Here is a 47,489-nt window from a genome sequence, read left to right as displayed (position 1 = left end):
CAGGAAAACAGGATACCTTTCCTCGAAATGGAGGTAAGGTATCCTGTTTATAAGATTTGGACTTTTTCAGTGGCCTCGTTGGTGAACGGTGTCGTCTTTTAGGATAACATTACCATATAATCATAATTATGAACACACCTACTTTGAATTTCCCCTCTGCTCAAATATCACCTTGGCAACATTCAAAATCATCGTATGATCACTCTTCGGACGTTTAATCAACAACTCCAACAGCTTCCCTAGATCATCCTCCCTAACAATAGGGTCTAAAGATCGGAACAATTCCTCTAAAGTTAGATTCAACCCGTCCGCAATTTTATACAAACTATCAATGGAAAGATTCTTTTCTCCCCGCTCCACTTGTCCTATATATTTTTCGTGCAATCCGGCTAATTCCCCCAGTTGCTCTTGACTTAATCTCATCTCTTTTCTTATATTCCGAATCCGCTCACCGAGCAGCTTGGCGATTTCCGTCATTTATATCACCTCAAAAAAAGCTTACCTGAGGTGTGACAAACAATTAAGAAACTACTAATTCCTTTTTGACTATAAATAGATATTAATAGTACCATTATTAACATTGACGATACTATTGTCAATCAAAAAGAGTTCTGTAAGAAGCCTGTGTACTACTAACTATGAAGGGCGATCAGAAAGTGGAAGGTGCTGGGGAATATATCGAATAACGAATCCAATGAACACCTCCATCCTAGGAGTAAGATTTTGCCTACATATACTTTGACAAATAAAGGAGAGACCTACAATGAGAAAGCTCTTACATTCTGAATTTATGTCGAAATTAAAAGATGATCTTGCAAAAGCAAGGAAATCGGTGATCATTATCTCCCCTTATATTACGTCACCCGCAGTAAGCAATCTTGTAGATGCTATTGCAGGAACAAAGACTATAGAAAAAATTGTAGTCACATTGCCCTTCGGAATCGAATATTTGACCGGGGCGATAGAATTAGATGCATTAAAACGGCTTCAGAAGTCTGGGGTCTCACTAAGGTCAATAACAAATCTTCACTCCAAGATTTATATTATCGACAATAAGATTGCGTATCTTGGCTCAGCAAACTTTACTGGTAGTGGTTGGGGTCTAGTAAGAAACAGCAATATCGAGGTTATGACCAGAATTCAACTGTCCAAAATGGATACAGAAGAAATTAGACTAACGTACTTAAACCACAGTAATACTCTAGAGCTGTCATCCGAATTAGAACAAGCAATTATCAATGGGAAAAGCTTCATACAGTCGTATCAGCAATCCTTAGCGAAGCTAAATGAATTCGTTATTAATGAGGTGTCTTCTCTTGATGAGCTGAAGGACAGGTATTATTTCTTTTTAAAAAATCTCAAAGATCAAAAAAAAATCACTTCATTTGTCCGCGAAAAAAATACAAAACAGTTCGGAATGAATGTATTTCACATCAGCAACAGTGCTATAATAGCTTTATAGATTGATGTTTTAAAACTAATTTTAAATACAGGTCTTCCCCCTGTTCTACTGTAAAACTACCTTCTTCAATAATTGCTGGTATGTAGTCATTATCTTCAAAACTTTTGAAAATTGTCTTTATCTCTTTAATTAAGTTTGGAATTGTATCTATTCGTTTTAATTGATTTAAATAATTTTTTGTATTCATATTAGTCACCACCCTAAATTTGATTTCAAATATACAAAAAGAGACGTGATCTTAAAATTTGTCTTCCAAAAGACGAATGTTTAAACAAAGTGCATTAAACAGGTAATGATTATTTCTTTTTCCATCAAAATTCCAATTAGTTCAATTATATAAAATTTAAAGCTTTATAACCACACCAACTTCTTGATATATTTGGGTACGCATAAACCGCTTTGTTCACCCTGTAAAAAAAGACGGTGGGTTGGTTAGTTCATTCCCCATCGTCTTTTCAGTTCATTTATGCCCCGCTACTTTGGCTATGCTTGTAGTTTTACGGCAGTTTTACGGCAATTCTTACGAAACGCCTCTGTTATACCACTTATATATAAACTGTACTAATCAATATCCCTTTATGTAGCAAGGTTTTCAAGAAACTGTATCAGTCCGAACAAGCAATGCGACATTTTCAACGTGTGTCGTATGCGGAAACATATCCACCGGCTGCACTTCCACCGCCCGATACCCGCCATCCTCCAGCACCCTTAGATCCCTCGCCAGCGTCGATGGATTACAGGATACGTACACCACGCGCTTCGGCTGCATCTCCAGAATCGTCGATAACAGAGCCGCATCGCAGCCCTTGCGCGGCGGGTCGACCACGATGACGTCGGGGCTGATGCCCTGACGACGCCACTCGGGAATGACGACCTCGGCTGGGCCAGCTTCGAACTGAACGTTGCTAATGCCGTTCAGCAGCGCATTGCGCCGCGCATCGTCGATAGCTTCCTCGACGATTTCGACGCCGTACACCTGGCGCGCACGCTGCGCCAGGAAGAGCGAGATCGTGCCGATGCCACAATAGGCATCAATCACCGTCTCTTCGCCGCTCAAGCCGGCGAATTCAAGTGCCTTGCCGTACAGAACCTCCGTCTGTACGGGATTCACTTGGAAGAACGATCGCGCGGATATCGCGAATCGGATATCTCCGATCGTATCGTAGATCACATCGTCGCCCCATAGTACTTTTGTCTGCTCACCGAAGATAACGTTCGTTTGTTCCCTGTTCACGTTCTGGCAAATGCTCTTGATGCCGGGAATTGCCGCGTGAAGTAGGCCCACGAGTTCATCCTTATGCGGGATGTCATGACCATTGGTAATGAGGACGACCATAATATCTCCGGTATTAAAACCATAGCGGGCTACGACATGACGCAGCAGGCCCTTATGGGTTTCCTCGTTATACGGACGGATACCCAACTCGCGTGCGATCCGCTTGACCTCGGACACGACGCGGTCGTTATTTTCCTGCTGGATCAGGCAAGCCTCCATATCGATAATACGGTGGGTACCTTGTGCATAAAAGCCACCTACTAAGCCGCCTTCCATAACCGTAGGCACGGCTTCGCCACTGCCGCTCAAGTCCAAAGCGGATTGAGCGCTAGCTTGTCCGATAGGCACCTGTGCTTTATTGCGATACCGCCACGGATCGTTCATACCCATTGCTGCATGAACGACGATGCCTCCGTCAGCATCAGCCTCGTTCTCTCCAATCCCAGCCACCTTGAGCTTCCCGATCCGCTCCAGATTGTCCACGACAAGCTGACGCTTGAAACGCAGCTGCCCCTCGTAGCTTAAGTGCTGCAGCTGGCAGCCGCCACACTGCACATAGATGGGACAGGGTGCCTTGATGCGGTCTGGGCTGGACTTCACAATTCGCAGCAGCTTCGCGTAGCCGTACTGCTTTTTCAGCTTCATTACCTTAACAAGTGCTCGCTCGCCCGGAAGCGCACCTTTAATAAAAAGGGTGAAGCCATTCACGCGGCCTACCCCTTCCCCTTCATGTCCGATGCCGACGATCTCGGCCTCATACTCTTCGTTCCTGGCAACCGGCAAATCCGCTGTATCCACACTTGGCGCAGTTCTGTTGTTTAATCCCCGATTCGAATTCGGGCGAGCACCTGGGCTGCCCACTTTACTTGCATCCTTGCCGGATCGATCTTTTTTATAGCCACTCTTGCCATTCTTTCTGTTCATATCCGTTCACTCCATGTTTGTATTTCCTGATTTGCACGGCAAGAGCCTGTCCATTGTAAGTAAACCAGTGAAGCATGCTCACCCTTACTTATCTTTTGAACAGACTCTTTGTGCGACTTAAATCATTGCCCATATACGTAATTCCCGCTCGAATTACTTGTATACCGATAATCCACTCTGATCCACGAAGATTTGTACATGGGAGGGCAGGTTTGTAAACGTGCATGGCAGCGTTCCGCCGAATTCGCCATCCAAATTAATTTGTACGTAGTCCGGTGAGCTGACCTGAATCGAACGTGTTTGCAGGTAAATAATATTAGGATCTCCCAAATGCTCACCACGCAGCGCTAACGATACGACGCGGATAAACTCGGCGAGATTGCACTTTTTGAGAATCAGCACATCAAACAATCCGTCATTCAGGGAAGCGTCCGGCGCCAGTCGCTCGAAGCCACCGACAGAGTTGCTATTGGAAATAAGGAACAGCATGACCTCTTCATGAAAATCATTATCGTCTGTACGAATGTAGAGCTCAATTGGGCTTAAGCGAGGTAGCTTTTCCAGACCCTTCATATAATAAGCCATTTGGCCGATCATCGTTTTCAGCTTGCTGGGCACTTCATAAGTCAGCTCTGTCAAGGAGCCGCCACCCGCGATATTAATAAAATAGCGTTGATCCATTTTGCCGACATCGATGTATTGTGCATGCTGCTGCAGGATCACGTCAACCGCACCTTCCCAGCTGCGCGGAATATTGAGCGCCCGGGCGAAATCATTGGTCGTTCCCAGCGGGAGAATGCCGATGGGAGGCCGGTATGCCTTCTCGGCTACGCCGTTGATGACCTCGTACAAGGTACCATCCCCACCCGCCGCGATAATAATTTCGAAGCCGCGTTCGACTGCATCAGCCGCAGCCAGTGTAGCGTCGCCCTCGCCGATCGTCGCATGAGTGGAGGTTTCGATCCCGCCGCGTTCGAGCTGCTGCAAAATTTCCGGCAGACGTTTTCTCATTTCCTCTCTGCCAGAGGTTGGATTATATATTAATCTTGCACGTTTGGCCATTCCTTAATCACCCGTTCACATATATTGCAATCCTAACGTTTCCAAAAAGGAGCCGTTTGCTGCTCAATCCACCTTGGCAACAGCGGATGAGGAAGCAACGACCTCCCATTATATTGATAAGTATATCCTTGCAGCCGCTCAGGAATGACCTCGTTTGTAAAATATCCCTCACTGAGAAAAAGTGGTACCACCAGCACCGTATGGTCTGGTTTCAGCTTGCGCCAGCGACCCATTTTGGCTGGAATCTGGTTGGGCAGCAGCATCGCTACATCCACCTCATCAAAGCCTCCACATTCTTTTAACCTTGAAGCCAGCTTCTCTAAACCTCTGCGCCACAGAAGATGAAAATTCCGTTCTATACTGCCATGACCGACCAGCAGAACAATCTCCTGGGAAGGAGCTGCTGACAGCGGCTTCATTTTTTCATACAATATTTGAGCAATAACAGGATCATCATCAATCGGTGCTGTAAAATGAATGACGGCCCGAATAGTAAAGGGTGTCATATCCGTCGGAAGAATCGGTTCAGGCTTAACGCCAAGCGCATAGCTGATTTCGTCGATATGTGTGCTCCCTGAGGAAATAAATAACGGCACCACGATAATATCTGTTACACCCAACGACTCCAGATGCGTAATTCCATCCTGAATGAGCCTACCCTCGACAATTTCTAGAAAGCTGGAAAACACCGGTATCCCCGTCGGTACCTGCACCGCATTGACGGCCTCGTCAACCAGTCGAACCCAATGCTCACTGCGCGAGCCATGGCTAATAACCAATACACCATACGTGACCAAAGGCCTACCCCTCTCTCGTAACAAAAAAGAAGCGCTTCGGTGCCCCTCCGTTAATTTTGCCGCTGTTTCTTCTATTATAGCACAAATCTACCCATCCCAAATAGGAAAACATGCCAATAGTCGCATCCGGTGGTAAGTTGCTGAATCATGAGAAGCTGCGTGTGCAACAAAAAAAGGAGTCTGCCTCAGCAGCCCCCTATCCTGTGGCAAAGCGACTTAAGCCAGCCTTCAACATCCAATCGCTCAAAAGTCAGACTATGAGTTCCTTGAACTCTGATTGAGTAATCCAGCCTGTTCACAGCAACTGTTCTGATCCTAAGCTTGGTTTGCAGCCAAGTGAGCAAGTCTGTCTGATTCAGCGTCCTATGCGCTCCAAAGCGAGCTTATAACCGTCATTGCCATAATTCAAGCAACGCTTAACCCGGGAAATTGTCGCCGTACTGGCACCCGTCTCGGCTTCGATCTGGTTATATGTGTTGCCCTTACGCAGCATTCTGGCGACCTCAAGCCGCTGGGACAAGGATTGAATTTCATTGACTGTACACAAGTCATCAAAAAAAACGTAACACTCTTCCACATCTTTTAATGTCAAAATCGATTCAAACAGTTGATCGATCGCTTTGTCGTTTAGCTTTTTCAATTGCATGTTCATTCAACCCCTTGATGGTCTTCTAAAATCCTATAATGGATGTATTCGACATGCCTTGTAAAAATCCTTCCTTTAGGTTAGCAATACGTTACTCTTTTTATGCGTTAATGGGCTAAAATCAGGAAAAAAAACAAAAAACCGTGACAGGAGTCCAATCCATCCATTCGCCTACCACATAAACTACATAAGGGCAATCGTCTATAACCAAACCAAAAAAGGAATGTGAATCCGGTGAGCATACAAAGACCACCTATAGGAAATCGAGGCGTGAATACCCGCAGCTTCACACAGCAACCTCCATCCTATTCTTTGGGGACACAGCTTCCCAATCCGTATCCAGGGATCGGCACCAACTCCTACACACCACAGCCCCAGTATACGCCTCAGGTAGTGCAAGCAGCACCAACTCCGCCAGCAAGTGGTGGGGGCGGAGCACTTAGTAAGCTGACTTCTTTCTTCGGCGGAGGCGGTTCAGGAGCAGCTACAGGGGCCAGCAGCACAATCAATATTGCTCAAATGAAGCAAGTATTTGATCGTCTTGGTGGAATCGATGGCATTATGGACACCATGGGCAAGGTGCAAAAGATGGTCCAGAGCGTACAGCAGATGGCACCGCTCGTTAAGGTACTGATGGGCTCTTTCGGTAAAAAGAAAAAGGATGGCGATAGCGATGCCCCGCTTCGCCGCCGACGTCGTAAACGCACCAGCGGCAAGAACACAAGTAAAAACCGCGGCAAACGCCGGAAAGCACGCTAACCAAGATCGCACTTTCATACCATCGTTATCTCCACCCTCTCTGCTGAAGGAACATCCGTAAAGCTGCATGACACAAAATCAGCTGCGCCCAGAAAACCGGGTGCAGCTGATTTGTTGTGGAGCCACTAGAGCCTCGTAATATAAAACTAACTTTACTCTTTTGCCTTGATCGGCTCCAAAGGCTGGCTGTTGCCATACTTCGGATACTCACGAGTTGTCGGAGCAGCCCAGTAGACACCGTTACGGATAACACGGCGCACCTGCTCATTATAGTAGGTAGGGTAAGATTCATGGCCTGGGCGGAAGTAGAAAATCTTGCCTTGTCCACGGTGGAAGGTGCAGCCGCTGCGGAACACTTCCCCACCCTCAAACCAACTGACCAGGATCAGCTCGTCCGGAGCTGGAATATCAAAGTGCTCGCCGTACATCTCTTCGGATTCCAATTCAATGTAGGAGCCAATGCCTTCAACGATCGGATGACCCGGGGATACGACCCACAGACGTTCCTTCTCGCCCGCTTCTCTCCATTTCAGATCGCAGGAGGTGCCCATCAATTTTTTGAAAATTTTGGAGAAGTGACCTGAATGCAGAACGATCAGGCCCATTCCATGCAGCACGCGATTATGTACACGCTGTACAATCTCATCCTGTACATCGCCATGCGCCTTGTGTCCCCACCAGATCAGCACATCCGTATTGTTCAAACGCTCCTCGGTCAAGCCATGCTCTGGCTCATCGAGTGTCGCATAGGACACATCCAGCTCCGTTCCCAAGCCCTCACCGATTACTTGATGTATGCCATTCGGGTAGACAGCACGTATTGCTTCATTTTCCTGTTCATGGCGAAATTCATTCCATACGGTAACACGCAGCTTTTGACTCATTGGGATTGTAGCCTCCATATCGATTGGTTTGTAATATAACCTGTATTATATAGGAATATACCCATAAAATGATATGCTCAAAACTGTGTGTTCTTTATTCAAAAACGCCATCGCCCCATCAAATCATGCTATACTAATCTATACATACAAACAAATCGACTATCCAATACTGGTATCGTTGATCGGTTAAATTTTGGAGGTAGCATCCATATGTTCATGGCTCCGGAGCAAGAAACAGAAGTTCACAATGAGCTGGTCGATTATCAAAATCCGTTACTTCGTTTGAAAATATGGCGAATTACAGATGACGATGCGGTTATGATAAGTGAAGATACGAGCAAATCCCCCGCGATCGTTCCTCCATCCAAATATCGTTGGCATTATCATAAGGAAGTTGAATTCCTCGCCATCATTGAAGGCTCGCTCAGCGTGCAGACGAAGCATGATATTCGTGTGCTGCAGAGTGGGGATGTCCATGTGCTGGGCAGCTCGCAGCTTCATCGCACCAAGAAGGAAAGTGCGGAGCCGTTTAATTATTTGGTGTGCCAGTTTGATCTGGCTCAGCATTTTGACGAAAGTATAATGCCGTATTTGCATTATTTCAGTGAAATCCGCCGCCCGCTTGGGCTTCTTAACTATATGTTCTGTGAGCATGCTGATATACAAAAACAGGCACATGATATTATTATGGACATTTTTACAGAATCACAAACCAAACAAAAAGGCTGTGAGCTTGCCATTACGGCTTCCATTCGGCGCTTACTCCTGCTTCTTCTGCGAAATGATACACGTGGTATGCTGCATGGCTCGGAACGGGATGAGCTGACACGCCTGCAGCCAGCGCTGGATTATGTGGAGCAGCATATGGCCGAGAAAATCTCGATCGAGCAGGCATGCGCAGTACTCAACCTGAGCTATCATTATTTTATTAAATATTTTAAAAAGGTGATGGGGCTGTCCTTCGTCGATTATGTGAACTTCAAGCGCATCAAAAAAGCCGAGCGTCTGCTGCTCACCCAGGATGTCAGTATAGTAGAAGTAGGCGAGGCTGTCGGGATTCCGAATATGGCGCAATTTTACAAGCTGTTTAAACGCCATAATCACTGCTCCCCGAAGGAATTCAAGCTGCGCATGAAACTTGAATCCTGAATTTCATCGATATGTACCCAGCTACACCTCTAAAGAGACATCATTTTTCGAACAGTATAGAATATGAGGAACAACGTGCGGAGCCTTTCATGACTACAAATTATCCTTAAACCAGCTTTCATGTTTGGCCCACCCCCTCTAGTGGTAAGAACCCTAGTACAACTTAATATGGGGGAACAACAGATGACTACTCAAATTAAACTAAAAATCGCAGTGCTGTCCCTTCTTTTTCTCATCGTGTTCACCGGACTCGGAACGGCTACTGTCGCTTGGTGCTGGAATTCCTATATGAATATATATCGAGCTATCGATATCTCAGCACTCAGTAAGGAGCCTCCGCGTTCTACGGTTTTTTATGACGGCAACGGGGACGTTATCACCGAACTAACGAATTCGCGGATGGAATATATGCCTCTCGACCAATTTCCCAAGACGGTACAGGAAGCGGTTATTGCCGTTGAGGATGCCCGATTCCGCGAGCATCAAGGCATCGATTTTAATGGAATCGCACGTGCTTTATATCATAACTGGAAGTCCGGGGAGACAGTTCAAGGTGGCAGCACCATTACTCAACAGCTTGCCAAGACTTTGCTATTCTCGCCCGAGCAAACGTATTCCCGTAAAATCAATGAAGCTGTCGCCTCCATTAAAATCGAAAATGAATATTCCAAAGATCAAATATTGGAGCTGTATTTGAATTATATTTATTTTGGTGAAGGTTCTTGGGGATTGCAGCGGGCTGCAGAATCGTATTTTGGCAAACAAGCTATGGAATTAACTTTATCGGAAAGTGCTTTACTTGCTGCCATTCCAAAGTCTCCCACCAACTATTCGCCTGTGAAAAAGCCTGAGCAGGCCAAGGAACGGCGGAATCTTGTATTAAGTTTGATGGCAGAACAGGGGCGTATTACGGAGGCCGAACGGGATAGCGCCCGTAATGAAGAAATCAAGCTTGCCATTCGGACGGAGCCTAAAGTTGCCAAGCATCCATCCTTTGTCGATCATGTGATCAATGAAGCCATTGATAAATACGGCTTGACGGAACAGCAGATTTTATCGTCCGGCTACCATATTTACACGACCATGGCTCCCACTGTTCAGAATGCGGCGGAAGAGGTATACAAAGATGCCTCCCTCTTTCCCGAGGATGCTGGTGGGTTGCAGAGTGGGATCGTACTGATACAACCGCAAACCGGTGCTGTACTTGGCATTGTAGGCTCCCGCAATCCAAAGCAGGAATTCCGTGAATTCAATTATGCCACGCAAAATGAACGACAGCCGGGTTCCGCCATCAAACCGATTCTTGTATATGCGCCTGCACTGAGCGAGGGCTATGGACCAAAGGATAAGATCTTTGATGCGGAAACCGATTTTGGCGGCTCCTATACACCTATGAATTACATGCGACAGCTGCATGGCTGGGTCACGCTTGAGGATGCCCTGATTCAATCCTACAATATTCCGGCTGTAGCTCTGCTGAAGGAAATCGGTATCGATAATGGCCTGGCTTTCGCCAGCAAAGCCGGACTGACCCTACAGCCAGAAGATCGAACCTTAGGGATAGCCTTGGGCGGCATGAGCAGAGGGACCTCTCCGCTTGCAATGGCACAAGCCTATACCATGTTCGCTAATCAAGGGAATATGTCCAAGGCTTATGCCATTACGAAGATCGTTGATCGCAAGGGGCAACTGGTCGGCACAGAGACGGTTCCGGTATTGGAGCCGCTGCTGGACCCCAGTGCAGCCTTCACGATGACCAGGATGCTTGAAGAGGTCGTTAATGACGGTACCGGACAAAGTGCTCAGATGGATCGACCCGTAGCCGGCAAAACCGGTACGACTCAGCTTCCGGACATTCCGGAATTCAAGGATGAGAACGGAAATCAAATCGACGGCTCCAAGGATGCCTGGTTTGTCGGTTATACCCCTGAGCTTGTTGCCGCCGTATGGCTGGGTTATGAGAAAACGAACAAAGATCATTATCTTTCAACAACAGGTGGTCGGTACCCTGCCGCATTATTTAAAGAAGTCGTCAGCCGCGCTCTGCAGGATGTTCCTGTATCCGACTTTGAAGAACCCGAGAGTTATGCCTACGTGCGTGGAGGGGGTAAAAGAATTAATGGCGAACAGGAAGTTATCCTGCTTGCCGCAGCCGCAGCCGAGAAAGCAGCCCGTGATAAGGAACAAGCCCTGAAGCAAGCCCTAATCGCCAAAGCAGAGGCTGACAAAGCGGCTGCACTCGCCGTGAAAGCACCATCAAGCAAAGACAAGCCTGCAGACACGAAAAAGGACAACAACGGCAAGCCGACAACCGCTCCCTCCAATGCTGACAAGAATAAGACGCCAACAACAGCAAGTACAACCAAGAAGGATACCGATAATAAGGATAATACCAAGAGCGATAAAGCGGTTCCCGCTAAAGATCAGAAGACTGCAGCGGCGTCCAAGGATTCCAATGACAAGAATAAAGCTAAAGATACTAAAGATAAGGATAAAGCTCCTATCGTCAAGAGCAGCAAAAATACGATCGAATCCAAGAAAACTACCAAGTAAATAAGTGAATCGTATTTAAGACAACAAAACAGGAGCATGCAGCTACTCGCCGCTTGCTCCTGTTTATTGTTAACCTGCTTACTATTTCAATCCCTTATCCACTTCATCGATCATTGCAGCAGTGGAGATCAGGCCGCCACCGGACAAGTACCAGTAGTTAGGATCCAGATAAATAATGTTACCATTCTTGAATGCATTCGTTTTCTTAACCAATTCATTTTCGATCACTTGTTTAGCTGTTGTTTTGCTTTCACCTACAGCGGTTTCGCGGTCAACAACGAACAGGTAATCAGGGTTTTTCTCAACAATGTATTCAAAAGAGATGGATTGACCATGTGTCGATACTTCAATGTTTTTCTCGGCAGGTACCACATTCAGTACATCATGGATAATACCGAAACGTGAGCCCGGTCCATATGCGGTTACTTTGCCACCGCTAACTAATGTGATCAGAGCTTTTTTGTTGTCGCCTGCGGCTTTGGCATTAACTTTTTTGATGGATTCATTGATTTTGGCTAATTCTGTGTCAACCGCTGCTTCTTTGCCAAATAGTTTGCCGATGATTTTGGAGTTTTCCGTAAATGAATCCATATAACGTTTCGCATCCACGCCTACGAATACAGTCGGTGCAATTTTGCTCAGTTCTGCATAAGAAGCATTCTGTCTGCCCGAAATCAGAATCAAGTCTGGACTCATTGCATTGATTTTTTCAAAATCCGGCTCTTGCAGGGTTCCGATGTTTTTGTATTTGGCATCCTTGTATTTAGCCAAGTAAGGCGGCAAACTGGATTGCGCCACCCCTGTGACTTCAATACCCAATTTATCTAAAGTGTCGAGCATACCGTAGTCAAACACGACGACTTTTTTCGGATTTGTTTTGACCTTGGTTTCACCCAATTGGTGCTTGATCGTAAGTTCAGTTGGAGCGGCAGGTGCAGCTGCTGGAGCTGGTGTGGACGCAGCAGGTGCAGGCGTCGATGCAGCCGGAGCTTTGGCAGTTTCATTGGAAGCGGTCGAACCGCACGCAGCAGCAACAATGGCAATTATTAACATACAAACAAACATGGATAATTTTCTTTTCACTCTGTTCACCTCTATAAGTTTTTTTATTTGTACTCATGTACAGACGTTAGTTCATGAAGCCAACGTTTGTTTATGAGAAATAAACACATATTTTATTGCCGTTAATCGTTTCAATCTGAATGTCCATATCGTAGACTTCCTTTAATACCTCGGAGTTGATGATCTCGTCAGTTGTGCCCTCTCTTACGACCCTTCCATCCTTGAGCGCTACGATATAGTCGGAATAACAGGAAGCAAAATTGATGTCATGGAGCACAAGCACTATCGTTTTGCCCAGCTCGCTGACCATCCTTTGCAGCACCTTCATAATTTGCACGGAATGCTTCATATCCAGGTTATTAAGCGGTTCATCCAGCAATATGTATTCCGTATTCTGCGCGACTACCATAGCAATGTAAGCCCTTTGCCGCTGGCCGCCGCTTAATTGATCCAAATATTTGTCCTGAATATCCACCAGATCCATATACACAATCGCTTCATCCACGTACTTCCAATCCTCCGGGCTTAGTCTGCCTTGAGAGTAGGGAAAGCGTCCAAAGCTTACCAATTCCTTGATCGTCAGACGAATATTGATATGGTTGGATTGCTTGAGAATCGATATTTTGCGGGCCAAATCATTGCTCTTCCACTTGCCAATCTCGGTATCCTCGATGAGCACCTCGCCGCTATCCTTCGTGATCAGTCGGCTTACGATAGATAGAAGTGTGCTTTTGCCTGCTCCGTTCGGACCGATGAATGAGGTGATTTTACCTTTGGCGATTCTAACTGATACATCATCGACGACATTTTTGTTACCGTATCGTTTGGATACCCGTCTTACTTCTACCACGATTTATTCTCCTTTAACAGCAAATAAATAAAGTAAATACCGCCGATCAGATTAATCACTACGCTGACGGTCGTTGTGAACGTAAATACCCGCTCGACGATTAACTGCCCGCCAACCAAAGCCACGATACTGATCAGAATCGATCCGGGAATTAATATGCTGTGCCGGTACGTCCTGAACATCTGATGGGCCACATTCGCCACAAGCAATCCAAGGAAGGTGATCGGGCCGACAAGGGCAGTCGATATGGAAATGAGAATAGCGACGAGAATCAGCAATCTTTTGACCACATGATCGTAATTGATGCCGAGATTAATCGCATGCTCCTTTCCCAGTGAGAGCACATCCAGGTATTTGGCAAATTTCCAGAAATACACCGCTACTCCAAGCACAACAATAAAGGAAACCGTAAGCAGATCGGAGCCTATCCGGTTAAAGCTGGCAAACATTTTATCCTGCACATGCAAAAATTCATTCGGGTCAATCATCACCTGCATAAAAGAGGAAACACTTTGGAACAAAGTGCCCATTATAATGCCGATCAGCAGCAGGAAATAGATGTTTTGCCCATCTCGCTTGAAAATGATCTTGTACAGCACCCCTGAGAACACAACCATCAAGCCCACTGAAGCTGCAAAATGCATATGCTTGCTCATCAACGACAATGCGGCAGAACCAAAGAAATAGACGATAAATGTTTGGAAAAGCATATAGAGCGAATCGAGTCCGAGTATACTCGGCGTCAAAATCCGGTTATTCGTAATCGTCTGGAATACCATGGTAGAAAATGCGATAGCAGCAGCCGTCAGCACAATGGCAAGGATTTTGATTCCTCTTCTGGGCAGCACATACCCCCAGTTGGTACCGGATTGAATAAATATAAACGTAATGATAAGTGACAGTGCGACTGCGGCCAAAATCGTAATTTTGACTTTATTATGCATAAGCCTTTCTCCTCAACAGCAGGTACAGAAAAATCCCACTCCCTATAACACCGACCGTAAGGCCAATCGAAATCTCATACGGATAAATGATGACCCGACCGAGAATGTCACAAAACAACACGAAGGCAGCGCCCAATAAGGCGGTATGGCTCAAGCTTTTTTTGAGATGATCGCCTTGATACAGCGTGACGATATTGGGAATGATCAGCCCAAGAAACGGAATCATACCGACGGTCAGAATCACGACTGAGGTAACCAAGGCCACGATGACCAGCCCAATGTTGACGACCTGCTTGTAGTTGAGTCCCAGATTAATCGAGAACTCTTCACCCATACCCGCTACGGTAAACTTGTTGGCATACAAATAGGCAATGATCACGACCGGAATACTGATGTACAGCATTTCGTAACGGCCTTTCATGATCATTGAAAAATCCCCGTGCAGCCAAGCCGAGATGCTTTGAATAAGATCATGCTTGTAAGCAAAAAACGTTGTCGTTGAACCAACAATCTGCCCGAACATCAGCCCCACCAGAGGGATGAAAATAACGTCCTTGTACTTAACCTTGTCGAGAATTTTCATAAAAATGAATGTACCGAGCAAGGCAAAGGCAAAGGAAACGAGCATTTTTTGCATCGGACTGGCGGATGTAAACATCATTAAGGAAACCAAAATCCCAAAGCGCGCCGAATCCTCAGTCCCTGCCGTTGTTGGCGAGACGAATTTGTTACGGGTCAGCTGCTGCATAATAAGACCAATCACACTCATACTGACGCCAGCAATAATGAGACTGATCAAACGCGGAAAACGGCTTATCAGCAGGATTTCCCACTGATCCTCCGTCAGACTCAGCAGATGCAAGGGACTGATGTCCTTCACACCTATGAACACCGAACAAAATGATAAAATCACGATCGCTATGACCAAATATCTCTGTTTCATAAGGCTTGATCGATGACCGTAATGCGTTCAGCAGCCGGAATTCTCGGTTGTGCGTTCGGAATTTGCTCTGGATAACCTACATGTAAACTGCCTATCGCTCTTTCACCCGGCTCGATGCCCAAGGCTTCACGGAATGCATGGTCCGACAGCAGCGGGTAGCTCTCCCATACCAGGCCAATACCCTGCTCCCAAGCTAACAAGCTAAAGTTATGAATGAGGCAGCTCGTAGAGGCGTAATCCTCCTCGCGAACGCTAATAGACGGATTTTCCTTCATCACAACGACAACGAACGTCGGTACCGCCATAAATTTATCGTAAAACTTTTGTCCGAGCTCCTTGGCTTTTTCCGGGTCTCTTTCTCTTTTTCCCACGTTGTTGCGACTGATTTCCGCGATCCGCTTGCGCCCTTCCCCACGGACAATCACAAACCGCCAAGGCTGTGTCATCTTGTGATTAGGCACCCATACTGCGGTATCAAGCAGCTCGGTTACAAGCTCAACGGGAACCTCACGGCTTTGAAACCGGTGGACGGAGCGTCTTTCTTTTAAAAGCTCTGCTAAGTTCATATTTCTTCCCCCAGAATATGGTCAAGATCAGTTGAAACTGCTAATAAGGTGAAATCATGATAGTAATAATCATTCTCACTTCGATATCATAAAACAGCCACCCTCTGCTGAGAATGGACTTTCCTGTAGGGGGCTTGGATATTCCTATTTGTACACATGCAGACATCGCCATTTACGCTGTAATTTAGTCCATTCTGACAAGCAATTGTTTCACCATCTGCTCCACCAGGCTCTCATTGACTACCGGATTGTAGAGCGGCGAATCATATTCGCGAAGAAACAGGCATCGTTTTTTTAGGCGACTCGGCTTCAAGACGCACCACTGATTTTCAAGCTCCACGCAAAAGGCTTCAGTTGTCGAAGAATGCATCAGAAACAACACATTTTCGCAATCAAGCTCAGCAATTTCTTCAAGCTTATCGACCTTCATCAGGCTGATCTGCTTGGCTGGAGACGGCGGAGTGACCTGTAAATCCTCATAAAAAATTTCTCTCAGCTTTCTCGACTTCATTCCAAACAAATAAAATCCGCCCTCAACCGCATGGACAACAAGAAACGGTTCATTACCGAGCACATTTTTCACATGACGGCGGGCATTCTCCACCTTCATATCGTAATAGGATAGCCACCATTCTGCGATCGAAGTCAGTCCTAACAACTCGCTAATGTCCAGCAGCCGCTCTTTCCATGAATATTCTTTCCAATGAAGCACAACAACCGGGGCAATCTCTGAAAGCTTCTCGTAATACTCGTCCGTGGTTGGCCCGCTTATAATCAATTCCGGCTGGGCAATGGCAAGCTGCTCCAGGACAAGCTCCGGATTATTTTCCCGCCAAGTCCGCTCGAACGATATATACGAGGTCATTCCTAGAACAGCAAGATCTCCGGCAAAAACACCGTTGAGATTAGCAACTTTTTTCTTCGCACGCGCGGTATATTCGGTTGGCGTCATCCCCATGTGCTTCTTAAACAAGCGGCTAAAATAGTACTCATCGAGATAACCGACAGCGTGGGCGGCCTCTACAATGGATGTTGTCCCTCCTGCCAGCAGGTGAAGCGAAGCGTCCATACGGATTTTGGTCATATATTTGTGCGGACTGAGTCCAGTCTGCTCTTTGAAAGCCATATAGAAACGACTGGGACTCGAACCCGAGGATTTGGCAAGCTCTTCAATATCCAACGGATGATTGTATTGTTCCAGCATGAGTTGACGTGCCTGTTCGACAAAAATGATCAGGTCGGTTTGCGTTTCCTTCGGCTTTTGCACCGATTCCAGATAACAGGCAGCTATCGCGTATAAATGGGATTGGAGCTGGTAATACAGCGCGGTTTCCACGTACTCATTTTCACTCATAAAATCATGAATCCAGCTGCGGACCTGCGGTGTGCGGAATGGATGGAAGTCTTCTGAGAGCAGCGCGTCCATGGTCTGGTAATCCGCTTTTCCTTTGGCTTGCGGCTGAGGTGTATCTTGGCTAAACCGGATGACGATGATCGTCACCATCTGACTCGCGGTCTGTTCCAGCTTACACTGGCAATGGGCAGGAATCAGAAAAATTTCTCCACTGAGCGCATTACCGATCATGGGCTTACGGGAGGTTCTCAGCGTCACCTTCACTTTGTGCTGCATCACAAAAGCAAAAGCATACTCGGTGGCTGTATGTATGTGAATTGGCTGGCCTTTAACGATTTTGAGTTCTTCAGTGCTTCTATAGGTTAAGTTCATAGGACCGTTCAGATCAGGCTGTCGCATAGTAGTAGACATCTCCTTTTTTACACTGACCAGATCGTGTGATGGGATAGAGCGAAAATTGAGCTGAGCAAGTATGGGAAAGAAACTTGTATGATTATGGAACCCTTATACCTGTACTGGAAGCTTAACAATGATAATGATAATCATTTCCTAGTTTAACGATTTTCCTTGCAGGTTACAAGCCGCTGGAAATCATTAGCTTATACTTAACGGATGAAAGGCAGATCACACGAAAACCCCGCTTCTTCCATGATGGAAGGAGCGGGGTGAACCCCATCGCGCAGACGGAGTTTGCTTTATTCTACTTTATCGGAGCTGCCTTATAATCAACGCTCGACAGCTTTTCGGGTAGTGAAGCTGCATGTGCACAAACACTGGTGCTGATTTTCACCTTCTTTGTTCTCTTTCGCCCCATTGCACGCTCGGCCTCCCTTGCTACCACAGGCTGGTTCCATAACGATGAAAAACATCGTTACAAGGAACACAACCCCGTTGGGATGCTTCTAACGATGTTATTCATCATTACAGCGCGCTTACCGCAAATTTGGGGCTCCATATCTTCCTGTTACGATGTTATTCATCGTACTGCAAGCCTATTGGGCTGTTCTGAGGTTTTTAACGATGTTTTGCATCGTTACAGGAATTGCAAAGTTCCTATGATTTTAGAAAATCCGCGTTTTCCAGCCAAGCAGCTTGGCCAACGCTTCGACGTAATAGTAGTCTCCATAGATGAGGGAGACGTCAACGTTGGAGTTGGCCGGCTTGTGGCCGGTGCCGGCCAGCAGAATCGCCTCGTGCTCGGGACGATCCCACGTGGCGTAGTTTTGCGTCAGCGAGAGCAGGATGCGCTCAGCGGCCTTGCGGTACGGGTTCCCCTTTACCGGAGGCAGCGCAGCGGCCAGCTCAAGCAGGCCCGAGGCGGCGCAGGAGGCCGCCGAGGTGTCACGCGGCTCAGCGTCAAGCGACTCTGCCGCGCGGAAGTCCCAATGCGCGACGTGGTCGTCCGGCAGCATGGAAAGGAAGTAATGCGCGACGCGCTGTGCCGCGTGCAAATACTTCGTATCGCCCGTATAGCGATACGTGTTCGCCATGCCGTGCAGCGCCCATGCGGCGCCACGGCTCCAGGCCGAGTCGGGACCGGCGCCTTGGCCGCCGAGCGACTCGATGACTTCCCCTGTCAGCGGATCGAAGCTGACAATGTGGTTCACTGAACCGTCGGGACGAATGAAATGATTCGCGACGGTGTCGGCATGAGCTTTGGCAATATGCGTAAACCGTGGGTCTGCAATCTCTTCGGCTGCCCAGAACAAAATCGACAGATTCATCGAGGAGTCGACAATTGACCAGCCCGTTTTATCCTGATTCCATGCCCGCAGGAAATTGCCTGCAATATTAAAACGGCCTGCCAGGAAATTCGCAGCCGCCAATCCCCTGCGTTTACCCTCTTCATCTCCGGTCAGCTTGTACTTGATAACGGCAGTCGGCAAATATTGAAAGCCCACATCATGATGAAAGTTACTCACTTGAATCGACTTCTGCTCAAACTTCTCATCCCAGCCCCAAGCCGCTTGCTTGTAATGCTCTTTGCCTGTCATTTCATGCATAATCCACAGAATTCCCGGCCAGAAGCCGGAAGTCCACCAATCGTGACGCATATCGTCATAAATACCTGAATCCCGGGTCGCCACATGCGGCGACTTGCTGCCAATCTGTTCAATCATACGGTCAACCTTATGCTGTAGTGCTTCCCATAATTGCGGCAATGCTTCCTGCAAAGTATCAGCTTGCAAAAAAGTTCTTGATTCCGGTGAATTCATCCTGTTCATCCTCCTGAAATTGGAATGGAATTGTCCGTGCTATGAAGCAGCTGTTAAAGCACGGCAGATTTATTAAATAGTGATAAATACGGTAGATAGTCCGTCACTCGCCACACTCACGACTGATGCAGACTTGCGAGCCGAAGCACCCGTTATTGGAGCCTGACTATCATGGATGATACCATCGTTGACTGCGCCAGTAGTCAGACCTGCTGTCACAGGCGCTGCTGTTCCGGCTCCCCCGGATGCAGGACCGCTTGCCGATACGAATCCGCTGATTTGCACATTGGCAGCAGCCCCGCCAACCGGATCGATCAAGATCCGGGCGCGACCGTTGGCAAGCTGGATCAGGCTGGAGCCTCGAACCGTGCCCTGATGGTCGATTAGCTCGCCATCACCGGTCAGCCCGAAGCGGATAAAGTTGGTCGCATCCAGACATAAAACACCTTGAGCATCATACGCCAGTACCTCAGCAAGCACGAGACCATCCTTTTGAACCTGTGCGCTTAATTTCAGTTCAGTCGGAACTCCCCAGCTCTGCGTCTGGTATTCGAATGACAGCTCATCCGTCACGGTCACGTCGTTCTTCGTCCCTACTACCTTCACCTGGTTGACCCCCGGCTGCAGCACCGTATCCCAGCGAAGTCCGGCAGCAGGAAAATTACGTGAATCGCGCTGTTTAACTCCAAGGCTGATTCCGTTCAGGAACAGCTCGGCTTCCGAGCAGTTGGAGTACACCTTGATTCGTTTGATTTCATCCTGACTGCCCCAGCGAACCGGCATCGTATGACCTTCGATCCGCACCATCGGCTGATCCGTCCAATACGATTGGTAGACGTAGTAGGCATCTTTTTTCGTGAAATCCCGCTCGACGATACCCTTCATATTCAAATACGGAATTGGTGAATCCGGACGTACCGGAGTCGCAAAATCCTTGAAGGACCACTGAGCGGTACCCGTCAGCCAGTCCATATGCTCCTGCGATTTTAAATACCAATCGATCATCTCGCAGAAGTACGTTTCAGACCAATCACCGTCACGCGATACACGGGGCTCTCCACCTGTCAGCAAATAGTCACCGTCGCGCTCATCGGTATTGCCGCCACCCTGTCCGATAAACTCAAAGCCTGTGAAGGTTTTCTCCACATGGCGTGTCGCCAAATTGTCCGCGCCCCATTCCATATGGAAAAACGCATCGACATTTTCAAAGGCCTGTCTGCTGCTTTCTTCATAATCCGTATAAATGCCACGGTACCATCCAGCCCAGATTGAAGGGGAATACACATCAATAATGTCTTTGCAAAATTCACAGCGGCGAATTGCTGTCAGGCGGCTCGGATCAAGCTTATGCGACAGATCGTGGAGCTCTTGCATAAACCTGCGAATTTCCTCCTGATCAAAATAATCAAAATCGCACTCCCAGTCGTTCTCATTGCCAAGCCCCCATAAAATAACGGAAGGATGATTGTAATGCTGCTCAATCATTGCGCTCAGCATGTCCCTACACTGTTGACGGTATTGCTCACCACCCAGACCACCCCGGCACCAAGGAATTTCCTCCCATACCAGAATACCCAGCTCATCACATAAATCGAGCACAATACGGGATTGCTGGTAATGCCCAAGCCGGATAAAGTTGGCTCCCATATCCTTGATCAGCTGCATTTCCGTACGGATCATATCCTCTGTCATTGCAGGTCCAATCCCTGCATGGTCCTCGTGACGATGTGTACCGCGCAGCAGCAAACGCTCACCATTCAGCTTGAACGGGCCCTGCTTTACAAATTCGAAGCTGCGAACGCCAAAGCGTTCCGTAATGCTGGTTTGACTGATTGGATTCGTCTGCTGGGTTTGACCATTCTTTAACTCAACGGTACAGCTGTACAAATGAGGCTCGGCAGGCGTCCAGAGAAAAGGCGTGGCAATCTCATACGAAGCAAGCTGCTTCATCCCCTCCCATGTCTGGGTTTGAACCGTAAACTCATCAATTTCCCGCCCATCGGGTCCATGCAAACGAATGACCAGCTCCAGTTCTTCATCCCGTTGAAGCGGGTTATATAAGGAAGCTCGAACAGCAATTTGACAGCTTTCCAAATCTGCTGACAGCGATGTCTCGATATGCAGGCGCTCCAAAGAAATCGCCGGAACATAGACTACATTCAGATAGCGGTAAATACCTCCATACAGGTTAAAATCGCTCGCATCTGAAGGTATCGTTTCCAGATCACGGCTGTTATCACAAGCAACTGCTATCGGCGTAACCCCATGATAACGCTCCAGCTTAAGTGCTTCCTCGGCAGCCTCTGTAATGTCGATAGTGAATTCATCATAGCCACCCAGATGAGAGCCAACTTTTTTCGTATAGACATACACATCAGAGCGCTGGCCTGCTCCTTCAAAATGCAGCAACGTCCGTCCCTGCGGATAGGGATTGTTCAGCTTCAGAAGTGTCCTGTACCAGCCTTGTCCCTGATAGTATTTGCCGTCTGGATCCAATACGTCCAAACCGTTATAGGTGTGCGGCAGCTCAACTTCATGCCAAGGTACGTTATAGTGATTTTGCAGCTTGTCCTGTCTCCATACTTCCCAGGGACCACCCAGACTTCCACGGTGATGCTGCCAATTTTCGATCAATCGATGCTTAATCAAGCCATTCACTCCCAGTTGTTTATTTATGCTCAGGTACGTTCTGCTTCTACTTATAACCTTAACAAAAAATAGCACCGGAATGTTTGGCATCCTTATGATAAAATGTTGTTATATTACGATTAAATAGTAACCAATCATCATGACGAAGTCCGGTTTCTTCTAAAGCTTAACAAATACTTTCGAAGCAAGTTTTTCCTAGAAAGCTTGCAGGAGGCTGCCCCTTGAAAATAATGAACTATATGAATCTGAACCAGTATCCGGTTCAGTTATCTTTTGCCAAAGACCGAACTTACGAATTTGTAGATATTTATCACGCCCATCAGGGCATGGAGCTTTTGTATGTTCACGAGGGACACGGGCGCGTCATTGTCAATCAACAAATTATTGAGCTGGCTCCGGGCAGTCTGATGTGCTTCAGACCTTTTCAGCTGCATCGTATCCAAATGGATATTCAACCGGATGCGCCTTATATACGCTCCCTGTTTGTATTCGAGCCCTCTGTACTGGATTCCTACTTAAGCCCGTTTGCGAGTCTTCAATTGTATTTTCAACGTTTATGGAAGGACCCGCTGGAGCCGCAAATTTTTAGCGAGCTTCCTCAGCAAACGGTTCTGCCGCTGCTGAATCAGTATCGAGATCGTATTGCACATACTGTACAAGGTGAGCTGCGGTTGGAGGAACAAATGTTTTTTTTGGTGGCCCTGCTGCATTATTTGAAGGGACAGGCAGTGACTGATCGGCATACCGAGCCTGTTGTCAGACCTAAGTCAACGGCATCCGAGCAGATTATGGAATGGGTTGAGGAGCATTATATGGAGGAATTTCAGCTGAAGGTATTAGCCAAAGCGGTTCACTTATCGCCTAATCACGCATCTGCCGTGTTCAGACAGACGATCGGCACGACCATCACCGAATATTTAACCGCACGCCGGATTCGTCAAGCCTGCTGGCTGCTGCAAACGAGCGACTTGAGTGTACAGGAAATCGGACAGATGATTGGCCTCGGGAATTTCCCTTATTTTTGTCAGCTGTTTAAAAAGCACGTGGGCATGAGCCCCTATCGGTTCAAACGTTCGGCGGGCTCTTGATTGTCATTGGACAAATATATAGAAAGGTGTTGACCTTGACGTTACGTCAACTTGTACGATGGAGTTGTTCACATTCATTGGATCGATACAAGGAGGATACAGCAATGCCTGATCACACCACTATTTATCAACAGGAAGCCGACACTTACCACGAGCTCATTTCAAAGCAAGCTGATTTAATGGGAAGGATTGAAGAGCTGCGTCCCTGCTGCGGGCTCGATATCGTAGACCTTGGTGCTGGAACTGGACGGTTAACGGTAGCGCTGGGGGAGAAAGCCAAATCGATTATTGCTCTTGACGCCTCGGAGGCTATGCTGCTCGTTGCCGCAGACAGACTGGAGCAAGCCGGATTAACCAACTGGCGCACACAGGCTGCTGACCATCGCAGACTTCCACTGGCTGATCAAAGTGCCGATTTAATCGTATCCGGCTGGAGTATTTGTTACTTGGGAAGTACGAACGTTGCCAACTGGCAGCAAAATATTCATCAGGTGATGAGCGAAATACGACGTGTGCTCCGACCTGATGGAACCGCCGTTATTTTCGAAACCTTAGGCACAGGCTCAGAGACACCAATCGCCCCTGATTTCCTGCAGCCTTATTATGCCATGCTGGAAAAGGATTACGGGTTTGCTCACCAATGGATGAGAACCGATTACACATTTGATCATTGGCAGCAGGCAGAACAGCTAACGCGATTTTTCTTTGGTGATGCCTTGGCTGAACAGGTGATCAAGCACAAGCTAGCCCGCCTGCCTGAATGTGCAGGGATCTGGTCGCTCCAGCTCTAAATAGGAGTGTTCCCACACAGCGGGATTTATTCGCCGTACTTTTAGGCTTCACCGGAAACATACAGCTCCCGCCCCATCCGTATCGCCTCGGAGATTTCAACGGCTTGCATGGCTGATTTCAAAGTATCACCTGGCCTACGCCCTGCACGAATATCATTAAAGAACAACGCATTCTCTGAATAAAAGCCGTTTACAATGAACATCTCTTCGCTTCTGCCGAGCTCGACATTGCCGAGCTCGGCTTTGATTTCGTTGTTGACTATATGAATCAGCTTGCCGGGAGCATCGGGCGAAGACCAAAAAGGAAGATGAAGGTGCATCGTATGATTCACGGCATCAATGACGACGCGCTCAAGCACACTGCCGGATAAAGGGCGATATTGAATTTGTGCCCATACGCCCGATTCAAATTCACAATCCAAATGAATATTAGATTCGATTGCACCTTGATGACTGAAGGGCTGATAACGAATACGAACTTGCTTATAATCGGAGTCAGCCAAATATTTGACCATATCAATGCCGTGTACCATCGTCATGGAAGCATTAGAGCCAATACGGTTAACACGACTGAGATCGTACCGAATATTATGGAGACTGCCCGGCGACAGCTCTCTTGATAACCATTGCTTCGTATAGGCCACGACGGGCATGTATCTGCGGTTCCAGGCCACCTGATGAGGTGCTCCGCTAAGCTCAGCCGCCTGGATCATCCGTAAGGTCTCCTGTCTGGTCATTCCTGGTGGCTTCTCCATCAACAGCGGATAGCCTTTCTCCATTATCGCTACAGCCAACTGAGCAGTCAGCTGATAAGGGACGACAAGGCAGACCGCATCGGGCTTCTCATTTTCCAGCGCTGTATCCATATCCGTATAAGCTCTTTGAAAGCCGAATTGATCACGGAATGCCTCCGCCTTATCTCCATCTATATCTACGCAAGCCGCCAGCTCCACATCGGGATTCGATTCGGCGTATTTCCGGTAGGCGGGTCCATGACCTCGCAGTGCAATACTGCCACAGCCTATCGTTACTATTTTAAAAGCCATCCTCGTCTCCACCTTCCATAGCTAAGGCTACATATCGTTTCCAGGCTGCAAGCTCGCGGGGGAGATGAATGTCGTAAGGCTCCCAATTGTACCATTCCCCGCTCACATAGCCTTCATAACCTGCCTGCAATAAAGCTTTCGCGATCCGCAGCTGATCAAATTCACCCGCTCCGATCGGCGCGTAATGCAGACGATCCAGCCGTTTCAACCCGTCATGGAAATGCACATGCCGTATCCATGGTCCCAAGCTGTCGATAACAGCCTCCGGTCCAGTCAATCCCTCACGCTCCGTATGAATAACGTCCCAAGCTGCCGCCACATTCAAATCGTTCACTTCACGCATAATATCTGCCATCACACGTGGGTCCGACCAATGGTCATGAGTTTCAGCAACAATCGTTACCCCATGGGTCCGGGCATACGGCCCAAGAGAGCGGAATGCTTCAATAATGCTGTGCCGGGACACCTCCCGTGTACCTTCAGGCGGGATTCTTCCGCAGAACACTCTGACATAAGGAATTTCCAAATCATGCGCCAACTTGATGTAGCTCTTCGTTTCATCGATCTGGGCTTCAACGTTCTCCGGTTGTGAATAGATATTGGAAATGCCGAGGCAGCAAAGCTCTATTCCCGAATCCGCCGCGTGCTTCCTGAGCTCTGTTCTTACCGACTGACTTGCACTCAGCTCTGCCCCATGCCGATGCCCCGTTCCGCTGCGCAGCTCTAATCCCTGGTACCCATAAGCCTGAGCTGCCGCCGTCATCTCGACCAATGTCAGGTTGGGACAAGAAGCTGAGTTAAATGCATATTTCAAAGGGTGTTCCTCCTTTTATGAGTGCTCATCTATTCATGCTTATCATGTCCATACACTCCGTACAGCTGGGCTGTAACCTGTTTCTTGTATTATATCAATCAAAGACATAACAATATTGCTATATAGTATAATAATATTGCGCTACCAACTTTTCCGACTTTACAACTCGGATTTGATATAATATTATAAGGAAAAATGACGAATTTTCATAAATCCTCCTAACTTCCTAGCCATATCTTCCTTTATTTAGCTAAATACCAACAAAAAAGCTCTTCCTTTGTATGTTATGCTTCATCCTTTTCTCATTACATCATCCGTTGAAGAGGCGACAATATCTAAAAATAGTTATATCAATTTTTAACAACATATAACAAATTCCAACTATTAAAGAGGAGCCAAGACCTGAAATGAACAAACAATTGCAATTATTAAAAGCCCCCTTAGCCGGTACCCTTATTCTCGGACTGTTGTCCGCATGCGCACAGTCGCCAGCACAGCCTGCTGGTCAAGCCGCTCAGACCAATGCCGAACCGACTAAGTATCCGATCCAGACGAAAGAAACGCTAAGCTATTGGATCGAGATGAACGCATCGTTTTTGGGGCTTAAATCAACCTTAAAAGATGTTCCTTTCTTTCAGGATTGGCAGAAAAATACCGGGGTGACGTTGAATATTACAGAAATCCCTAATGGACAGTCCAAAGAAGCCTTTAATTTGATGCTGGCCTCAGGCGATCTTCCCGATGTGGTTGAATACAACTGGCTGACGGGTGCACCTGGCGGTCCGGAGAAGATGATTAATGATGGATATATATTAAAGCTGAATGATTTGATCGATAAGCATGCCCCGAATTTGAAAAAGTACCTCAAAGATAATCCGGATGTCGACAAAATGGTCAAAACGGACAGCGGCAGCTATTATGTGTTCCCTTTTATTCGCAAGGACGATTTGGTCAAAACAACTGAAGGACCCGTTATTCGTAAGGATTGGCTCGATGAGCTGGGACTGCAAACTCCAACGACTATCGATGAATGGCATGATGTGCTGAAGGCGTTCAAGGAAAAGAAAGGCGTTGCAGCTCCTCTTTCTATCAAAGGAAAGCCTAGGGCGCTTGAAAGTCTGATTAACGGCTCTTTTGTAGGAGCATACGGGGTTGTGAAAAACTTCTATGTCGATAACGGTCAGGTCAAATATGGACCGGCGGAGCCAGGATATAAGGAATTTCTGACCACGATGCATCAATGGTACGAGGAAGGGCTGCTAGACAAGAACTTTACGACAGCAGATACCAAATCGCTGGACGCAGCTGTTACCTCTGGAGCCACGGGCGCTACTATTGGTGGAGCCGGCGGCGGGATCGGCAAATGGGGACCGATATTGACTGCCAAGGATCCGAATGCTAATCTGGTACCCGCTCCATATCCAGTGCTGAAAAAAGGTGACACACCGAAGTTCGGACAAAAAGAGTTTTCCTACTCGGGTGCTTCCTCGGCCGCTATTTCAGCCAAGGCCAAAAATCCGGAGCTTGCCATCAAATTCCTTGATTACGCCTACGGTGAGGAAGGATACAACTTCTTTAACTTCGGAACTGCGGGTCTGAGCTACAATCTGGAGAACGGATATCCTAAATACACCGATCTATTATTGAAAAATCCGGATAAGCTTGCACCATCCCAGGCAATGGGCTTATACATCCGCGCTGCGGGTACCGGACCTTTCATTCAGGATAAACGGTTTATCGAGCAATTCTACGCTATGCCTCAGCAGAAGGATGCACTGACGGTATGGAAGAGTGACAACGATAAATATGCACTGCCTCCTGTCACAATCTCTCTTGCTGATTCCGGTGAGTATTCCAAAATCATGTCGGATGTGAATACGCTGGTGGATGAGACTTCGCTCAAAATCATTCTTGGCACGTTACCTGTTGATTCCTTCGACAGCCATCTGGCCAAGTTGAAATCAGTAAATTTGGACAAAGCGATTCAAATCACGCAAAAAGCTTATGACCAATACAACAAAAGATAAGTAATACCAGTGACGGGGCGACCGATTTATGAGCCCCGTCTATCATTTTTTATATGAGAAAGGGTGTACCTATGCGCCGGAACGCCGCCCCCCAAGCCATGACGACTCAACATAAACGAAAACCTGGCGCTTCGAAGTATGCCAAGGATTTCTTACACAATAAATATTTATATCTGCTCATGCTCCCTATCATCGCTTATTACGTTGTCTTTCATTATATGCCCATGTATGGTGCGATCATTGCCTTCAAAAACTTTTCTCCGGTGAAAGGCATCTGGGGAAGCGAATGGGCCGGCATGGAGCATTTTCAAGCGTTCTTTTCCAGCTATTATTTCTGGAGGCTGCTCACCAACACGCTGCTCCTCAGTTTGAATACACTGTTGTTCGAATTTCCGGCTCCAATTCTGCTCGCCTTGCTGCTTAACGAGGTGCGGAACCGTCGCTTTAAAAATATGGTGCAGACGATTGCTTACATGCCTTATTTCATTTCGCTTGTCGTCATTTGCGGGATCGTTAAGGATTTTACCGGCAGCGGTGGTTTCGTCAATCTCGCCTACACCTTTGTCACGGGTACGGATGGACAAGCGTTGCTGCAAAAGCCGGAGTTATTTCGGTCGATCTACGTGTTATCGGAAATTTGGCAGAAGATCGGCTGGGAATCGATTATTTATATGGCCGCTTTGACCGGGATCGATCAGGAGCAATACGAGGCAGCCAGAATCGACGGTGCAAGCCGGCTCAGACAAATGTGGCATATTACGCTTCCCGGACTGATGCCCACGATTATGATTATGCTGATTCTTCGTATCGGCAATATGCTGAATGTCGGTTATGAAAAAATTATTTTGTTATATAATCCTGTGATCTACGAAACAGCCGATGTGATATCGACCTCGGTATACCGCAAAGGGCTACTTGAAGCGAACTGGGGATTCAGCTCCGCGGTGGGACTATTCAATTCGGCGTTCAATCTGCTTCTTCTGGTGGGCGCGAATTATCTCAGCCGCAAATGGAGCAAGAACAGCTTATGGTAAAGGTGGTACCTATGAACACTTCGCGTCTCTCAGATAAACTCTTTAGCTGCATCGTTACAATATTACTTTCTATTCTGGCTGTTCTGACTTTGTACCCCCTGTTGTATGTCGCTTTCGCATCCGTAAGCGATGGCAGCCAGTTGATCGCTCATCAGGGCCTGCTCTGGAAGCCTCTTGGCTTTAACCTCGGCGGCTATGAGAAGGTTCTTGCCAATCAAGCCTTGTTTAAAGGTTACATCAACACGTTGTTTGTCGTCGGCGCCGGTGTTGTATTGAATGTGGCACTGACAACCTCAGCAGCATTTGTGATGTCGAGAAGAAACGTGCTGTGGAACAAGTTTTTTATATTTTTTATTATCTTCACCATGTTCTTTAACGGTGGCTTGATTCCGCTCTACCTGATCGTGAAGCAAACCGGTCTCATCAATTCGTTGTGGGCTGTGGTCCTGCCTTTTGCCATGAATACCTTTCATTTGATCATTATGCGAACTGCCTTTCAAGCTCTGCCCGAAACGTTGGAGGAATCCGCCAAAATGGACGGTGCCCACCACTTGACGATCCTGCTGCGAATCATTATTCCTCTCTCCATGCCTGTCATTGCGGTAGTTACTTTATACTCTGCCGTAGACCGCTGGAATGCCTGGTTTTATGCTTCGATTTTTTTGAAGGATCGCGGGCTGTATCCTCTCCAGCTTGTGCTGCGTGAGCTGCTGATTGCCGATTCGACGGATACGATATCCAGCGGCGCTGTTAACGAATTATTACAGATCGGAGAAACGATCAAATATGCTTCCATCATGGTCGCAACCTTACCGATCCTGTTAATTTACCCATTTCTGCAAAAGTATTTCATCAAAGGCGCTTTGATCGGTGCTATTAAGGGCTAATCTGATGGAAGCTGCCTACCAGCCTTGTGGAAAGAAAGAGGTGGATACATGAGTCAAATGGTGGAACCTAAGCCGAAGTTTCAGGAAAACAACTACATTTTCCATTATCGTCGGATCACTCAAGAAGGAGATTGGGAGCAGATTCATTCCCACCAAGGCATCGAATTTCTATACGTGCATGAAGGCAATGGTCATCTTATATTTGATCAGAAGCTGCATTCGGTATCGGCCGGTACCTTACTGATGTGCCAGCCTTACCAGCTGCACAAATTCAAAATGAATATTTCCCGGGAATCGCCTTATATTCGGACCGTGTTTGTGTTTGATCCTTTTTTGTTTGAACGCTATGCAGCAGCTTTTCCCGCTCTGCACGCTTTTTTTCATAAAATTTGGAAGGCAAGATTGGACCAGCAGGTTTTTCAGCTTAATCCCGAGGATCAAATGCTGCTCAGTCAGCTGCTTCAGGATTTCCATAAAAGTCTTAATTCCTGTCCCGGCTTGCAGCAAACCGAAGAGGTTGTACTCTTTCTCTTCACCCTGCTGCGGGAATTCCGCAAGCTCGCCGAAGCTGGACAGAAGCATGCGTCTGACGGTTCGCTCCGAACCAACAGCCGACATGTCGAGCAGATGATGGCATGGATCGAAGAGCATTTTCAGGAAGAGTTTTCGCTGGATCGTTTGGCGGAGAGCCTGCACTTATCCCCCTACTATGCATCCCATTTGTTTAGTAAGGAAACGGGCTGTACATTGAGCCAATACGTACTGGCTCACCGCTTACGCGAGTCCCGGCTGCTCCTATCAACCACCGATTTAACGATCGCTCAGGTTGGACAGCAGACCGGTTTCAACAGTAGTGCTTATTTCGTCAAATCGTTCAAAAGCAAGATGGGGATGACTCCACATACGTATCGCAAGCAAGTCAACAAATCATTCGAGGATTAAATCAGGGGCCAATAGAAAGGGGAACTCAGCTATGAGCAATGAAAATAAGCAAATGAAGCTTGGTGCAATACTAATGGAAACCGGACATCACGTCGCGGCTTGGAGACATCCCAATGCCGGGGCCAGCAGGGTTGTAGACGTTAAGTACTATCAGGAGATGGCTCGTACAGCAGAACGGGGCAAGCTGGACCTCGTTTTTTTTGCCGATACGCTTGGTGTTCCTAACTACAACTCCTTCTTCGATCACAATGTGACCATTCGTCTGGAGCCGCTTACTTTGCTTGCTTCCCTGGCAGCGGTTACGAGCCACATCGGTCTGGCAGCCACAGCCACAACCACTTATAACGAGCCTTTCCATGTCGCGCGCATGTTCTCATCACTAGACCATATTAGCGGAGGACGCACCGGCTGGAACGTGGTGACATCGGCACTAGCTGACGAAGCGTTGAATTTCAGTAAAGAATACCATTTGGAGCATTCCCTCCGTTATGAGCGCGCCAAGGAATTTTTGAAGGTCGTGACCGGATTATGGGACTCCTGGGAAGACGATGCTTTCCTATTCGATAAGGAGTCAGGACATTTCGCGGACAGCAGCAAAATGCATGTCCTCCATCACCGCGGGGAGCACTTCAATGTGCGCGGCCCCCTTAACATCTCGCGCTCCCCTCAGGGCTACCCTGTCATTATTCAAGCCGGCTCATCGGAAGAAGGCCAGAATCTAGCAGCTCAAACGGCCGAACTCGTTTTCACCGCACAGCCTACACTAGAAAGAGCACAAGCTTTTTACGCCGGACTCAAAGCTAAGGTTGCCGCATTCGGACGATCAACGGATGAGCTGCTCATTATGCCTGGTGTGTTTCCTGTGATTGGAGCCACCGAGCAGGAAGCCAAGGATAAGCTGGAGCAACTGCAAGAGCTGATACACCCCGCAGTCGGAATTGACGTTCTCTCACGTAAGCTCGGACACGATATTTCCGGATATCCTCTGGACGAACCGTTGCCTGACCTGCCTGAAAGCAATGGAGACAAAAGCCGGAATCATTTGCTTATCGATATCGCCCGCAAGGAAGGGCTGACCATTCGTGAGCTGTACATGAGGGTAGCTGGATCACGTGGTCATCATACAGTCGTCGGAACTCCGGCACAGGTCGCCGATCATCTGGAGGAATGGTTCGTTAAGCAAGGCGCGGACGGCTTTAATATTATGTCTCCGTACTTGCCGGATGGTCTGGATGAGTTTGTCGATCTCGTCGTACCGGAATTGCAAAGACGTGGACTGTTCAGGACGGAATATGAAGGGACCATGCTTCGTGATCATCTCGGGTTGTCTCGTCCAAATAATCAATTCGCACGGGAGGCGAGATAATGAAAGTTATCGATGCGCACTGCGATGTGCTGAACAAGATGATGCTTCACCCGGAGATCGACTTTCATGATGCGGATCGCCTGAATGTTACGCTTGAGCGTTTGATTGAAGCGGGCTCTGTCTTGCAGCTGTTTGCCGTCTATATGTCCGTACAGATCGTCAATCCGCAATTCGATCACATCCTGAAAGCTATTGATTTGTTTGCTTCCAAAATTGTATCTCACCCAAAGATGATGCAGATCCGATCCGCAGCCGATTTACGGCAGGCTGAGGCAGAGGGTAGAATCGGAGCCATGCTGACACTCGAAGGCGTTGAAGCGTTAATGGGACGAGAGCTTTATCTCAGGACGCTCTTTCATTTGGGCGTCCGCTCTATCGGGATCACATGGAACTATGCGAATTGGGCAGCCGATGGGGTGAAGGAACCGAGACAAGGAGGCTTTACGTTAAAGGGCAAGCAATTCGTGAAGCAATGCGATGAGCTCGGCATGATTCTGGATGTGTCCCACCTGACGGAGAAGGGGTTCTGGGAGCTCACAGAAATGTCCGAGCGACCATTTATCGCCTCACATTCCAACGCCTACGTCGTCTCTCCCAACGAACGCAATTTGACCAAAGATCAAATCCAGGCGATCCTGCAAAAAGACGGGCGTATTGGCCTCACCTTTATTCCCCCTTTGGTCAATTCGGAGAAGCCAGCTGTTATGACCGACCTGCTGCGGCATATTGATTATATAGCCTCGCTGGGAGGCAGTAAGCATATCGGCTTCGGATCCGATTTTGATGGTACAGCCCAGTTTACGAACGGACTTGAGCATATGGGTAGATACAACGCGCTCGCAGAGCTTCTTGCCAACCACTATTCGAATGATTTTGTGGAAGGCTTACTGCACAGAAACTGGCGCTCCTTCTTTGACAAACAATTGCCTGCTACATAACTACCTTTGTTCATAACCACCCGTATAGCTATTAAGCTTGGCCTGTTACCGGACGAGTCCGATGGTATTTATTTGCTTTGTGAAAGTAAATAAATTATCTTACCTCCCCCCTCCTTCTTGGTTTAGAGGGGGGCCTCGACTGAGGATATTCTACTTTCCCTTGCTATTGCGCATAGCGGCGACCAGCTTGATCTCGGCATGATCGCCATCGATAAAATGCTGATACTCAGCAGATTCCATAGGGACGAGAGCCATTTTTCCTTCCGAATTAAAATGAATGCCCCATCCGTATTTCTTGGGCAGCATGGATGCCCTTAGACAGGCCGTCGGTTTTTGAAAAAACTCATCTCTGTATTGAGTTCCATGATCCAATAATACTTCTTGCGGAATTTCCTTGTGCCGAATGTGTACTTCGTACAACAACTCCTCTTGCGTATATACATAAGGAGCCTGCGACACTAACTCAAATTCAATTCCGGGCTTCGTCTTTCCAGATTTCTTATCTGGCGGCACCATACCCATCACTGCGGGACAGTCCGGCGAAACCGTAATAAACGTATTATAATAATTCCATTCCACAGCTAACCCTCCATCCACAATGAGTTATAAGTGTTGCAGAAGCCAGTTGGATAAAACGATACCAGCCGCTGTTTTCTATGCTTGTTTTTCTCCATTATAACACGAATAAAAGCCCATTTGATTGATGGGCCTGCCGAAGCATACAACGAGCTGAGACCACACCGTTTCACGGTATGGCCTCCTTGTATCATTACTCATTACGGCTCAAACCGCCGCGCCAGCTCCACATCGCTTCTTACATCCTCCGCATAATATGGGTAACCGAAGGTTCGCTTCACCCGGGCCATAAAATATGGCTTGTTATGCTGGCTCCAGAAAAATCCAAGACGCTCCCAATGGCCGCAGGCTTCCTCCAGCAGGACAACAGCCTGCTCTTGATGGGATGACTTCCCATTGAGCCTGTACCGATTCAGCTCCAGTGCTGCGGCAAACTTGCAGCGGTAATAGTGTCCCATCGCCGCGTAGGCTTGTAAATCCAGCAGTGTGCATTCCGCATGACTACCCCGGTATTCGCCAAGTATTGTCTCCAGATGGGCTGCCGCAAGCTCCGTAGATTTGGCTGATTCATCAAGAATGCGTATAATATCGGCAGGTGTTTCCCCGTATTGTGCCTGTAAGGCCTCCAACCGTCCATCTTGCTCAGCCTGAGCATACTCAACAATACCCATCACGCCTACTCCAGGCATCGGAACACCGTCGACAAAATCGAGAATCGTTTTGAAGCCGCTCACCTGGGACAAGCAGCTCTCTGCATGCCATTGGAAATCGTAGTCGATCCAGAACAAGCGATTTACAGCAGGTATAATTCGCGAGGCCACTCGCAAGCCCTGTAAAAAGTCGGGAGCATGCTGCGGTCCATATTGCTTTTGCAATAAATACGTCCACGTCGAATCGTCGGTTTCCGGGTCATAGGCAAGTCTTCCCCATAGCTGGAACTGCAGCAGGTGCCGCTCAAAATCATACTTCCACGTTTTATGTCCATGGTCGATATGCTGAAAATCGCGTCCCCACACATATCCATCTGAGCCCCAATAAAATCCTTTAATGTAGGGTTTGATCATTCCTTTTACATAGGCCCTCACATAATCGGGGTCACCCCAGCGGTGGGTGAATACATCATCATTACGTACCGTATATAAAATTTGGGTCGATGACAGATCAATCCCGTCCCAAGCGTCCCACAGCTTCTCGAACTGCGGCTCCGGATGGGAGTAAGCATGGGCATTCGAATATTTCCAGCTAATATAGAACTGCTTCGGATCGAATAACGGCTGTACCAGCTCCTTGATTTCCTTCCCGGCACTCTGCATATTGGTACGATGAATGAACGGGATGGTTCGCCCCGACTGCTTGATGGCTTCCACATACGTTTCGACGATCCATTGCTCCCGTTCATGCCCGCTGCCATCCATCCATTCGCTTGCCGATGTCCCCAAACCCTTAAGCTCAGGATAGGTTAACAGCACCTGCAGCACCATCTCACGAATATAATCGCGGATTACCTCGGATTGGCCGCGAAAGCGATTAAGCGGCAGCCCAACGCGGTGAATCAGCTCATCGTACATGTCGCCGTAATCACCAACATTTTCCGGGAGCCCCAATCCGCGTGCTACCTCCGGCGTCAGCCTGATATTCCATGTAAACAAATAAATATCAATACCACGATTGGCTGCATGACGAAACAGCTCTCGGAAAAAACGGATATTGCGGTCGATCTGTACATCGCTGTAAGGATTGGCTTCCCTGTACTTGGACGATACGACCATCAGATGGTAAGGGTGCTCCGACCACAGACTGAGGCAATTGTAGCGATTCAGCGCCAGCATATCGATATACGCGCGCCAGAACTCGATATCCATACAAGTAGCCGCATTCAGTACAAAAGGATCTCCATCATCGAATGGAACATAAGGAAGATTGTACTTGATACCACGAACACCTAGCGCAGGCTCACGGCAGATCTCCTCGTTCTCCTTCAAATCCGCTCCACACCCAATGCGTTCAGCCCACTCCAGACACCCATACATGACACCTCGGGAATCCGAGCCCTCAATGTGTACCCGGTTTCCACTTTTATAAATACGAAAGGCTTCATTCGCATACAACGGAGCCTGATTTCGTGCTGTCGGCATGTTACGAATTACGATTCCTTGATCAGGCAGCACAACCGTTCCATGTCCCTCAAACTGCTCGATATAATAAATACCTTTAAGCTCAAAAGCTTTTTTCAACTGCTCCACACCAAATTCAATTACAGCATCACGATGATTGTAAATCAGCTTCACGGACTTGTCCTCCCTCAACCCTATTCTCGTTCACTTAACCTTGCATGTTCAACACTTTTTGAAGACTGGCCCCATGTTACCATGGATCAGCACGGCGCTGAACAGACACTTTTTGTACTGTTGAAGGTAAGACATTGCCTGTTATCCAATTACAGCCGTAGTGCTGCTCCAGACTTACATGTATCCATTAAAGGGAGACAAATATTCACCCCCATGCTGCTCATTTACATAGGTAAGACAAAAATTGATCTGACGAAAAAACACAGAAAACCAAAAAAAACTACTACAGCAAGATTAACTATCAGGTATTTCCAGTCTTCTGTCGAAGGTATATACCGCATGGGAGAAAAAGATTGTCACAAGAGACGGAATCATCCATGCATGGAGCATGGCTTATGCTTGTAAAAATCCAGACTGCGCACACGTAGGCGTTGCGTATAAATCTGCTGAAGCTGAGATGCTTAGCATGAAGCATTCCTCGTATGGATATGACGTGCTTGCTCTCGTTGGGGAACTACGCTTTAAGCAACATCGAACGGTTGCGGAAGTTGCCGAAGCATTGAACGAACAAGGCATTCCAACGAGTCAAAGACATGCTCAAAATTTGTACGAACGTTATCAAATCTTGCTTTCAGCGAGTTTAGATGATCGTATTAGTGAATGATGCACTGCGCCAAGAACATGTCATTTCACGACTGCGCTCAGTTTGCTTTACTCGCTATAAATCTCGAAAAACATTGTGGGATCAGCGTTTAACCAACGTTATATTACGCAAAAAATTTAATCGCAATAGCGCAGGCTACCTCAACGACTTAGAGCAAAAATGGAATTCACTTATGATCTAGTTAATTATGCTGTCATAGTTAAAAAACTATTTGGTTAAGGGAAGGTCGGCTTATTTGGAAATGGAAAGGACAGTTAAACCCAGTTCAGACATTGTCATAGAGGGTTATTTAGATACATTCTCCATTGTGAATCGAATATCTGAAGAAGTAACAAAAAGGTTATCTTTACTCAACTAACCGTTTCCTATTTTGGCCAACACTCGCCCTCCGCGTTCGCGCTGCCATCGTTCCGGTCCCATTCCTTTTCTAAAATTTATTCAAATTTAGGATATATCAAATTTTATAGCGATTTACATCCTTTCAATAAGATTGCATAATGATGTATTATAAAGTATGCATATTTATATCATATACTTACCAAAAGGAGAGTGTAACTTGTGCGCGAAACCTATATTCCAACTGGTGTGAAACTAAAAGAAACTGGCTTTGGATACACGTTGTCCTTAATAGGCGGTAAATATAAAATGATCATTATGTATTGGCTGTCTGAAAATAAGGTAATGCGGTTTAATGAGCTGAAGCGATGTATCGGTACCATTTCCTTTAAAACGCAAAGCATCATGTTAAAAGAGCTGGAGGCAGATGGGCTTATCATACGCAAGGAATTTCCCCAAATACCTCCAAAAGTTGAATATTCATTATCTGAAAGAGGTCTTTCTCTCATTCCATTGTTAAACATGATGTGCGAGTGGGGAGAGAAAAACAGTTCGCCAGCTCTGGAAGCTGTACAGCGGTAGGCATAGTTGTTTTGTTTATATTACAAAGAAGTATCTCCTGAACAGGGAAATACTTCTTTTTTATAGCAGTCTTAATAAAGCTAATTATTACAGATTGTCAAGAAAACTCAAATAATTTAGTGTGCTTTTTTCCAATTCACTTACAGACGGCTCGTTTTCTGTAACAGGCACATTTTCACCAGGCTCGTTTTCCGTACCATAATACGCAAAGAACGAACGATAATTTGCATTGCAGTATAGGAAGGTAGTTTCAAAAGGAGATAATAAATAATCAAGTACATAGTGATATCTTCCATCTTCACTATAATCTTCTTTTTTACTTCCGGCAGATACAGCTAAAGCAGCTTTGCGATTCTTTAATTTATCTCCTCCATTTGAACCATGAGCCCACCCATAAGTTAAAACATCGTCAAGCCATTTTTTAAGGAGAGGCGGACAATTAAACCAATATATAGGGAACTGCAAAACAAGATTACCATGTGATTCAACCAATTTTTGTTCTTTTTTCACGTCTATGCTTCCATCAGGGTAAGCCTTATGCAATTCGTGAACCGTATACTTTTCAGGATATTTTTTGAGTTCTTCTATCCATCGCTTATTAATCACGGATGTTTCTATGCTTGGGTGTGTCACGACAACAAGAGTTTTCAAAGATTTGTCCTCCTTATTTCTTATATAGCCTCTCGGCATTCGCCGAGGCAGACGGTGCAAGGGTTTCCTTGAACCGTTAAACTTGCTTCCCTCCTACTTTTCAGTAGGAGTTTTTTATTTTTCAGTTCAATGAACTGGGAAATAAAATTCACAATTTCGTACTTTAAAGCACGAAAATTCACTTGACTTTTCTAAAGTGCCCAAACAATTGCGCCAGAAGGGGCTTTCCTTCCCTACGGCTTCGACCATGCCAAATACGGCCGAACCTTCCATACCTGCAACAAGGATAACCCCCGGTTGTTTCCCGATGTGGCCAGAAGCTCAGAACAGTGGAATCTCACCTACAAACGCCGCACCACCGTGGAGCGCTGTAACAAGCGAGAGAAGAACGATTACAACTTGAGGCAGGTCGCCATCGTTCCACCAAGATGTGGTACATCCGTCTTTACGGCATTATGATGTGCCAGCACATGGATGCTTGGTATCTTCATAAGCGTGAGGAACTTGAGGCCAAACAGCACGATTTATTGCCTCAAATAGCTTAACTCGCATAGCCTCCCGGCTAAACTGTGACGGGCTCTTTTAGCCTACGCGGAAGGTCGCATCGGAGGCGGGCAAGGTTTCCTTTAACATTAAGCGCCGTGCTACTTGCAAACGCACCGTTTTCTGGTATTGCAACGGGCTCAACGTAGTGACGAGCTTGAAATGTTTATGAAACGCCGACGTGCTCATGTTTACGGACTTTGCAAGCTGCTCGATCACGAGCGGACGGTCGTATTGCTGGTTAATCAACTGGATCGCTTGAGCGATTTTGTGCGCGTTGACTTTTGCAGTTGGTTAAGCACCAATCTTTTAGATATTAGTTTCTTCTATATCTTTCTAAGTTCTGGTGGAGTTTTAGAGTGGGTTACTCGTAAATATACCATAACGGTTGTTGCAGCGATGGCAACAACCGCAGCTCCAATCCAACTAATCAAAGCTAAGGAAGCTTGTTCCACGACTACGCCTCCAATTCCTGCACCAGCACCCATAGCAAGCTGTAAAACTGAAGTATTCATACTCACCATAATGCCTGAAGCCGCCGGAGCAAGCGTCATTAAGTGATATTGCTGAGTTGGACTTGTTGACCAAGCGGAGAGAGCCCAAAATATGAGCACAAGGAAAGCGATAGCAGGCCATTGGGCTGATAATGACAGTAGAACTAAGGCTACTGCATGCAGTACCATACTGACAAATAAAGTACGAGGGAATCCCCATTTATCTGTACTATAGCCGCCAAACTTTGAGCCGAATAAGCTGGCAATCCCGAAAGCGAATAAAGCAATGATGACTGTTTTACTGTTCATCCCTGTAACCGACAGTAGGAAGGGAGAAATGTAGGTGTAGACAATAGAATAACCAGAAATCCATAAGAAAGTGATCATTAGGGCTGCCATTATTTTCGGTTGCTTAATTAAAGCAAGCTGTTTGCGCAAGGGAACCGATTCATCGCCATTTGAGCGTGGGATGACTAAGAGTATAACGATCATCGCAAGAATACTAAGTGCACCGATTCCTCCGAAGATTAATCTCCAATCATAAACGGAAGCAATAACTCTGCCTAGCGGAACACCGATAATCAACGAGGTGCTAAAGCCCATAAGGAGCGTTGCAATTGCACTTCCTTGTTTATCAGGTGGAGTCATCTTGGTAGCGACAGTAAAGGAGGTTACTACGAATACTCCCATGCTTAGTGCAAGAATAACGCGTGAGACTATAAGAAATCCAAAGCCAGGTAAAACCACCGCGATAATATTTCCAATCACAAATACGCCAAGTGAATAAACTAAAAGCTTGCGTTGCTCCATTCGTGCTGTAAATGCGATAAGGAAAGGTGTTCCAAAAGCATAGGCGAGTGAAAAAACAGTAATGAGCTGACCAGCAGCAGCGACGGAGACATTAACGTCTCTTGCAACTGTGTCTAGAATCCCTGCTATGATATACTCGGATGTTCCAACCAAAAAGCTAACAGCGGCTAATAAGTAAATTTTCCAGACATTTGACATAAAATTATCCCTCTTTCTTAAGTTTCAATATTTCCAAGTGTATAGAAATTATTTATTTCATTCTTTGAGTATAAAGATCGTACTATAAATATGTAAGTACGCACTTTTAGTACAGGTACTGTCATAAAGGTGAGTGTCACCCTGAGCATATGCACTAAATTTAGTTAACACCGTATTATGATTATTAAACTCCCTCGGGGAACTATAGTTCAACATCGAAAGGGCAGCTGCGTGGCAGCCCTTCGCTCAGCTAACGGGCAGCATAGTTTATTAATCTAAGATTGTTGTTGAAGTGATAAAAGTTCTTACCTAAGCACTGACGGTTGCTGTCCCGGCATACCGATTGCTGAATCCATACTTTATGAATCTCAAAACCAATGAAAAGGGACCCCGGTTCAAAATTGATTATTCGCGACAAAAAAACGTGGACACTCATGAGGTGTCCACGTTTCTCATTGGAAATTTTAAAGCACGGATTACTTGGTACTTGGGGTTGATGACTTCAGTTGGTCGATTTGAAGTTGGCCTTTCCAGCTTCCCTTAGTCCCACCGATGCGATTCACATTTACTCGCTATAAATCTCGAAAAGCACTGTGGGATCAGCGTTTAACCAGCGTTATATTACGCAAAAAATTTAATCGCAATAGCGCAGGCTACCTCAACGACTTAGAGCAAAAATGGAATTCACTTATAAGTTAGTTAATTATGCTGTCGCAGAAAAAAAAGATCGTACAATCCGGCCCATAAGGACTGAATCATACGATCTTTGATGGTTGTTCATTTAATTTTACGAACCGAATTGCGCCTGATGCAGACGACTGTAGACACCACCCGCAGCGATCAGCTCACCGTGTCGGCCTTGCTCAGATATGCCGTCCTCGGTAACAACAATGATTCGGTCAGCATTCTTGATCGTAGCCAGTCGGTGGGCAATAATCAGCGTCGTACGTCCCTTGGACAGCTCGGTTAGCGACTGCTGAATGGCAGCTTCGGTTTCAGTATCCAGCGCCGAGGTCGCTTCGTCGAGGATCAGGATCGGCGGGTTTTTCAAAAACATTCTGGCAATCGCAAGCCGCTGCTTTTGTCCACCCGACAGCTTCACGCCCCGCTCACCGATAATCGTATCCATGCCAAGCTCCTGCGAACGGATAAACTCCTCCAGACGCGCACGTCTGGCCGCTTCCCATACTTCCTCTTCGCTTGCGTTCAGCTTGCCGTAGGCGATATTTTCCCGTAAGGTTCCGGTGAACAAAAATACGTCCTGCTGGACAATCCCGATCTGCTTGCGCAGCGAGGACAGCTTCATTTGGCGAATATCGATCCCATCAATTTTGATGCTTCCCTCCTGAACCTCATAGAACCTGGGCAGCAGGCTGCAAATCGTCGATTTACCGGCACCTGACGGACCTACAAAAGCGATCGTTTCCCCTTGATGAATCGTCAGATCGATGTTGTGCAGCACATGGGCCTGCTCCTCATAGCCGAACGAAACACCACGATAACGAATATCACCGCGCAGCGAGCTGACTTCCACCGCATCCGGAACATCGTCAATATCCGGGGCTGTCTCCAGCAGCTCCGTGTATCTTTTGAAGCCGGCAATCCCCTTCGGATAGCTCTCAATAACCGTATTGATCTTCTGAATAGGCTGCAAAAAGACATTAGTCAGCAGCACGAATCCGATAAATGATCCATAGCTCATCGACTCGTTCAGCACAAACCACGTTCCGCTAATGAGCACGATAAGTGAAACCGAGCGCATCAGCAGGTAGCTGATCGACGAATTCCAGGCCATAATCTTGTAAGCAAGCAGCTTGGTGAGCCGGTAACGACCATTGTTCACAGCGAAAAGCGATTTTTCAAACTCTTCATTCGAAAAAGCCTGCACAACGCGAATACCGCCTACATTATCCTCCACACGGGCATTAAAGTCAGCAATATCAGCAAACATGCGCCGGAACGCAGCAGTCATTTTTTTGTTGAAATAGATTGAAAAGAAGATCAGGAAAGGCACCATCGCAAAAGTAAGAATAGCCAGCTTCACGTTGATGGACAGCATGATGGCAAACGCTCCAAGCAGCGTCATCACAGCAATGAATAAATCCTCAGGCCCATGATGCGCAACCTCGCCAATTTCCATCAGATCGTTGGTCATCCGAGAAACGAGATGGCCTGTTTTATTGTTATCAAAGAAACGGAACGACAGCTTCTGTACATGCTCAAACAGCTTGCGCCGCATGTCGGTTTCAATATTGATTCCAAGCTTGTGACCCCAGTAGTTGATCACAAATTGCATGCACATATTGAATACATAAATCACAAGCAGCCCTACGCACGCCCATAATATCAAGGTCCAGTTTTTGCTGGGCAGCAGTTTGTCTACCACCTGATTGACGGCTAGCGGAAATCCGAGCTCCAGCAAAGCAGCAAACACCGCGCAAGCAAAATCGAGAATAAAAAGCCCTTTATAAGGCCGGTAATAGGAAAAAAAACGGCGAAGCATCCCAATCACTTTCCTTTCTATGTATCCGAATATATTTGTTCTCTGTCCCCATCATAATCAATTTTGAATAATTATTAAATCCCCAATTCCATTAATAGCCAAACTTTCCTTCAGGTGCACTGAATAACTAATCCTCCCTAGCCTCTTGTTAATGAGGGAAAAGTCCGTTCGGTTCCTGCTCTGTCTCCTCTTCGGAAATATGCGCTTTCCCGGAAGCCTTGCGGTACTCAGATGGTGACATGCCTGTCTGTTTTTTGAAAATACGCGAAAAATAATACAGCTCCATTCCGATTTCATCGGCTATCGCAGAAATCGTATGCTCGGTTGTTGTGAGCAGTCTGCGTGCCTTGTCCAATCTTTTTTTGTTAATATAGACGATCGGCGAAAGGCCCATCATGGTTTTGAAATAATGCATAAAATAATTCGGGTGAAAGTGCACCAGCTTGGCCAGCTCATCTACCGACATCTGCTCGGACAAATGGCTTTCGATGTAGGACAGCACACTATGAATCTTTGATGTGCTGGTAGTTGCAGTCAGATGCGGTTGCTCGGTAGACTGCTCGATATATTCGGAAATAATCTCAAGCAGGATGGATTTGATCCTCAGTGGTGCGGTCAACGTATTGCTGCGATGCAGCTCGACCAATTGTTGAAATTGCCGCTCCAGCCGCTCCTCATCCTGAACCTGAATCCAGTGCGGCTGCTCCAGCATTTGAAACAGATTCACATCTCCCACCGTAGCCGAGAAATGGCACCAGTATTTGCCCAGCGGGTCGGCATCATCCCGTGCATAAGCCAACTTCATCCCGGCCGGAAGCAGATACAGCTGACCCGCTTTCGGATAATAATCCTTGCCGCGAATGTGAATCCACCCGCTGCCCTCACGTATATAATAGAGCCGATTCACGTCGGTCATTCGGTATGAATCCCGCCAGCTTGGCCCAACCTTCGTATAATGAGCCATCTGCATCATGATTTGAGCATTTTCCAAATAACTGCGTATCAATTGCAGCTGCAGCTTGTCCTGATCCATATGAGCCCTCCATTAGACTGATAACTCCTTAGTATTGTGTAAACTTATGCTACTATCATACATCCTCAGATTGCCTTTTGCATACTACAATACATATATCAGCTGGTCACACACAAGCCTGATACCGCTTACGAGGTGAATGTGCTAAAGCAAATTTCAATACCACTTGAGTAACACTCAGCAGTGAATTTTATTAAGACAATACTCAACAACGCTTAGTGAGCAAGTTTGCTTCGCAAATTCAAGAAGTTCGGTGAATAATGAGCGCAGCGGCCAAATGGTCCTGGAGAAGCGTCAGCGTTCGCCTTTGAAATCGTGAATAAACCACTAAATCTCATCCCATTTCACGATTTCAACAGTGATCGGAAGGATATTTGGTCGCGCAGCGGGACTTATTCACCGGGCTTCTAAGTAAATGCTTTCGAAGCTAGTTTGCTTCGCAAACTCTAAGGAGGACTATTCATGAGCTTGACCAGACAAAAGATTTTGATACTCCATTCCAGTGATCCTGATCTCGAGAGCCGCACCGTAGCCTGGGCGCTCTACGATAGCACAATTCCCAAGGGGCAGCTGCAGATGAACACGGGCGATTCCAACGAGCCGATCTACGGTTCCGTGCTTGACGCTATGCGCGACGGCTGGAACGTCATCCAGCTGCCGACGATGCCGATCTTCCGCACAGGCTTTGAGCATGACCAGGGACATCTGCCTTATGAAACCGTATTGGAAAAGAAGGTGACGATCGATGAGTAGCATAGAAAAGCAACATCTCCTGACCGCCAAGCAAATGGCCGAATTTGCCGTTAATGGTTTTCTCCGGCTGGACGAAATCGTCCCGCAAGAACTGAATGAAGCCGCTTATAAGGAACAACGGGAATTCCAGGGTAACGGTTCCACCTACTGGAATGAATCCAAAGTGATACAGGATATCTTTAATCTGCCTCAAGTAAAAGGCGCACTTCAAAGCTTTGTAGGTCAATATCCTATCTATGACCATTCATTTATGCATATTGTTCGCGCCAAACACCTTAAAGGTCAAGGCTATCATGCCGATTCCGTCATCGATACTCGCCCGTTTGGCTATGATATTCAAGCGTTCTATTTCTCTCACGACGCGCCGGATGAAATGGGGCCAACCCTAGTGCTCCCTGGCTCGCATTTGCGTAAGGTAAGCAATGGCAGCATCAGCCGCTACAAAAATATCGTCGGACAAAAACGAATGGTAGCCAAAGCCGGTACAATCGGTTTTCTCCATCACGGCATATGGCACTGCGCCCAGCCCAACCATACGGATGAAACCCGTTATGTGTTCAAGCTGCGGCTGCGCCCCGGTCAAGAGCAGCGCAATCTGTTCAATACCGACGGTTACAATAGCGAGGAAGTTCGTGAGGTGTTCAAGAAGGCCTACCATCCTTGGTGCGGCGACGAGGCGCGTGTCAATCAGATCCAAACCGCCAAGTTCTGGCGTTTCTTATGCGGTGATGATAAGGTCGATACCTCATTTGAGGGTGCGCTCACCCGAATGGGCTTATAAGTAAAGCGTCTAAGTACACATGTTCAACACATAGAGGCTATCCCACAAGTCGATTGACTTCGGGATAGCCTCTTCATTATTGCGATGGGAATACTATCATTCTGCGGATGCCTGCTTGACAATCTCAATAACGGCAGCGCGATTCAGCTTTTCTTCCCCAGCCTCCAGAGCCGAGAGTGTGCCATGAGCCAAAGCTAACGGCAATTTGCAGAAATCAAACACTGGGCCAGGCTTTAAATTAGCGACATAACGGTCAGCTAACGCCAGATTGCCGCGAGTGTAGGCGAACATTTCTTCCGTTCCCCACTGATCGGGAAAATAGTCGACTCCCCGTTCCATATCCTCTTTACGATTACGAAGAATATTAACCGTCTGTAAGCCGCGGCCAAAAGCTACAGCCTCCGTATAATCGGATTCGGTACCGTCATGCCATAACCATAGCTCCGACAGCAGCACGCCCACCGCACCTGCTACACAATAAGTATAGCTGTCCAAATCCTCTTTCGTATGAACCTGCCAGTCCCTTTCAACCCATCCCGCCATATCTCGGGCCATGGTTGAGGTTGATTCCCGCACGACGTCACTCGCCGACAACGGGCAGAACCGGACCCAATCCGCCAGCCGCAACGTAACCTCCGGCAGCACTGATTTATAAGGGGTTAACAGCGCTGCCAAGGCTTCCTCATAGATTGGCTGATGGAGAATGTCACTGATCTCATTCAACAGCTTAACCTTAATCTCAACCGCCAGAGAGGGGTCATCCTCGATCTCATCGATGGCCCGCATGCACAGATAAGCAGAAGCTACAGCCTCCTGCAAGCCGGGCACAAGACGGCTGATCGGTATAAAAAAGGTTCGACTGGTTTCAGCCAATACATCCATCGCCTCTTGGTATAAAGCGTTCGTCTCATTCATTATGTTGGCCTTTCTTTATATGGATTTGGTTAAACTAATCTCACTTTAAGCATATAAATTTATTTTAGGACATTTTAGTATGTAAAAACAAGTCCAATTGAGGCAGACTGCTCCTTAATCACAAATTTTCTCTAAATACTCGATGACATCCTGCAAGCTCATTTCGCTCATGGAATGAATCCTTAAATCATATTGGTCAAAAATAATCGATTTTGTAACCTCATTAGGTACAATAACACAATGTAATCCTGCCGCCTTAGCCGCTTTTGCACCATTGGAGGAGTCCTCAAAAGCGATCGCCTCATCCGCAGCTACCCCAAGCTCCTCTATCGCTTTTATGTATAAAGCAGGATCTGGCTTTACCTTCTCGACCTGATCGCCTGTTTTTATCACTTCGAAATAGTCAAAGATCCCAAGCTGCTTCAAATAACCCTCCACCCATGCCCGATTAGAGCTGGAGGCCAGTCCGATTTTCAAACCAAGCTCCTGGGCTGCAGCCAGATAGTCCTTAACCCCATCACGGATTTCCGACGTTTGTATTTTCACCAAATAACTTTCTTTGGCCAGCTTTCGAACGACTGCGGTTTCGGCAAGACCCACCTTAGCCTCAAGAAATTGATTCAGCAGCGCATCATGAGTGCCAATAACCTTCACAAACTCCTCTAAAGGATATTCGACATTGTACGCTTGCAATACTTCCTTAAAAGCTTCATACCATACGGTTTCCGTATCTATAATCAATCCATCAAAATCAAATACGACTGCCTTAATCATGAAAAAGCCCCCATTCATATGCTTGCTTTGCTTATTTGCGATGCCATATGCTCTATCGTACCATAAAAATTCTAATTAAAGCTTGGTTCCTTATCCATATATCACGCTTTATCACTTTACCACTCTACTATAATAAAATAATAATCCATTATTCGGTTTATGTAAATACAATTCGAATCGAATCAAAAAGACCCCCAGCTCTGCTGAGGGAAACAATTCTTATTGATTTCATCCGTCTTCCTACTTGACCTCAGCCGCATAGGCTTCATCCAGTGCCTGCTGACCCTGCTCCTGAATGCGCTGCAGGCCCTGCTCGATGGTAACTTCTCCTGTTAGCATGGCGTCAACCTGCTGCTTGGCAATGGAATTATACTTTTCAAAAAATGTACCCGGAACGTTTTCGTTATAGCTGCTCTGCACGTTTTCCTCATATTTCACTTGGTAAAAAGGCTCCAGACTGTGCCCATCCATCTCATGGGCGAACGCCTTGCGAACCGGCAAATCGTTGGAAGTCTTCGCTTCAATCCTTGCAGCCTCAGCACCATTGAAATATTTAATG

43 protein-coding genes (1 of these 43 only partly in view) are annotated in these 47,489 nt (G+C 46.9%); 16 read left to right on the top strand and 27 right to left on the bottom strand.

Annotation, left to right across the window (positions count from 1 at the left end; all coding sequences use genetic code 11):
• Positions 1-138: 138 nt before the first annotated feature.
• Positions 139-477, bottom strand: a complete 339-nt coding sequence (locus tag BK127_RS29925; RefSeq protein WP_076235772.1) for a helix-turn-helix domain-containing protein — start codon at positions 475-477, stop codon at positions 139-141.
• 286 nt (positions 478-763) lie between these two features.
• Between BK127_RS29925 and BK127_RS29920 the strand changes: the two genes are divergently transcribed.
• Positions 764-1,462: a phospholipase D-like domain-containing protein gene (locus tag BK127_RS29920; RefSeq protein WP_076235771.1), complete on the top strand. Its 699-nt coding sequence runs from the start codon at positions 764-766 to the stop codon at positions 1,460-1,462.
• Here the strand turns inward: BK127_RS29920 and BK127_RS29915 are convergent.
• The 5 genes from BK127_RS29915 to BK127_RS29895 all read right to left on the bottom strand — a co-directional run bounded on the left by BK127_RS29915 (position 1,446) and on the right by BK127_RS29895 (position 6,167).
• Positions 1,446-1,649, bottom strand: a complete 204-nt coding sequence (locus BK127_RS29915) for a hypothetical protein (RefSeq protein WP_076235770.1) — start codon at positions 1,647-1,649, stop codon at positions 1,446-1,448. The genes BK127_RS29920 and BK127_RS29915 overlap by 17 nt on opposite strands.
• Positions 1,650-2,054: 405 nt before the next feature.
• The gene (gene rlmD, locus BK127_RS29910; RefSeq protein WP_083689705.1) at positions 2,055-3,662 is read right to left on the bottom strand and encodes a 23S rRNA (uracil(1939)-C(5))-methyltransferase RlmD; all 1,608 of its coding nucleotides are present in this window, start codon (positions 3,660-3,662) and stop codon (positions 2,055-2,057) included.
• 153 nt (positions 3,663-3,815) lie between these two features.
• Positions 3,816-4,724: a diacylglycerol kinase gene (locus BK127_RS29905; RefSeq protein WP_076235769.1), complete on the bottom strand. Its 909-nt coding sequence runs from the start codon at positions 4,722-4,724 to the stop codon at positions 3,816-3,818.
• A 32-nt stretch (positions 4,725-4,756) separates the two neighbouring features.
• Complete coding sequence (locus BK127_RS29900) at positions 4,757-5,521, bottom strand: sirohydrochlorin chelatase (protein ID WP_076235768.1); 765 nt, start codon at positions 5,519-5,521, stop codon at positions 4,757-4,759.
• Between the two features lie 355 nt (positions 5,522-5,876).
• Positions 5,877-6,167: a YerC/YecD family TrpR-related protein gene (locus tag BK127_RS29895; RefSeq protein WP_076235767.1), complete on the bottom strand. Its 291-nt coding sequence runs from the start codon at positions 6,165-6,167 to the stop codon at positions 5,877-5,879.
• Between the two features lie 234 nt (positions 6,168-6,401).
• On the opposite strand from BK127_RS29895, the gene BK127_RS29890 reads away from it, so the two are divergent.
• Entirely contained in the window at positions 6,402-6,926 is a 525-nt protein-coding gene (locus BK127_RS29890) for a hypothetical protein (protein ID WP_144026598.1), read from the top strand.
• A 152-nt stretch (positions 6,927-7,078) separates the two neighbouring features.
• On the opposite strand, the gene BK127_RS29885 is transcribed toward BK127_RS29890, so the two are convergent.
• Positions 7,079-7,810: a ThuA domain-containing protein gene (locus BK127_RS29885; RefSeq protein ID WP_076235765.1), complete on the bottom strand. Its 732-nt coding sequence runs from the start codon at positions 7,808-7,810 to the stop codon at positions 7,079-7,081.
• A gap of 210 nt (positions 7,811-8,020) precedes the next feature.
• Here BK127_RS29885 and BK127_RS29880 point away from each other — a divergent pair, with 210 nt between their 5' ends.
• Complete coding sequence (locus BK127_RS29880; RefSeq protein ID WP_076235764.1) at positions 8,021-8,959, top strand: helix-turn-helix domain-containing protein; 939 nt, start codon at positions 8,021-8,023, stop codon at positions 8,957-8,959.
• A gap of 183 nt (positions 8,960-9,142) precedes the next feature.
• Positions 9,143-11,512: a transglycosylase domain-containing protein gene (locus BK127_RS29875; RefSeq protein ID WP_256711507.1), complete on the top strand. Its 2,370-nt coding sequence runs from the start codon at positions 9,143-9,145 to the stop codon at positions 11,510-11,512.
• An 81-nt stretch (positions 11,513-11,593) separates the two neighbouring features.
• Here the strand turns inward: BK127_RS29875 and BK127_RS29870 are convergent, their stop codons facing one another.
• The 8 genes from BK127_RS29870 to BK127_RS29835 form a co-directional block, all read right to left on the bottom strand.
• Positions 11,594-12,595, bottom strand: coding sequence for a siderophore ABC transporter substrate-binding protein (locus tag BK127_RS29870; RefSeq protein WP_076235763.1), 1,002 nt, complete (start codon positions 12,593-12,595; stop codon positions 11,594-11,596).
• 70 nt (positions 12,596-12,665) lie between these two features.
• Positions 12,666-13,424, bottom strand: a complete 759-nt coding sequence (locus BK127_RS29865; RefSeq protein ID WP_076235762.1) for an iron ABC transporter ATP-binding protein — start codon at positions 13,422-13,424, stop codon at positions 12,666-12,668.
• Positions 13,418-14,368 carry an iron chelate uptake ABC transporter family permease subunit gene (locus BK127_RS29860; RefSeq protein WP_076235761.1) on the bottom strand — a complete coding sequence of 317 codons (951 nt, stop codon included), beginning with the start codon at positions 14,366-14,368 and terminating at the stop codon, positions 13,418-13,420. Before BK127_RS29860 ends, BK127_RS29865 begins: the two co-directional genes overlap by 7 nt.
• Positions 14,361-15,311, bottom strand: coding sequence for an ABC transporter permease (locus BK127_RS29855; RefSeq protein ID WP_076235760.1), 951 nt, complete (start codon positions 15,309-15,311; stop codon positions 14,361-14,363). Before BK127_RS29855 ends, BK127_RS29860 begins: the two co-directional genes overlap by 8 nt.
• Positions 15,308-15,877 (bottom strand): nitroreductase family protein, encoded by a 570-nt coding sequence (locus BK127_RS29850; protein WP_076235759.1) that lies wholly within the window; start codon positions 15,875-15,877, stop codon positions 15,308-15,310. The genes BK127_RS29855 and BK127_RS29850 overlap by 4 nt, the downstream gene beginning before the upstream one ends.
• Positions 15,878-16,061: 184 nt before the next feature.
• Positions 16,062-17,630 carry a helix-turn-helix domain-containing protein gene (locus BK127_RS29845; RefSeq protein ID WP_076235758.1) on the bottom strand — a complete coding sequence of 523 codons (1,569 nt, stop codon included), beginning with the start codon at positions 17,628-17,630 and terminating at the stop codon, positions 16,062-16,064.
• 662 nt (positions 17,631-18,292) lie between these two features.
• On the bottom strand, positions 18,293-19,447 hold the full coding sequence (locus BK127_RS29840) for a glycoside hydrolase family 88 protein (RefSeq protein WP_076235757.1): 1,155 nt from the start codon (positions 19,445-19,447) through the stop codon (positions 18,293-18,295).
• A 72-nt stretch (positions 19,448-19,519) separates the two neighbouring features.
• Positions 19,520-22,096, bottom strand: coding sequence for a glycoside hydrolase family 2 TIM barrel-domain containing protein (locus BK127_RS29835; protein ID WP_076235756.1), 2,577 nt, complete (start codon positions 22,094-22,096; stop codon positions 19,520-19,522).
• A gap of 230 nt (positions 22,097-22,326) precedes the next feature.
• Here BK127_RS29835 and BK127_RS29830 point away from each other — a divergent pair, with 230 nt between their 5' ends.
• Entirely contained in the window at positions 22,327-23,184 is an 858-nt protein-coding gene (locus BK127_RS29830) for an AraC family transcriptional regulator (protein WP_076235781.1), read from the top strand.
• Between the two features lie 104 nt (positions 23,185-23,288).
• On the top strand, positions 23,289-23,975 hold the full coding sequence (locus BK127_RS29825; protein ID WP_076235755.1) for a class I SAM-dependent methyltransferase: 687 nt from the start codon (positions 23,289-23,291) through the stop codon (positions 23,973-23,975).
• Between the two features lie 41 nt (positions 23,976-24,016).
• Here BK127_RS29825 and BK127_RS29820 read toward each other — a convergent pair whose 3' ends face one another.
• Both BK127_RS29820 and BK127_RS29815 read right to left on the bottom strand, forming a co-directional pair.
• On the bottom strand, positions 24,017-25,021 hold the full coding sequence (locus BK127_RS29820; RefSeq protein ID WP_076235754.1) for a Gfo/Idh/MocA family protein: 1,005 nt from the start codon (positions 25,019-25,021) through the stop codon (positions 24,017-24,019).
• Positions 25,011-25,835: a sugar phosphate isomerase/epimerase family protein gene (locus tag BK127_RS29815; protein WP_076235753.1), complete on the bottom strand. Its 825-nt coding sequence runs from the start codon at positions 25,833-25,835 to the stop codon at positions 25,011-25,013. The genes BK127_RS29820 and BK127_RS29815 overlap by 11 nt, the downstream gene beginning before the upstream one ends.
• Before the next feature lie 407 nt (positions 25,836-26,242).
• Here BK127_RS29815 and BK127_RS29810 point away from each other — a divergent pair, with 407 nt between their 5' ends.
• The 6 genes from BK127_RS29810 (at position 26,243) to BK127_RS29785 (ending at position 33,029) form a co-directional block, all read left to right on the top strand.
• Complete coding sequence (locus BK127_RS29810; RefSeq protein ID WP_076235752.1) at positions 26,243-27,862, top strand: extracellular solute-binding protein; 1,620 nt, start codon at positions 26,243-26,245, stop codon at positions 27,860-27,862.
• A gap of 98 nt (positions 27,863-27,960) precedes the next feature.
• The gene (locus tag BK127_RS29805; protein ID WP_076235780.1) at positions 27,961-28,896 is read left to right on the top strand and encodes an ABC transporter permease; all 936 of its coding nucleotides are present in this window, start codon (positions 27,961-27,963) and stop codon (positions 28,894-28,896) included.
• Between the two features lie 11 nt (positions 28,897-28,907).
• A complete protein-coding gene (locus BK127_RS29800) occupies positions 28,908-29,783 on the top strand; it encodes a carbohydrate ABC transporter permease (RefSeq protein WP_076235779.1) in 876 nt (291 codons plus the stop codon).
• Between the two features lie 48 nt (positions 29,784-29,831).
• Complete coding sequence (locus BK127_RS29795) at positions 29,832-30,725, top strand: AraC family transcriptional regulator (RefSeq protein ID WP_076235751.1); 894 nt, start codon at positions 29,832-29,834, stop codon at positions 30,723-30,725.
• Positions 30,726-30,756: 31 nt separating this feature from the next.
• Positions 30,757-32,091 carry an LLM class flavin-dependent oxidoreductase gene (locus tag BK127_RS29790; protein ID WP_076235750.1) on the top strand — a complete coding sequence of 445 codons (1,335 nt, stop codon included), beginning with the start codon at positions 30,757-30,759 and terminating at the stop codon, positions 32,089-32,091.
• The gene (locus tag BK127_RS29785; protein ID WP_076235749.1) at positions 32,091-33,029 is read left to right on the top strand and encodes a dipeptidase; all 939 of its coding nucleotides are present in this window, start codon (positions 32,091-32,093) and stop codon (positions 33,027-33,029) included. Before BK127_RS29790 ends, BK127_RS29785 begins: the two co-directional genes overlap by 1 nt.
• A 150-nt stretch (positions 33,030-33,179) precedes the next feature.
• On the opposite strand, the gene BK127_RS29780 is transcribed toward BK127_RS29785, so the two are convergent.
• Both BK127_RS29780 and BK127_RS29775 read right to left on the bottom strand, forming a co-directional pair.
• A complete protein-coding gene (locus BK127_RS29780) occupies positions 33,180-33,608 on the bottom strand; it encodes a DUF6157 family protein (protein ID WP_076235748.1) in 429 nt (142 codons plus the stop codon).
• A 197-nt stretch (positions 33,609-33,805) separates the two neighbouring features.
• The gene (locus BK127_RS29775) at positions 33,806-35,893 is read right to left on the bottom strand and encodes a hypothetical protein (protein ID WP_076235747.1); all 2,088 of its coding nucleotides are present in this window, start codon (positions 35,891-35,893) and stop codon (positions 33,806-33,808) included.
• Between the two features lie 388 nt (positions 35,894-36,281).
• On the opposite strand from BK127_RS29775, the gene BK127_RS43990 reads away from it, so the two are divergent.
• The gene (locus BK127_RS43990) at positions 36,282-36,557 is read left to right on the top strand and encodes a hypothetical protein (protein WP_076235746.1); all 276 of its coding nucleotides are present in this window, start codon (positions 36,282-36,284) and stop codon (positions 36,555-36,557) included.
• Positions 36,558-37,115: 558 nt separating this feature from the next.
• Entirely contained in the window at positions 37,116-37,475 is a 360-nt protein-coding gene (locus BK127_RS29765) for a winged helix-turn-helix transcriptional regulator (RefSeq protein WP_076235745.1), read from the top strand.
• 87 nt (positions 37,476-37,562) lie between these two features.
• Here the strand turns inward: BK127_RS29765 and BK127_RS29760 are convergent, their stop codons facing one another.
• The 5 genes from BK127_RS29760 to BK127_RS29740 form a co-directional block, all read right to left on the bottom strand.
• Entirely contained in the window at positions 37,563-38,126 is a 564-nt protein-coding gene (locus BK127_RS29760; RefSeq protein ID WP_076235744.1) for an NAD(P)H-dependent oxidoreductase, read from the bottom strand.
• Between the two features lie 582 nt (positions 38,127-38,708).
• Positions 38,709-38,918, bottom strand: a complete 210-nt coding sequence (locus BK127_RS42640; protein ID WP_256711505.1) for a helix-turn-helix domain-containing protein — start codon at positions 38,916-38,918, stop codon at positions 38,709-38,711.
• A 77-nt stretch (positions 38,919-38,995) separates the two neighbouring features.
• On the bottom strand, positions 38,996-40,171 hold the full coding sequence (locus BK127_RS29750; RefSeq protein ID WP_076235743.1) for an MFS transporter: 1,176 nt from the start codon (positions 40,169-40,171) through the stop codon (positions 38,996-38,998).
• 787 nt (positions 40,172-40,958) lie between these two features.
• A complete protein-coding gene (locus BK127_RS29745) occupies positions 40,959-42,674 on the bottom strand; it encodes an ABC transporter ATP-binding protein (RefSeq protein WP_076235742.1) in 1,716 nt (571 codons plus the stop codon).
• Between the two features lie 148 nt (positions 42,675-42,822).
• Positions 42,823-43,707 (bottom strand): helix-turn-helix domain-containing protein, encoded by an 885-nt coding sequence (locus tag BK127_RS29740; RefSeq protein WP_076235741.1) that lies wholly within the window; start codon positions 43,705-43,707, stop codon positions 42,823-42,825.
• A 462-nt stretch (positions 43,708-44,169) separates the two neighbouring features.
• Here BK127_RS29740 and BK127_RS29735 point away from each other — a divergent pair, with 462 nt between their 5' ends.
• Both BK127_RS29735 and BK127_RS29730 read left to right on the top strand, forming a co-directional pair.
• Positions 44,170-44,460, top strand: a complete 291-nt coding sequence (locus BK127_RS29735; RefSeq protein ID WP_076235740.1) for a hypothetical protein — start codon at positions 44,170-44,172, stop codon at positions 44,458-44,460.
• The gene (locus BK127_RS29730) at positions 44,453-45,241 is read left to right on the top strand and encodes a phytanoyl-CoA dioxygenase family protein (protein ID WP_076235739.1); all 789 of its coding nucleotides are present in this window, start codon (positions 44,453-44,455) and stop codon (positions 45,239-45,241) included. The genes BK127_RS29735 and BK127_RS29730 overlap by 8 nt, the downstream gene beginning before the upstream one ends.
• Before the next feature lie 96 nt (positions 45,242-45,337).
• Here the strand turns inward: BK127_RS29730 and BK127_RS29725 are convergent, their stop codons facing one another.
• The 3 genes from BK127_RS29725 to BK127_RS29715 form a co-directional block, all read right to left on the bottom strand.
• Complete coding sequence (locus BK127_RS29725; RefSeq protein WP_076235738.1) at positions 45,338-46,156, bottom strand: squalene/phytoene synthase family protein; 819 nt, start codon at positions 46,154-46,156, stop codon at positions 45,338-45,340.
• A 114-nt stretch (positions 46,157-46,270) separates the two neighbouring features.
• Positions 46,271-46,930 carry an HAD family hydrolase gene (locus BK127_RS29720; RefSeq protein WP_076235737.1) on the bottom strand — a complete coding sequence of 220 codons (660 nt, stop codon included), beginning with the start codon at positions 46,928-46,930 and terminating at the stop codon, positions 46,271-46,273.
• A 240-nt stretch (positions 46,931-47,170) separates the two neighbouring features.
• Positions 47,171-47,489 carry the 3' end of an ABC transporter substrate-binding protein gene (locus BK127_RS29715; RefSeq protein ID WP_076235736.1) on the bottom strand. Its footprint extends 1,058 nt past the window's final position, so the window shows 319 of its 1,377 coding nt (coding positions 1,059-1,377); the start codon falls outside the window, past its right edge; the stop codon is at positions 47,171-47,173.

The organism is Paenibacillus sp. FSL H7-0331 (assembly GCF_001956045.1).
Note: the sequence above shows the minus strand (reverse complement) of the source record. Positions and strands in the feature narration are given on the sequence as shown.

What these genes read in the sequence shown, in the direction of transcription:
- BK127_RS29925 (WP_076235772.1), bottom strand. Translation starts at nt 477, where the DNA reads ATGACGGAAATCGCCAAGCTGCTCGGTGAGCGGATTCGGAATATAAGA.
- BK127_RS29920 (WP_076235771.1), top strand. Translation starts at nt 764, where the DNA reads ATGAGAAAGCTCTTACATTCTGAATTTATGTCGAAATTAAAAGATGAT.
- BK127_RS29915 (WP_076235770.1), bottom strand. Translation starts at nt 1,649, where the DNA reads ATGAATACAAAAAATTATTTAAATCAATTAAAACGAATAGATACAATT.
- rlmD (WP_083689705.1), bottom strand. Translation starts at nt 3,662, where the DNA reads ATGAACAGAAAGAATGGCAAGAGTGGCTATAAAAAAGATCGATCCGGC.
- BK127_RS29905 (WP_076235769.1), bottom strand. Translation starts at nt 4,724, where the DNA reads ATGGCCAAACGTGCAAGATTAATATATAATCCAACCTCTGGCAGAGAG.
- BK127_RS29895 (WP_076235767.1), bottom strand. Translation starts at nt 6,167, where the DNA reads ATGCAATTGAAAAAGCTAAACGACAAAGCGATCGATCAACTGTTTGAA.
- BK127_RS29885 (WP_076235765.1), bottom strand. Translation starts at nt 7,810, where the DNA reads ATGAGTCAAAAGCTGCGTGTTACCGTATGGAATGAATTTCGCCATGAA.
- BK127_RS29880 (WP_076235764.1), top strand. Translation starts at nt 8,021, where the DNA reads ATGTTCATGGCTCCGGAGCAAGAAACAGAAGTTCACAATGAGCTGGTC.
- BK127_RS29875 (WP_256711507.1), top strand. Translation starts at nt 9,143, where the DNA reads ATGACTACTCAAATTAAACTAAAAATCGCAGTGCTGTCCCTTCTTTTT.
- BK127_RS29860 (WP_076235761.1), bottom strand. Translation starts at nt 14,368, where the DNA reads ATGCATAATAAAGTCAAAATTACGATTTTGGCCGCAGTCGCACTGTCA.
- BK127_RS29855 (WP_076235760.1), bottom strand. Translation starts at nt 15,311, where the DNA reads ATGAAACAGAGATATTTGGTCATAGCGATCGTGATTTTATCATTTTGT.
- BK127_RS29850 (WP_076235759.1), bottom strand. Translation starts at nt 15,877, where the DNA reads ATGAACTTAGCAGAGCTTTTAAAAGAAAGACGCTCCGTCCACCGGTTT.
- BK127_RS29845 (WP_076235758.1), bottom strand. Translation starts at nt 17,630, where the DNA reads ATGCGACAGCCTGATCTGAACGGTCCTATGAACTTAACCTATAGAAGC.
- BK127_RS29840 (WP_076235757.1), bottom strand. Translation starts at nt 19,447, where the DNA reads ATGAATTCACCGGAATCAAGAACTTTTTTGCAAGCTGATACTTTGCAG.
- BK127_RS29830 (WP_076235781.1), top strand. Translation starts at nt 22,327, where the DNA reads ATGAACTATATGAATCTGAACCAGTATCCGGTTCAGTTATCTTTTGCC.
- BK127_RS29825 (WP_076235755.1), top strand. Translation starts at nt 23,289, where the DNA reads ATGCCTGATCACACCACTATTTATCAACAGGAAGCCGACACTTACCAC.
- BK127_RS29820 (WP_076235754.1), bottom strand. Translation starts at nt 25,021, where the DNA reads ATGGCTTTTAAAATAGTAACGATAGGCTGTGGCAGTATTGCACTGCGA.
- BK127_RS29810 (WP_076235752.1), top strand. Translation starts at nt 26,243, where the DNA reads ATGAACAAACAATTGCAATTATTAAAAGCCCCCTTAGCCGGTACCCTT.
- BK127_RS29805 (WP_076235780.1), top strand. Translation starts at nt 27,961, where the DNA reads ATGACGACTCAACATAAACGAAAACCTGGCGCTTCGAAGTATGCCAAG.
- BK127_RS29800 (WP_076235779.1), top strand. Translation starts at nt 28,908, where the DNA reads ATGAACACTTCGCGTCTCTCAGATAAACTCTTTAGCTGCATCGTTACA.
- BK127_RS29795 (WP_076235751.1), top strand. Translation starts at nt 29,832, where the DNA reads ATGAGTCAAATGGTGGAACCTAAGCCGAAGTTTCAGGAAAACAACTAC.
- BK127_RS29790 (WP_076235750.1), top strand. Translation starts at nt 30,757, where the DNA reads ATGAGCAATGAAAATAAGCAAATGAAGCTTGGTGCAATACTAATGGAA.
- BK127_RS29785 (WP_076235749.1), top strand. Translation starts at nt 32,091, where the DNA reads ATGAAAGTTATCGATGCGCACTGCGATGTGCTGAACAAGATGATGCTT.
- BK127_RS43990 (WP_076235746.1), top strand. Translation starts at nt 36,282, where the DNA reads ATGGCTTATGCTTGTAAAAATCCAGACTGCGCACACGTAGGCGTTGCG.
- BK127_RS29750 (WP_076235743.1), bottom strand. Translation starts at nt 40,171, where the DNA reads ATGTCAAATGTCTGGAAAATTTACTTATTAGCCGCTGTTAGCTTTTTG.
- BK127_RS29745 (WP_076235742.1), bottom strand. Translation starts at nt 42,674, where the DNA reads ATGCTTCGCCGTTTTTTTTCCTATTACCGGCCTTATAAAGGGCTTTTT.
- BK127_RS29740 (WP_076235741.1), bottom strand. Translation starts at nt 43,707, where the DNA reads ATGGATCAGGACAAGCTGCAGCTGCAATTGATACGCAGTTATTTGGAA.
- BK127_RS29735 (WP_076235740.1), top strand. Translation starts at nt 44,170, where the DNA reads ATGAGCTTGACCAGACAAAAGATTTTGATACTCCATTCCAGTGATCCT.
- BK127_RS29730 (WP_076235739.1), top strand. Translation starts at nt 44,453, where the DNA reads ATGAGTAGCATAGAAAAGCAACATCTCCTGACCGCCAAGCAAATGGCC.
- BK127_RS29725 (WP_076235738.1), bottom strand. Translation starts at nt 46,156, where the DNA reads ATGAATGAGACGAACGCTTTATACCAAGAGGCGATGGATGTATTGGCT.
- BK127_RS29720 (WP_076235737.1), bottom strand. Translation starts at nt 46,930, where the DNA reads ATGATTAAGGCAGTCGTATTTGATTTTGATGGATTGATTATAGATACG.